Annotated in this window: 52 protein-coding genes (2 of these 52 cut by a window edge); 41 read left to right on the top strand and 11 right to left on the bottom strand. The window is 69.0% G+C overall.

Annotated elements, in window-relative coordinates:
* The 3 genes in view from ACQP0P_RS39230 to ACQP0P_RS39220 are tightly spaced (each overlapping or abutting the next) and all read right to left on the bottom strand, a layout consistent with a single transcriptional unit that may run on beyond the window.
* Positions 1–218 carry the 5' end (the start) of a FecCD family ABC transporter permease gene (locus ACQP0P_RS39230; protein ID WP_433365640.1) on the bottom strand. The gene continues 772 nt to the left of window position 1, outside the view, so the window shows 218 of its 990 coding nt (coding positions 1–218); the start codon lies at positions 216–218; the stop codon falls past the left edge of the window.
* A complete protein-coding gene (locus tag ACQP0P_RS39225; protein WP_433365637.1) occupies positions 208–1,023 on the bottom strand; it encodes a siderophore-interacting protein in 816 nt (271 codons plus the stop codon). The genes ACQP0P_RS39230 and ACQP0P_RS39225 overlap by 11 nt, the downstream gene beginning before the upstream one ends.
* Complete coding sequence (locus tag ACQP0P_RS39220; protein WP_433365634.1) at positions 1,020–2,021, bottom strand: ABC transporter substrate-binding protein; 1,002 nt, start codon at positions 2,019–2,021, stop codon at positions 1,020–1,022. The genes ACQP0P_RS39225 and ACQP0P_RS39220 overlap by 4 nt, the downstream gene beginning before the upstream one ends.
* A 132-nt stretch (positions 2,022–2,153) precedes the next feature.
* Between ACQP0P_RS39220 and ACQP0P_RS39215 the strand changes: the two genes are divergently transcribed.
* From ACQP0P_RS39215 to ACQP0P_RS39205, 3 genes are all read left to right on the top strand, one after another.
* Positions 2,154–2,960 carry a helix-turn-helix transcriptional regulator gene (locus ACQP0P_RS39215; RefSeq protein ID WP_433365631.1) on the top strand — a complete coding sequence of 269 codons (807 nt, stop codon included), beginning with the start codon at positions 2,154–2,156 and terminating at the stop codon, positions 2,958–2,960.
* A 264-nt stretch (positions 2,961–3,224) separates the two neighbouring features.
* Positions 3,225–4,229, top strand: a complete 1,005-nt coding sequence (locus ACQP0P_RS39210; protein ID WP_433365628.1) for a hypothetical protein — start codon at positions 3,225–3,227, stop codon at positions 4,227–4,229.
* Positions 4,222–4,845: a hypothetical protein gene (locus ACQP0P_RS39205; protein ID WP_433365626.1), complete on the top strand. Its 624-nt coding sequence runs from the start codon at positions 4,222–4,224 to the stop codon at positions 4,843–4,845. The genes ACQP0P_RS39210 and ACQP0P_RS39205 overlap by 8 nt, the downstream gene beginning before the upstream one ends.
* 57 nt (positions 4,846–4,902) lie before the next feature.
* On the opposite strand, the gene erm is transcribed toward ACQP0P_RS39205, so the two are convergent.
* Complete coding sequence (gene erm, locus ACQP0P_RS39200) at positions 4,903–5,595, bottom strand: ErmE/ErmH/ErmO/ErmR family 23S rRNA (adenine(2058)-N(6))-methyltransferase (RefSeq protein WP_433382322.1); 693 nt, start codon at positions 5,593–5,595, stop codon at positions 4,903–4,905.
* A gap of 493 nt (positions 5,596–6,088) precedes the next feature.
* Here erm and ACQP0P_RS39195 point away from each other — a divergent pair, with 493 nt between their 5' ends.
* The gene (locus ACQP0P_RS39195; protein WP_433365624.1) at positions 6,089–6,901 is read left to right on the top strand and encodes an aldo/keto reductase; all 813 of its coding nucleotides are present in this window, start codon (positions 6,089–6,091) and stop codon (positions 6,899–6,901) included.
* Between the two features lie 89 nt (positions 6,902–6,990).
* On the opposite strand, the gene ACQP0P_RS39190 is transcribed toward ACQP0P_RS39195, so the two are convergent.
* Positions 6,991–8,292 (bottom strand): GH1 family beta-glucosidase, encoded by a 1,302-nt coding sequence (locus ACQP0P_RS39190; RefSeq protein WP_433382319.1) that lies wholly within the window; start codon positions 8,290–8,292, stop codon positions 6,991–6,993.
* A gap of 68 nt (positions 8,293–8,360) precedes the next feature.
* On the opposite strand from ACQP0P_RS39190, the gene ACQP0P_RS39185 reads away from it, so the two are divergent.
* A complete protein-coding gene (locus tag ACQP0P_RS39185) occupies positions 8,361–9,017 on the top strand; it encodes a TetR/AcrR family transcriptional regulator (protein ID WP_433365621.1) in 657 nt (218 codons plus the stop codon).
* Between the two features lie 135 nt (positions 9,018–9,152).
* On the opposite strand, the gene ACQP0P_RS39180 is transcribed toward ACQP0P_RS39185, so the two are convergent.
* A complete protein-coding gene (locus tag ACQP0P_RS39180; RefSeq protein WP_433365618.1) occupies positions 9,153–10,091 on the bottom strand; it encodes an aldo/keto reductase in 939 nt (312 codons plus the stop codon).
* 101 nt (positions 10,092–10,192) lie between these two features.
* Here ACQP0P_RS39180 and ACQP0P_RS39175 point away from each other — a divergent pair, with 101 nt between their 5' ends.
* From ACQP0P_RS39175 to ACQP0P_RS39165, 3 genes are all read left to right on the top strand, one after another.
* The gene (locus tag ACQP0P_RS39175; protein WP_433365615.1) at positions 10,193–10,555 is read left to right on the top strand and encodes a MerR family transcriptional regulator; all 363 of its coding nucleotides are present in this window, start codon (positions 10,193–10,195) and stop codon (positions 10,553–10,555) included.
* A 199-nt stretch (positions 10,556–10,754) separates the two neighbouring features.
* Positions 10,755–12,221, top strand: a complete 1,467-nt coding sequence (locus ACQP0P_RS39170) for a peptidoglycan D,D-transpeptidase FtsI family protein (protein WP_433365612.1) — start codon at positions 10,755–10,757, stop codon at positions 12,219–12,221.
* Positions 12,222–12,486: 265 nt separating this feature from the next.
* Complete coding sequence (locus tag ACQP0P_RS39165; RefSeq protein WP_433365609.1) at positions 12,487–12,906, top strand: GtrA family protein; 420 nt, start codon at positions 12,487–12,489, stop codon at positions 12,904–12,906.
* A gap of 225 nt (positions 12,907–13,131) precedes the next feature.
* Here ACQP0P_RS39165 and ACQP0P_RS39160 read toward each other — a convergent pair whose 3' ends face one another.
* The gene (locus tag ACQP0P_RS39160) at positions 13,132–15,009 is read right to left on the bottom strand and encodes an ABC transporter ATP-binding protein (protein WP_433365606.1); all 1,878 of its coding nucleotides are present in this window, start codon (positions 15,007–15,009) and stop codon (positions 13,132–13,134) included.
* Between the two features lie 261 nt (positions 15,010–15,270).
* Between ACQP0P_RS39160 and ACQP0P_RS39155 the strand changes: the two genes are divergently transcribed.
* From ACQP0P_RS39155 to ACQP0P_RS39130, 6 genes are all read left to right on the top strand, one after another.
* Entirely contained in the window at positions 15,271–17,748 is a 2,478-nt protein-coding gene (locus ACQP0P_RS39155) for an ATP-binding protein (protein ID WP_433365603.1), read from the top strand.
* Positions 17,749–18,489: 741 nt separating this feature from the next.
* Positions 18,490–19,266, top strand: coding sequence for an AMP-binding protein (locus tag ACQP0P_RS39150; RefSeq protein WP_355554286.1), 777 nt, complete (start codon positions 18,490–18,492; stop codon positions 19,264–19,266).
* Between the two features lie 228 nt (positions 19,267–19,494).
* Positions 19,495–20,787: an ABC transporter substrate-binding protein gene (locus tag ACQP0P_RS39145; protein WP_355610757.1), complete on the top strand. Its 1,293-nt coding sequence runs from the start codon at positions 19,495–19,497 to the stop codon at positions 20,785–20,787.
* Between the two features lie 52 nt (positions 20,788–20,839).
* On the top strand, positions 20,840–21,724 hold the full coding sequence (locus tag ACQP0P_RS39140) for a carbohydrate ABC transporter permease (protein WP_433365598.1): 885 nt from the start codon (positions 20,840–20,842) through the stop codon (positions 21,722–21,724).
* A gap of 151 nt (positions 21,725–21,875) precedes the next feature.
* The gene (locus ACQP0P_RS39135; protein WP_433365596.1) at positions 21,876–22,808 is read left to right on the top strand and encodes a carbohydrate ABC transporter permease; all 933 of its coding nucleotides are present in this window, start codon (positions 21,876–21,878) and stop codon (positions 22,806–22,808) included.
* 159 nt (positions 22,809–22,967) lie between these two features.
* The gene (locus ACQP0P_RS39130; RefSeq protein WP_433365593.1) at positions 22,968–23,843 is read left to right on the top strand and encodes an MOSC domain-containing protein; all 876 of its coding nucleotides are present in this window, start codon (positions 22,968–22,970) and stop codon (positions 23,841–23,843) included.
* Positions 23,844–24,044: 201 nt separating this feature from the next.
* Here the strand turns inward: ACQP0P_RS39130 and ACQP0P_RS39125 are convergent, their stop codons facing one another.
* The 3 genes from ACQP0P_RS39125 to ACQP0P_RS39115 all read right to left on the bottom strand — a co-directional run bounded on the left by ACQP0P_RS39125 (position 24,045) and on the right by ACQP0P_RS39115 (position 27,782).
* Entirely contained in the window at positions 24,045–25,046 is a 1,002-nt protein-coding gene (locus ACQP0P_RS39125) for a zinc-binding dehydrogenase (RefSeq protein ID WP_433365590.1), read from the bottom strand.
* A 124-nt stretch (positions 25,047–25,170) separates the two neighbouring features.
* Entirely contained in the window at positions 25,171–26,619 is a 1,449-nt protein-coding gene (locus ACQP0P_RS39120; protein WP_433365587.1) for an aldehyde dehydrogenase family protein, read from the bottom strand.
* A 38-nt stretch (positions 26,620–26,657) separates the two neighbouring features.
* A complete protein-coding gene (locus ACQP0P_RS39115; RefSeq protein ID WP_433365584.1) occupies positions 26,658–27,782 on the bottom strand; it encodes a cytochrome P450 in 1,125 nt (374 codons plus the stop codon).
* A 786-nt stretch (positions 27,783–28,568) separates the two neighbouring features.
* Between ACQP0P_RS39115 and fdxA the strand changes: the two genes are divergently transcribed.
* The 3 genes from fdxA (at position 28,569) to ACQP0P_RS39100 (ending at position 31,569) form a co-directional block, all read left to right on the top strand.
* Entirely contained in the window at positions 28,569–28,880 is a 312-nt protein-coding gene (gene fdxA / locus ACQP0P_RS39110; protein WP_433382316.1) for a ferredoxin, read from the top strand.
* Positions 28,881–28,885: 5 nt separating this feature from the next.
* On the top strand, positions 28,886–30,226 hold the full coding sequence (locus tag ACQP0P_RS39105) for an FAD-dependent oxidoreductase (RefSeq protein WP_433365581.1): 1,341 nt from the start codon (positions 28,886–28,888) through the stop codon (positions 30,224–30,226).
* Between the two features lie 131 nt (positions 30,227–30,357).
* On the top strand, positions 30,358–31,569 hold the full coding sequence (locus ACQP0P_RS39100; RefSeq protein ID WP_433365578.1) for a cytochrome P450: 1,212 nt from the start codon (positions 30,358–30,360) through the stop codon (positions 31,567–31,569).
* Between the two features lie 39 nt (positions 31,570–31,608).
* Here ACQP0P_RS39100 and ACQP0P_RS39095 read toward each other — a convergent pair whose 3' ends face one another.
* On the bottom strand, positions 31,609–32,427 hold the full coding sequence (locus tag ACQP0P_RS39095) for an IclR family transcriptional regulator domain-containing protein (RefSeq protein WP_433365575.1): 819 nt from the start codon (positions 32,425–32,427) through the stop codon (positions 31,609–31,611).
* Positions 32,428–32,904: 477 nt separating this feature from the next.
* Between ACQP0P_RS39095 and ACQP0P_RS39090 the strand changes: the two genes are divergently transcribed.
* The 24 genes from ACQP0P_RS39090 to ACQP0P_RS38975 all read left to right on the top strand — a co-directional run.
* Positions 32,905–34,527, top strand: coding sequence for an ATP-binding cassette domain-containing protein (locus tag ACQP0P_RS39090; RefSeq protein ID WP_433365573.1), 1,623 nt, complete (start codon positions 32,905–32,907; stop codon positions 34,525–34,527).
* Complete coding sequence (locus ACQP0P_RS39085) at positions 34,524–35,435, top strand: branched-chain amino acid ABC transporter permease (RefSeq protein WP_433365570.1); 912 nt, start codon at positions 34,524–34,526, stop codon at positions 35,433–35,435. The genes ACQP0P_RS39090 and ACQP0P_RS39085 overlap by 4 nt, the downstream gene beginning before the upstream one ends.
* Positions 35,435–36,580, top strand: a complete 1,146-nt coding sequence (locus ACQP0P_RS39080; RefSeq protein WP_433365568.1) for a branched-chain amino acid ABC transporter permease — start codon at positions 35,435–35,437, stop codon at positions 36,578–36,580. Before ACQP0P_RS39085 ends, ACQP0P_RS39080 begins: the two co-directional genes overlap by 1 nt.
* Before the next feature lie 201 nt (positions 36,581–36,781).
* Complete coding sequence (locus tag ACQP0P_RS39075; protein ID WP_433365565.1) at positions 36,782–38,059, top strand: ABC transporter substrate-binding protein; 1,278 nt, start codon at positions 36,782–36,784, stop codon at positions 38,057–38,059.
* A gap of 209 nt (positions 38,060–38,268) precedes the next feature.
* A complete protein-coding gene (locus ACQP0P_RS39070; RefSeq protein ID WP_433365562.1) occupies positions 38,269–39,591 on the top strand; it encodes a Rieske 2Fe-2S domain-containing protein in 1,323 nt (440 codons plus the stop codon).
* A 63-nt stretch (positions 39,592–39,654) separates the two neighbouring features.
* The gene (locus ACQP0P_RS39065) at positions 39,655–39,867 is read left to right on the top strand and encodes a ferredoxin (protein ID WP_433365559.1); all 213 of its coding nucleotides are present in this window, start codon (positions 39,655–39,657) and stop codon (positions 39,865–39,867) included.
* Positions 39,864–40,196: a type II toxin-antitoxin system HicB family antitoxin gene (locus ACQP0P_RS39060; RefSeq protein WP_433365556.1), complete on the top strand. Its 333-nt coding sequence runs from the start codon at positions 39,864–39,866 to the stop codon at positions 40,194–40,196. The genes ACQP0P_RS39065 and ACQP0P_RS39060 overlap by 4 nt, the downstream gene beginning before the upstream one ends.
* Before the next feature lie 4 nt (positions 40,197–40,200).
* Positions 40,201–41,313, top strand: a complete 1,113-nt coding sequence (locus tag ACQP0P_RS39055; RefSeq protein WP_433365553.1) for a thiolase family protein — start codon at positions 40,201–40,203, stop codon at positions 41,311–41,313.
* 20 nt (positions 41,314–41,333) lie between these two features.
* Positions 41,334–42,605: a CaiB/BaiF CoA transferase family protein gene (locus tag ACQP0P_RS39050; protein ID WP_433382313.1), complete on the top strand. Its 1,272-nt coding sequence runs from the start codon at positions 41,334–41,336 to the stop codon at positions 42,603–42,605.
* Complete coding sequence (locus ACQP0P_RS39045) at positions 42,602–43,843, top strand: CaiB/BaiF CoA transferase family protein (protein ID WP_433365550.1); 1,242 nt, start codon at positions 42,602–42,604, stop codon at positions 43,841–43,843. Before ACQP0P_RS39050 ends, ACQP0P_RS39045 begins: the two co-directional genes overlap by 4 nt.
* Positions 43,844–43,933: 90 nt before the next feature.
* A complete protein-coding gene (locus ACQP0P_RS39040) occupies positions 43,934–45,043 on the top strand; it encodes a zinc-binding dehydrogenase (RefSeq protein ID WP_433365547.1) in 1,110 nt (369 codons plus the stop codon).
* The gene (locus tag ACQP0P_RS39035; protein WP_433365544.1) at positions 45,043–46,233 is read left to right on the top strand and encodes an NAD(P)/FAD-dependent oxidoreductase; all 1,191 of its coding nucleotides are present in this window, start codon (positions 45,043–45,045) and stop codon (positions 46,231–46,233) included. Before ACQP0P_RS39040 ends, ACQP0P_RS39035 begins: the two co-directional genes overlap by 1 nt.
* A complete protein-coding gene (locus tag ACQP0P_RS39030; RefSeq protein ID WP_433365541.1) occupies positions 46,230–47,492 on the top strand; it encodes a cytochrome P450 in 1,263 nt (420 codons plus the stop codon). Before ACQP0P_RS39035 ends, ACQP0P_RS39030 begins: the two co-directional genes overlap by 4 nt.
* A 6-nt stretch (positions 47,493–47,498) precedes the next feature.
* Complete coding sequence (locus tag ACQP0P_RS39025; RefSeq protein WP_433365538.1) at positions 47,499–47,705, top strand: ferredoxin; 207 nt, start codon at positions 47,499–47,501, stop codon at positions 47,703–47,705.
* 46 nt (positions 47,706–47,751) lie between these two features.
* Positions 47,752–49,227, top strand: a complete 1,476-nt coding sequence (locus ACQP0P_RS39020; RefSeq protein WP_433365535.1) for an aldehyde dehydrogenase family protein — start codon at positions 47,752–47,754, stop codon at positions 49,225–49,227.
* A 35-nt stretch (positions 49,228–49,262) separates the two neighbouring features.
* Positions 49,263–50,027 (top strand): SDR family NAD(P)-dependent oxidoreductase, encoded by a 765-nt coding sequence (locus ACQP0P_RS39015; RefSeq protein ID WP_433365532.1) that lies wholly within the window; start codon positions 49,263–49,265, stop codon positions 50,025–50,027.
* A gap of 29 nt (positions 50,028–50,056) precedes the next feature.
* Positions 50,057–51,541 (top strand): aldehyde dehydrogenase, encoded by a 1,485-nt coding sequence (locus ACQP0P_RS39010; RefSeq protein WP_433365529.1) that lies wholly within the window; start codon positions 50,057–50,059, stop codon positions 51,539–51,541.
* Entirely contained in the window at positions 51,538–51,939 is a 402-nt protein-coding gene (locus ACQP0P_RS39005) for a Zn-ribbon domain-containing OB-fold protein (protein WP_433365526.1), read from the top strand. The genes ACQP0P_RS39010 and ACQP0P_RS39005 overlap by 4 nt, the downstream gene beginning before the upstream one ends.
* A gap of 117 nt (positions 51,940–52,056) precedes the next feature.
* Entirely contained in the window at positions 52,057–53,511 is a 1,455-nt protein-coding gene (locus ACQP0P_RS39000; protein WP_433365523.1) for an aldehyde dehydrogenase family protein, read from the top strand.
* A 47-nt stretch (positions 53,512–53,558) separates the two neighbouring features.
* Positions 53,559–54,062 (top strand): cupin domain-containing protein, encoded by a 504-nt coding sequence (locus ACQP0P_RS38995; RefSeq protein ID WP_433365520.1) that lies wholly within the window; start codon positions 53,559–53,561, stop codon positions 54,060–54,062.
* Positions 54,062–55,066, top strand: coding sequence for a dihydrodipicolinate synthase family protein (locus tag ACQP0P_RS38990; protein WP_433365517.1), 1,005 nt, complete (start codon positions 54,062–54,064; stop codon positions 55,064–55,066). The genes ACQP0P_RS38995 and ACQP0P_RS38990 overlap by 1 nt, the downstream gene beginning before the upstream one ends.
* A complete protein-coding gene (locus tag ACQP0P_RS38985) occupies positions 55,063–55,704 on the top strand; it encodes a nuclear transport factor 2 family protein (RefSeq protein WP_433365514.1) in 642 nt (213 codons plus the stop codon). Before ACQP0P_RS38990 ends, ACQP0P_RS38985 begins: the two co-directional genes overlap by 4 nt.
* Entirely contained in the window at positions 55,697–57,007 is a 1,311-nt protein-coding gene (locus tag ACQP0P_RS38980) for an FAD-dependent oxidoreductase (protein WP_433365511.1), read from the top strand. The genes ACQP0P_RS38985 and ACQP0P_RS38980 overlap by 8 nt, the downstream gene beginning before the upstream one ends.
* 66 nt (positions 57,008–57,073) lie before the next feature.
* Positions 57,074–57,497, top strand: the start of a protein-coding gene (locus ACQP0P_RS38975; protein ID WP_433365508.1) for an FAD-dependent monooxygenase. It continues 758 nt past the right edge of the window; the window shows 424 of its 1,182 coding nt (coding positions 1–424); its start codon is at positions 57,074–57,076; its stop codon lies off the right edge, out of view.

The raw sequence follows: 57,497 nt of genomic DNA, 5'->3' as shown, positions 1-57,497 counted from the left end.
AGGGCGGCACCGACGAGGATGCCGAGGATCGTGCGCGGCACCCGGACATCGCGGATGATCAGATGATCGTCACTGCCGGCGTAGTCGGCGAAGGTACGCCAGATCTCGGCTGGTGCGATCGCGCGCGTTCCGACACTCACGCCGGCCACCGCCACCACGGCGAGCAGCGCGAGGGCCGCGAGGAGGATCGCGGCCCGCGCCGGTGGATCAGTCCTCAAGCCCGGCAACTCCGCGCTTCCAGTATCCGGTGAACAGCGAGTCGAGCCGTGCCGCACTCCACGGGCGCAGCGGCTTGATGTCGCCCGCCTCCCCGGCCGCGAACAGGAAGGTCCGCTCCTCGGGCAGCGTCAGGGAGCGCACCGTCTCCGCGAGCGAGGAGCGGGTGCCCTCGCGGACCAGCCGGACGACCCGCACCCCTTCGCGCGCCGCGAGCGGGTAGGCGTGCTCGGCGGCGTCGTCGGTCTCGATCACGACCTGGGCCGAGACGTCGGCCGGGGACTCCTCCAGCCAGCGCGCGACCACGGGCAGCGCGGTGGCGTCGACCGCGAAGACGTAGTGGCCGTAGTTGTGCGGGAACGCCTTGGCCCCCGGCGGACCGGCGATCGTGAGCTCGTCGCCCACCTCGGCGGCGACCGCCCACGCCGACGCGACCCCGCCCTCGTGGAGCACGAAGTCCAGGTCGAGCTCGCCGGCCTCGGCGTCGTACCGCCGCACCGTGTACTTGCGCGTCGTGGGCATCGGCCTCGGCCAGTCGAGCTCCAGGTCGTCGTTGGCGACCGGGGCGCGGCGGGTGCCGTCCGGGTCGGGGAAGACGATCTTGATGTGGTCGTCCGCCTGGTAGGTGTGGAATCCTTCGAGCCCGGGGCCGCCGACGGTCAGCCGGAGCAGGCGCGGGGTCAGGTACTCACGCGCGAGCACCGAGACGGTGCGGACCCCGATCGGGTAGCCGATCCGCGCGGTGCCGGTCCCGGCCCGGTGGTGGGCGGCGACGCGACCTCTCGGGTCGAGGCGGTCGACGCTCATCGGCCGAGCAGCGGCGCGAGCGCCTCGTCGATGGAGTCCAGGGTCTTGAGCGCCGAGCCGTACGTCGCCGCCTCGGTGTAGCGCAGCGGGAAGACCTTGCCGGCCTTGACCGCGGGCAGGTTCTTCCACAGCTTGGAGTCGAGGACGTAGCGCACCGGCTCGCTCACCGAGCCGTCGCTCTCCAGCGTGTACGTGACGGCGTCGGCCTCGGCGAGGCTCTCCGGCAGTTCCTCGATCGAGGGGTACTCGGTGACGTCGAGCGCGCCGCCGCCCTTCTCCTTGACCTCGCCGTAGTAGGTCATGCCGATGTCGGAGGCGATGTTGGTGCCCCACGACCCGGCGAACTCGCGGTGGAACGTTCCCTTGGCGATGTCGCCGTAGGCGCCGATGTGGCCGAACCGCACGCCGTCGAGCGCGCTCCGGTACTTCTCGGTGAGCTCGGCGGCCTTCTTCTGGTACGCGGCCTTGGCGGTCTCGAAGTCGCCGAGGCGGCCCGCGGCGTCGGACTGGCGTCGCGACAGCTCGCGCCAGGCGGAGGGGACGGTCGGGCCGAGGACGACGACCGGGGCGATGGACTCCAGCCGCCTCATGTCGAGATCGGCGAGGGCCGGCTTCGGGACGCCGATGACGATCAGGTCCGGCTTGGCCTTGGCGACGGCCTCGTAGTTGGTCTCGGCGGCCGTCTCTCCGGCGACCTTCTCAAGGTCGTTGTAGGTCGCCAGGTCCTCCTCGGTCATCATCGCCAGACCGCGTCTCCAGCCGGAGACGCCGACCAGGGGGGCGTCGGCCTCGATGAGCGCCGGCACCGCGTACCCGGTCGCGACGACGCGTTTGGGGTCGGCGGGGATGGTGATCTCACCGTTGTCGGCGCTGAGGACGCGGGTCTCGGGCGCCGCGGCGGCGGACTCCTCGCCGGAATCGGTGGAACCGCAGCCGGCGACCAGGGCGAGGGTGAGGGCCAGGGCGCCGGCAAGGCGCCGGGGCTGTCGGGAGGACATGGCTGTGTTCCTTCAGGGTGTTGCAGAGCGGGAAAAGGCCCGGCCTCATGGTCAGGCGTTACTTAGGTTAGCCTTACCGAAGCTTTTCCAATGTCGAGAGGGGGCCATCCAATGTCGATGAGAAGTCACTCTGTGACGGATGTCGGCCACTTCGGGACCGATCCGCTCTGGTGCGAGGAGTACGGCTACGGGCTGGGCACGCTCACCGGCATCCTGGTGCTCAAGTACCGCTCGGCGGCCGTGCTCGAATTCGGCCAGAGCCGGCAGGACTTCCTGCATCAGCTCTACTGGTCGCCCGACGGCGTGCTCTCGACCTGGTACGGGGCCGACGCGCAGTTCGTGGGGGCGGGGGAGGCGTTCTGGGCCCACCGCGCGGTGAGCCACGAGGTGCGGGCGGCGGACCGGCAGACCGTGTACCGGATCTGCCTGCGCCAGGTGCCCGAGGCACTCGGCGGGCTGCGCGCCGGCGCGGTGTCCATCGACGACGAGGCGGCCCGGCTCGTCCAGGCGATCGCCTGCCCGGGGTACGACGAGCAGGCGGCACTCGCCGCCCGCGAGCGCGTCATGGCCGGACTCGGCGTGTCGACCAGTGACTTCGTCGGCCACCATGCCACCGGTGCCGGATTCGCGATGACCGTCGCCCGCGCGCTGTCACACGATCCGGGCGACCCGGTCCGCCTTGAGGAGTGGGCCGAGCGGTTGCACGTCAGCGTCAAGACGCTGCAACGCGACTTCGTGCGCGAGTTCGGCATGCCCTACTCGCAGTGGCGCACCAAGCTGCGCCTGCGTGCCTCGCGGGTGCTGCTGGAGAGCCTGCCGGTGGCCGAGGTGGCCCACCGCGTCGGGTACGCGACCCCCTCGGCCTTCATCACGGCCTTCGCCAGGGAGTACGGGTGCACGCCCGGCCGCTACGCCTTGCGCGAGGCCGACTCGGCCTGACGGTCCGGATCTCGACGAGGTGCGCGGGATCCGTGACGGCCGGCACCTCTGGGCGCCCGGCGGCCGATCCTCATTTGACTACGCACCAAATTGGCATATTGCCGATGGATAAATTCGATCCCGACGGGTCTCTCGCTCTCCCGGGCAGGTAGAACGTCGTTTTCCCGGAAGAAATCAAATCTCCTGTCGGAGAAGTAGATCCATCCGTTCCGTTTCCCCGTTAACTTGGGTGAATCAGCCGGCTGGTCAGGTGAGGGCGGTGGCGTGCGCGGAAAAGTTCTCCTGGCCTGGTTCGGCGCCAATGCCGAAGCGCTGATCGCGCTGGTGATCGCGGTCGTGGCGGGTGTGCTCGGGCTCACCGGTGTGGCATCGGTCGCGCATGTCAACAGCGCCATCCTGGTCACGCTCGCGGCGCTCTCGCTCGCGTTGCTGCGTGAGCGTTGGGGAAGGGAGTCCGAGCCGGATACCCGCGAGGCCCTGCTGGCCGCCCGGGCCGCCTTGGAGCGGTTGCCCGATCAACTTGAGCGGATCAACGCCGTCGATGACGTGATCTCCGATGCCAGGATCGCTCTGGACGAGGCGGCCAAGGTCAGGGTCCTGACCGGAAGCGAGATCTCCCGCGTCCTGGCCGAGGCCAGGAGCGAAGCCAAGGAATGGATTTTCAAGGGGGGCACGGCGACCTTCGTACGGGCGGTGGTGATTCCCGAATGTGTACGGCGGGCGCGGCAGAACCGCCGGGAGTTGAGTATCCGGCTGGAGATCCTCGATCCGATGAATTATGAGCTGTGCGCGCGATACGCGAACTATTTCCGGCGCATGGTCGACGACCCCAACGAGGACGAGAGATCCTGGACGGCCAAGCAGACGCAGGTGGAGTTGTACGCCACGATCTTCGCGGCGTGCTGGTGGCAGCAGAGATACCCGCGCCTCAAGATCGCTGTGGGACTCTCGTCCACCATGACCATCTTCCGCTGGGACATGACGCAGGCGTGCGTGGTCATCACCGAGCGGGGCCCTCGCTTTCCCGCCATGCTGATCAAAGAAGGTCGCTTCTACTACGACTACTGGCGCAACGAACTGGACGAGAGTTTCAACCAGGCGCGGGCCGTGCCGTTGCGTCGCGCCCCGATGCTGAGCGATACGCCTACGGTGGAGGAAGCACGAGAACTGTTCACCCAGCTGGAGATGCAGCTTCCAGATGCCTACTCCGATTCGGACGTCGCAGAGGTCGTCAGGCACGCCATCGACGCCGACAATCCGTATGTGTGAGGTCGACCCGGTACGAGCTCTGCGTGACGGCGACACGGTGAGCCTGCGGCGGTGGGTGCGGGACACCATCGCCGAACTGTGTTCGGGACGCCGTGCCGTCAAGGCGGTCCGGCACCCTCTGGAGTTCGTGTGCCTGCCGCTGCGTCGGGACGGACTGACCGGACTCTGCCTGCACCTGTGGGAAGGCGAGGGAGAGGAGGTGTATCCCGTCGTCCACGCGCACAGCTGGGACCTGTACAGCTATGTGCTGTCCGGCACGGTGTTCAACGAGATATTCGAGATTCGTGACGACGCCGCACGCCGGGGTCATCGCCTGTACCAGGTGGACAGTTCGGACGGTGTGGACGAGGCCCGGTTCACCGAGCGCTTCGTCACCTCCGTCCGCGAACGGCTGGAAGAGGTTCCGGAGGGACGGGTCTATCGCCTGGCGGCCGGGCAGTACCACCGCAGCGGACATCGTGGCCGCACCGCCACCGTTGTGCTGGGAGAGCATCGTCCCGGAGTGCACAACCTGGTGCTGGGCCCGCTGGACGGTGAGCTGTCGACGAGCCGTCGCGAGTCGTACCCGGCGGACAGGGTCCTGGCCCTGTTGCGGCCCCTTGCCCAGGCTCTGTGACGGGGTGTGCCCGGGACCGGCGGATGGGGCGGGCCGGACCCGGGCGGTGTGCGGGTGTCAGTGGAGCGACTCGAAGAGGGTCAGCCACCGGTCGGGGTGGACGAACGCCACCACCGTGTCGCGGTCCACTCGCGCCTCCGCGAACGCGGCGTCGACCCGGTGGGCCGCGTACCGCATCCGCAGCGAGGCGTGCAGCGAACCGCCAAGACCGGTGAAGCCGTACTCGACGAACTCGCGCCAGGCCGCGTCCCGCTCCGCGGGCAGCAGCCGGACACCGCGCGGCTCGATCCGCAGGATCCCCGAGTCGACGGCGGGCACCGGCCGGAAGCTCATCCGGCCGACGCGGCCGGCCAGCTCCCAGGAGTGACCCGGCCAGGTCAGCACGGTCAGCCTGCTCCAGCGGCCGAAGTCGCCGGACCGCTTGCGCGCGTACTCCAGCTGGGTGAGCAGGGTCGCCGAGGTGAGCGCGGGGGCGCGCAGGCACCAGTCGACGATCCTGGAGGTGATCGAGTACGGGATGTTCCCGGCGACCGCGAACGGTTCGCGCGGGGCCCGTGCGGTCAGGAAATCACCCCTGATCACCTCGATTCTGTCGTCGCCGCGGGTGCGGGCGGCGAGCCTGCCCGCATGTCGCGGGTCGATCTCGTACGCCACGACCCTCGCGCAGCTCTCGGCGAGGGCGAGGGTGAGAGCACCCTCGCCCGCGCCCGGCTCCAGGAGCAGCCCGTGCGATCCGGCCGCGGCGGCCATCCGCCGGACGGCGTGCGGATCGACGAGGAAGTTCTGCGAGAGGGTGCGTCTGGCCCGGTCGCGGTCATCGCGGCCGCCACCGTTCCTTACCTTTCTCTGGGTGTGCGAATGGTTTCCGTGCGCGAAGGAGTGCGCCACAGCCGTCGCCCTTTCGGGTCCGAGGTGAAAAAGGTCTCGGAAAGCCCTGGGCGCGCATCGGGGACGCGTGCGGAACGGAGCAGAGGTTGACGCGTCCCTAGCGGGCCAGAGCCCGGCTGCCGCGAGGACGGATCACGTAGCCGACCAGAAGGTTGGCGAAGTACATGCACATGGCTCCGGATGCTACGGGCCTCGCTCGCCGGCTCGCAACGGATTTTCCGCTCCGTCCGAGGGGATCTGTTCTGGTGTTCGCCGTGGCGGCGTGCTCAGATAACCGGCGTTTGCCGATAATGCGGGGATCTGTGTTCGTGACGGCCACCAGGTTGTTCGCGACCGCTCAAGGAGAGAACCACTGATGATCACTTTGAACAACGGGGTCTCCATGCCCCGGCTCGGCTTCGGCGTGTACCAGGTGCCGCCGGCGGAGACCGCCCAGGCGGTGAGCGCTGCGCTGGAGGCGGGATACCGGAGCATCGACACCGCGAAGCTGTACGACAACGAGCGGGGTGTGGGCGAGGCGCTGGCCGCCTCCGGTCTGCCGCGTGACGAGGTCTTCGTCACCACCAAGCTGTGGAACGGCGACCACGGCTACGACGCCGCCCTCGCCGCCTTCGACGCGAGCATGGAGCGGCTGGGCCTGGAGCAGCTCGACCTCTACCTCATCCACTGGCCCACCCCGGCCAGGGACCTGTACGTCGAGACCTGGAGGGCGCTGGAGAAGCTGTACACCGAGGACCGGGTCCGCGCCATCGGGGTGTCCAACTTTCAGTCCGCCCACCTGCTCCGCCTCATCGAGGAGTGCGACATCGTCCCGGCGGTCAACCAGGTCGAGCTCCACCCGGCCCTGCAGCAGGTCGAGCTGCGCGCGTTCCACGCCAGGCACGGCATCGTCACCGAGGCGTGGAGCCCGCTGGCTCAGGGGGCGGTGCTCGTCGACCCGGTGATCGTCGACATCGCCGAGAAGTACGGCAAGACCCCGGCCCAGGTGGTCCTGCGCTGGCACCTCGACCTGGACAACGTCGTCATCCCCAAGTCGGTGACGCCGTCGCGGATCAGGGAGAACCTCGACGTCTTCGACTTCGCCCTCGCGGACGAGGACATCGCCGAGATCGCCAAGCTGGACGCCGGCACCCGCATCGGCCCCGACCCGGACACCTTCAACCGCTGAGTGCGATGTCCGTGCCGTGGCGGTGAGCCGCACCGCCAGGGCACGGGCGGGCGTCCGAGCACGCGGCGCCGGGCGTGCGAGACGTGACGTCAGCTCTGTGAGATCCGCCGGCGCAGCCACGCGTAGGAGGCCTTGGGGGTGCGCCTCCCGGTGGGGAAGTCGACGTGGACGAGTCCGAAGCGCTGGCTGTAGCCCTCGGCCCACTCGAAGTTGTCCAGCAGGGACCAGACGTAGTAGCCGCGCACGTCCACCCCCTCCGCCCGTGCCCGCTCGACGGCCCCGATGTGGCCGTCGAGGAAGTCGATCCTGGCCTGGTCGTCGACCGTCCCGTCGGGGCCCGGCTCGTCGGGCTGGGAGCAGCCGTTCTCGGTGACGTAGACCGGCGGGAGGGCGTCGCCGTACCGGGCCCGGAGGCCGACCAGCAGCTCGCGCAGGCCGTCGGGGACGACGGGCCAGCCGAAGGCGGTGGTGGGGTAGCCGGTGACGCCCACGTCGGAGAAGGGAAGGCCCTCATCGGTGGGCGCGGCGATCCTGGTGGGGTTGTAGTAGTTGATACCGATGCCGTCGAGGGGTGCGCCGATCAGATCCAGGTCGCCGTCCCGGACACAGTCCAGGCTCACCCCGTACGCCGACAGGTCGGGATAGGAACCGAGCAGCACCGGGTCGTTGAACAGGCGGTTGTGCAGGGTGTCGTAGGCGTCGGCGGCGGCCAGGTCGGCGAGGTCGGCGGAGGCGGGCCAGACCGGGGTGCAGTTGTTGGTGATCAGGACCTGCTCCGCGCCGCGCGCCCGCAGTTCCCGCACGGCCAGGCCGTGCCCGAGCAACTGGTGGTGGGCGGCGGGGAGTGCGTCCAGGACCAGTGTCCTGCCGGGGGCGTGGGCGCCCAGCGCGTAGCCGAAGACCATGTGGACGAAGGGCTCGTTCAGGGTGATCCACATCGGGATCCGGTCGGCGAGCCGGTCGGCCACCGCCGCGGCGTACTCGGCGAAGCGGTAGGCGGTGTCGCGGTTCAGCCAGCCGCCCTCGTCCTCCAGGGGCTGGGGCAGGTCCCAGTGGAACAGCGTGGCCGCCGGGACGATGTCCCGCTCGCGGAGCGTGTCGGTCAGCCGGTCGTAGAAGTCCAGGCCGGCCTGGTTGATCGCGCCCCTGCCGTCCGGCTGGACGCGCGGCCAGGCGATGGAGAAGCGATAGGAGTTCACGCCGAGGCCGGACATCAGTTCGACGTCCTCACCCCAGCGGTGGTAGTGGTCGCAGGCCACGTCGCCGGTGTCGCCGCCGCGGACGCGGCCGGGCTCACGGGTGAAGGTATCCCAGATCGAGACGCCCCGCCCGTCCTCGGCGACGGCGCCCTCGATCTGGTAGGACGCGGTCGCCGTACCCCACAGGAACATTCCGGCCTCCAATGTATGAGTCTGGCTCATGTTAACCCCTGGGCCTGCTCGTAGGGGATGATGGGGAGATGACGAACGTCTCCGGGGGAACGCTTCGCCGCCGCCCCGCCCAGCGCCGCAGCCTGGAACGGGTCGAGCGGATGCTGGACGAGTGCGCGCGGCTGCTGGACGAGGTCGGCTACGAGGCGCTGACCACCAAGGAGGTCGCGCGCCGCGCGGAGGTGCCGATCGGTACCTTCTACCAGTTCTTCCCCGACAAACAGGGGCTGGTACGGGCGCTGGCGTTGCGCAACCTGGAGGCGTTCCTCGGCCGGATCACGGCCAGGCTCGCGGAGGTACGGCTCTCCGACTGGACGGAGATGGTCGACCTCGCGATCGACGAGTTCGTCGCGATGAAGCGGGCCACGCCGGGATTCGCCGTCGTCGACTTCGGGGAGGTGCTCGCCGCGCCCGGCGGGCCCGTGGTCAAGGGGACCAACCGGATGCTCGACGCCGCGCTGGAGAACAACGTCATCGTGGCCGACCGGCTCCGTACGATCACCGTCGAGCTGCTCGGCGCCCCGATCGGCCCCGAGCTGGACCGGGTGCTCTTCGTCGCGGTCGAGGCCGCCGACGCGGTGCTCAAGCTCGCCTTCCGGTCCCTGCCGGACGGGGACCCCGAGCTGATCGCCGAGTGCAAGCACCTGGTCCGGCGCTACCTGTCGGCGCACCTGCCGCAGGAATGACCCCGGGCGCCCGCCCGCGCCGGAAGGCGTTCCTGCCGGGGGAGGTGCCGTACCCGGCCTGCACGTCAGGGTACGGCGTGGTCGCGGGCCGGACCCCCGGGCCTCCGTGACCGGGGGCGGGGTCCCGATGGTCCGTCAGCGGGCGGCGTCCAGGCGGGCGCGGTGCTCGCCGTCGAGCTTGAGGTCCAGGGCGCCCAGGACCTCCTCCAACTGGGCCACCGAGCTCACCCCGACGAGCGGGACCGTCGTGACGTCACCGCCGGTCAGCCAGGCCAGCACCACCTGGTTGACCGTCGCGCCCAGCTCGTCCGCGATCTCCCGTAGCGCGGCGAGCCCGCGCGTGGTGCCCGGGTGGTCGTAGGCGTCCTGCATCGGCCGGTCCGCACGGGCGTAGGAGCCGGCCATCAGCGTGTTGTACGCCCACAGGGTCAGACCGGGCTCCGAGCGCAGGTAGTCGAGCATGTCGTCCTCGACCAGGACGTGACCTGAATCGGGCAGCCGCGTCCCGTACCGGGGGTGCAGGTAGGTGTGGCGGAGCTGCACGTGGGCGTAGAGCGGCCGGCCGGTGGCCCGAGAGGTGGCGCGGGCGCGCTCCAGACTCCAGGCCCGCACGTTGCTCGCGCCGATCTCGCGGACCTTGCCGGCCCCGACCAGCTCGGCGAAGGCACCCAGGGTCTCCTCCAGGGGTACGGAGCGGTCCTCGATATGGGCCCAGTACACGTCGACGTGGTCGGTGCCCAGCCGCCGCAGGCTGCCCTCGGCGGCGGCGGCGATCGCCTTGGCGGACAGGCCCTCGGCGGAGTCCAGGGTCCGGTCACCGGGGACGGTCGGCCGGGCGCCGCACTTGGTGCTCAGCACCACCCGGTCGCGGTTGCCCCGGGCGGCCAGCCAGCGGCCGATGGCCAGCTCGCTCTCGTCGCCGGTGGCGCCCTCGTTCCAGAACGGGTAGTTGTTCGAGGTGTCCAGCAGGGTGCCGCCTGCCTCGGTGAACCGGTCGAGGATCGCGAAGACGGTCCTGTCGTCGAGGAGGGTGCCGAAGGGAATGGTGCCCAGAGCGAGGGGGATGTGTGTCATGGGGATGACCTTGAATGCTGGAGTGGGCTCCAGGTCAAGAGGTTTCGTCGGAAGATGTTGGAGCTTGACCTGGAGTGGGCTCCAGGTGGCACACTGCCCGAGTGAGTGTGTACACACCGGGACAGGTGGTGGAGGAGACCGGCTTCAGCCTCGACACGCTCCGCTACTACGAGCGGATCGGGCTGCTTGAGTCGATCGACCGCAACGCGGCCGGACAGCGCAGGTTCACCGAGAAGGACGTCGGCTGGCTCGGCATGATCCGCTGCCTGCGCGACACCGGGATGCCGATCGCGGAGATGCTCCGCTTCGCCGAGATGACCAGGGCGGGCGACCACACGGTGCGCGAGCGGATCGCGCTGCTCGAAGCCCACGACCGGCGGGTGCAGGAGCAGGTCGACAACCTGCGCGAGCGACAGGTGGCGATCCGGAACAAGATCGCTTATTACCACTCGGTGGTCGGCTAGCGCGCCGGTTTCCCGGCCGCTCCAGCCGAGGTCGTCGCTGCGGCCACCGCCGTCGAACTCGGTGACCGCGGACGGTCGGCGGAGTGGAGGCGGCCGTAGGCCCTCGCGGCTTATGGTCGGCTAGAACCCGTACGGCGGCTTTGCCGCTGGTCGAGGTGCCCTTTTCGGTCCGGCTGTTAAACCGGTATCGGGAGGGGTCATGGTCGCACCGCGCGCACGCCGGATCAACATTCCGCTGCGGCACGTCGCCCTGATGTGCGGCGGGATGCTGTTCGCCCTCCTTGCCAACGTGACCTATCTTCAGGGGCTGGACTCCGAGCGGCTCAACGAGGACCCGCGCAACCAGCGGACGATGATCGCTCGCTTTCACAGCCCCAGGGGGCAGATCCTGCTCCACGACGGCACGGTCATCGCGACCAGCCGGAAGGCCAGGAGCGCCACCTACCGGTATCAGCGGTTCTATCCCGATGGCCCGCTCTACGCGGCGATCACCGGGCACTTCTCGCTCCACGGCGGCGCGGGCATCGAGCAGGCGGAGGAGGCCCTGCTCTCGGGAGGCGACCCCCGGGTGAGGGTACGCGGGCTGGTCGAGGGCACCCGCGGCGGCGCCACGCTCCGGCTCACCGTCGATCGCGGCGCCCAGCGGGCCGCCTACGACGGGCTGCGCGCCATCGGAAAGCCCGGCGCCGTTGTCGCGATCAACCCCCGCACCGGCGCGATCCTGGCCATGGTCTCGCTGCCCTCGTACGATCCCAACCTGTACGCGAGCTTTGACGCGGCCAGGCTGGACAGGGTGGACAAGCGACTGCGGGGTGACCCCGCGAACCCACTGCTGAACCGGGCGATCCAGCGGAACTACCCGCCGGGATCCACCTTCAAGGTCATCACCGGCGCGGCGGCGCTGCACTCCGGGCGGTACGGCCTCGGCACCCACGTCAGCGCCCCGGCATCCCTGCGCCTCCCCGGCACCAGCATCTACCTGCGCAACTTCGGCGGCGATACCTGCGGCAACGGAAACCCGCCGCTGCTCCAGGCGTTCAAGCTCTCGTGCAACACCCCCTTCGCGAAGATCGGAGTCGACCTCGGCCAGGATGCGCTGCGCGAGCAGGCCGAGGCGTTCGGGTTCGACACGGACGATCTGGAGATCCCCATGCCGGTGGCCAGGAGCGTCTACCCCCCCGTGCTGGACGACGCGCAGACCGCGATGTCGGCGCTTGGCCAGTTCGACGTCCGGGCCACCCCGCTCATGATCGCGATGATCGCGGCGGCGGTGGCCAACGACGGCTCGCTGATGCGCCCCCACCTCGTGAAGGACGTACGTCTCGCCGACGGCACGATGATCGACGAGACCGAGCCGTCGGCGTACCGCCGAGTGCTCGGCACGGAGGAGGCCGAACGGCTCACCGTGATGATGGTCGCCGCCACTGGGAAGGGGGGGACCGGTTCCGCCGCGGCCATCCGGGGGGTGAAGGTCGCCGGCAAGACCGGCACCGCGGAGAACGCCGCCAAGGGCAGGTCCCACGCACTCTTCACCGGTTTCGCCCCGGCGGTCTCCCCCCGGATCGCGGTGGGGGTCCTGGTCGAGGGCGGCGGATCCGGAGGACGGGTGGCGGCTCCCATTGCCAAAGCCGTCATGACGGCGTTTCTGGGTGGTCAGGCGGAGTAGGTGGTGGGTTCGGAGGACGAGTGGCGGTCTCTGTTGCCGGAACCGTTATCGCCGATTTGTCGTCAGGTACGGTTCCAGCCGGACAAGCCGTGTCCGTAAAGCTTGTCATCAGGGTGTTCGACTGGTGAGAAGATCGGGGGTGCTCCGAATAGCGAACGCAGTACTCGTACGATTACCGGAACCGCTGCACGCATTCGCGCTGAAGCACCGTGAACTGCTGAAGTTCGCGGTGGTGGGTGGAACAGCATTCTTAGTGGACAACACGGTGTTCTATGGGCTGAAGCTGACCATTTTGGAACCGAAGCCGGTGACCGCGAAGATCATCGCGGTGCTCGTGGCGACGATCGTGTCCTACGTGTTGAACCGCGAATGGTCGTTCCGGACCAGGGGCGGCCGCGAGCGCCGTCACGAGGCGGCGCTGTTCTTCCTGGTCAGTGGCGCCGGTCTAGTGCTCAGCTCCGCGCCGCTATGGATCTCCCGGTACGTATTTCGCCTGGAGACCCCGGATGTGAGCCTGGTGACCCAGGAGATCGCCGACTTCATGAGCGCGCAGATCATCGGCACACTGATCGCCATGGTCTTCCGCTTCTGGGCGTTCCGGAAGTGGGTCTTCCCCGACGAGAAGGCCCAGTCCGGCAGCGTGCGGCTGGCTCCCACTCCCGACTCCACGGACGAGGCGGCTTGATGGCGGCGAATCCAGAAGCCGTTTCGGCGATTGGACTGCTTCATGCCGCTGCTGTGCCCCACGAGCCCGGCCCCGCGGATGACCGCCGAACAGATGGCGAACAAAAGCCCCGTAAGTCCGACATCGCGGAGCGTTATCAAAGCTCATGATCACACGGATCTGCCCGGACAGTGCTCATGATCAGCCGCACTTGCTCACGGAATCGCGGATCCTACATCTGGGTGGTCAGGCGGAGTAGGCCCTGGCCTGGAGGCCGTAGAGTTCGGCGTACAGGCCGTCGAGGCCCATGAGCTCGTCGTGGGTGCCGTGTTCGACGACCTTGCCGTGGTCCAGGACGTAGATCCGGTCGGCGTAGCGGACGCTGGCCAGCCGGTGGGTGATCAGCAGGACGGTGCGCCCGTCGGCGTGCTGCCGGATGCGTTCGAACAGGGCGTGCTCGGCACGGGCGTCCAGGGCCGCGGTGGGCTCGTCGCAGATCAGCAGCGGGGCGTCCCGGTGAAAGCCGCGGGCCACCGCGATCCGCTGCCACTGGCCGCCGGACAGCTCCTGGCCGTCCTTGAAACGCCGGTCGAGCAGCGTGCTGTAACCGTGCGGCAGCTCGGCGACCACCTGGTCGGCGCCCGCGACCTCGGCCGCCGCGACGAGCGCGGGTTCCCCCTTGTCGGTGCCCATGCTGATGTTGTAGCGGGCGGTCAGTGGCCAGCGGGTGTGATCCTGGGCGATGACCGCGATGCGGTGGCGCAGCGCGTCGGGATCGACCCCGGCCAGATCGGTGTCGTCCCAGCTGACCCGGCCGCCGTCCGGTTCGTACAGCCCGGAGAGGAGTTTGGCCAGCGTGGTCTTGCCCGAGCCGTTCTCCCCGACGAGGGCGATCACCTCGCCCCTGTCGATGCGCATCGTGAGTCCCTGGAGCGCGGGGACGGTGGAACCCGGATAGGTGAAGACGACGTCCTCGGCGACGATCCGCTCGAAGCTCTCCGGCGCCCGCGCCGGCCGCCCGGCGGGCAGCCTGCGCTCCGCCTCCGCGCAGAAGTCGAGGAAGTCGGTGAAGTACAGCCCCTCCTCGTAGAGACGGTTCGTGGCGTACATCAGGTTGGCCAGGTAGGTCTGGCCCGAGCGGATCGCCAGCACGGCGGTGCCCGCCACCGCCAGCGGGACCGCGCCCATCGCGAGCAGCACGCCCAGGGCCACGTAGACCACGGCGGTGCCGATCCCGCCCAGTGCCTCGCCGACGACCTTCGCGAGCACCTGCCGCCGGGCCAGGCCGAGCATGACCGTCTGCTCGGCTGTGGCCACCGCGTCGTACATCCGCATCAGGAAGCCGCGCATGGTGAACGAGCGCACCTCGGCGGCCGGTTCGCGCTCCGCGAGCAGCTCCGCGATGATCCATTTTCGGCGGCGGGCGGGGATCAGTGCGTACATGGTGGTGTAGCGCATGCGCGCGGAGCGGATCGCCGCCCAGGAGTCGGGCAGCACCGCCAGCACCAGCAGCGGCAGCAGGAGGGGGTGGAGCACCCCCAGCACGCCCGCCGCGGCGGCGATGCCGATGATCGCGGTCAGCGCGTTGATGGCCGTGACCACCACCTCGTCCGCCATGGACACCCCGCGAGCCCTGGCCCGCTGGAGCGTGTCGTGGAAGTCGGGGTCGTCGAAGGCCGCCAGGCCGACCTGGCTGGTCAGCCCGTACAGGCGCTCCTCGGCGATCCGGCCGACCTGGGGCTCTAACCGCGACTGAGCCCAGCTCGCGCCCGCCTGGGTGAGGGTACGCAGGGCCGCGGCCACGCCCACCAGGATCAGGCTCGGCAGGGCGGCCCGCACCCGCTCGGGAGTCGGGCCCGCCTCGAACAGCGCCGACAGCACCCCGGTCGTGGCGAGCAGCCCGAACGCGGTGAACACCCCGCCGAACAGGTTCAGAGTGATCGCGACGGCGGTGTCGCGGGGACTGGCCAGCCACGCCAGCCTGACGGCCTGCGAGACCAGCGCGGGAAGCCTGCGGGCGATGGTCAGGAAACCGACCTTCGCCATCTTGTCGGTGTGCGCGTACCAGTCGGAGAGGCTGAGCTCGCCAAGCTCGGGGGCCGGATCGGTGGGAGAGTCTGCCATGCGAGCAGTGTGAGCCGCCGCACCGGCGATGGCCATCGGATGGCCGGTTACGGTCGGCGTCGCCTCGCACGCGGACTGTCACGGTCCGCGACGGATCGCCGCTCCGAGACGGTGCGAGCGGTCGCGGCCGGGTGGCGGGGGAGGCGGAACATGCCGGGACGGGATGATCTGTGGGCCGGAAATGGTCTAAGACTGGGCATGGTTCGGTAATTGATGTCACACTTTCTGTGACGGTTCTACCCGCGACCTCTTTAAGAGCCGATGACCCAGGAAACCGCACACGCTTCCCTCACCGGAGGCAACCTGCCCCTCGAACCCAACGGCTTCGTGGGGCGTGAAGCCGACGTGGAAGAACTCGCAGACCTACTGGGCGTCGCCCGGGTGGTGACCCTCTGCGGGGCGGGCGGCATCGGCAAGAGCAGGCTGGCGATCCGGGTCGCGACCCAGCTGGCGGAGGAGTTCCCCGGCGGCGTCTGGCTGGTCGAGCTGGCCGACGCGGTGCCGGGCGACCTGATCGAGCCCCGGGTGGCCGCCGTGCTCGGGGTCAAGGCCGAGCCGTCCCGCGCGCTGGCCGACACCCTGATCGACGCGCTCGGCGAACGCCGGCTGCTGCTGGTCATGGACAACTGCGAGTCGCTCATCGAGGAGTCCGCCAGGTTCTGCCGCGCCGTGCTCACCGTCTGCCCGGACGTACGCGTGCTCACGACCAGCCGCGAGCCCCTGCGGGTGGCAGGGGAGACCGTGTGGCGGGTGCCGCCGCTCAGCCTGCCCCGGGGCGAGGGCCACGACGTCGGCGCCAGCGAGGCGGTGCGACTCTTCGTCGACCGCGCCACCGCCGCCTCGCGGGGCTTCGCCATGACCGAGCAGAACGCGGCGGACATCGCCGGGCTCTGCGAGGCGCTCGACGGGATGCCGCTCGCCATCGAACTCGCCGCCGCCCTGTGCAGGGTGCTGACCGTGGAGCAGATCAACGCCAGGGTCCGGGACCGGTTCCGGCTGCTGTCGGCGGGCGACAGAACGGCCCCGGCCAGGCAGCGGACGCTCAGGGCGACGGTCGACTGGAGCTACCAGTTGCTCAACGAGCCCGAGCGGATCCTGCTGCGGCGACTGGCGGTCTTCACCGGCGGCTGGACGCTCGACATGGCCGAGCAGGTCTGCGCGGGCAACGCCCTGTGGGCCGAGGACGTTCTGGGGGTGCTCTGCGACCTGGTCGACAAGTCGCTGGTCCTGGCCGACGCCGAGGTCGCGGGCGAGACGCGCTACCGCATGCTGGAGACGATCCGCGAGTACGCCGCGGAGCAGCTCGAAGCCTCCGGCGAGGAACCCGAGTTCCGGCGGCTGCACCGCGACCACATGATCGAGCTCGCCGCCCGGATCCACCAGACGATAGTCCGGCGGCCCCGGCCCACCTGGGCCGAGATCTGCCCGATGCTGGTCATGCTGGACGAGCTCCAGGCCAACGTCTGGGCGGCGGTGCGCTGGTCGGTCGAGGCCGCGAGCGACCCGGAGAGCGCGCTCCGCCTCCTGGTGCTGCTCCGCTGGCCGATCATCGCCGGGGGGAGGTTCACCCCGACCGACAAGTGGCTGGACCGCCTGCTCGACACCGCCCCCGAGGAGCTGGCGCCGTACGTGCGTGGCGACGCCCTCGCGTTGCGCGGGCAGGTGGCCTTCGGGCAGGGCGACCCGGACACCGCGCAGATCGCCTGCACCGCGGCGGTCGAGCTGTGCCGCGAGACGGGCCTGCCCGGGCCGCTCAGCGGCGCGCTGGCCATCCTCGCCTGGGTGGCGATCTACCAGCGCCGCCCGGAGCGGGCCAGGTCCCTGCTGGACGAGGCGCTGGAGGCCGTGCACACCGTCGACGACCCGTGGCACGAGACGGTCATCCGCTCCATGGAGGGCACCTTCGCACTGTCGGAGGGCAGGGCGAAGGAGTCGCAGCGCTCCTTCGAGGCCGCGCTGGCCATCGCCCACGAGCTGGACAACCACTGGGCCGCGCCGGTGGCCCTCATCGGTCTGGCCCAGGTCGCCTGGCTCCGCGGCGACCTGGTGGAGGCCCGCGCCCACTACGAGCGCGCCCTCGACATGCTCCAGGACATCACCGCCCACTGGCAGTCCATCACCTGCCTGTCAGGTCTCGGCCGGATCGCCCTGGCCCAGGGAGACCTCGTCACCGCGCGGGCCAGGCTTATCGAGAGCCTGCGGCTCTGCACCGGGACCGGCCAGCGGCTCGGCGTGGCCCGCCGGATCGAGACGCTCGCCCAGCTCGCCCTCGCCGAGGAGGACGACCGCAGGGCGGTCCGCCTGGCCGGAGCCTCCGCCGCGATCAGGAGCGCGATGAGCGGCGCCGTGCTGCCGCCCGGGTTCGGGGCACGGATGGAGGAGCTGCTCCAGCCCGCCCGGGTACGCCTCGGTGACGCGCTGGTCGCCCAGCTGTGGGCGCACGGCCAGGAGATGTCCCAGGAGCAGGCGGTCCGCTACGCGCTCCAGCTCGACGAGCCGTGCGAGACGCCGGTGCTGCTCGGCAGGCCTCCGGTCGTCGCCCCGCTGACCACGCTCACCTGCAGGGAGGCGGAGATCGCCGAACTGATCGCCAGGGGGATGAGCAACAGGGCCATCGCCGACGAGCTGGTGATCAGTCCCGCCACCGCGGCCAGGCACGTCGCCAACATCCTGGCCAAGCTCGGCTTCTCCTCACGCACGCAGGTCGCCACCTGGGTCGTCGAGCAGAATCGTTCCTGACCCGCGGGCCGGGAGCGGTCACCGGGTCGGCCGCTCGGGCTCTACACACTCCGGGCTACACATGTGCGGGCGTGAAGATACATCTCGGGATACCTAGTCCGGAGTATGTTCCGGGGCCGCCGCTCGCCGTACGTTTTCCTGGTGTTCGACCGATGACGTCCAGCCTTCCGCACCGTGCCGGCCACAGTTCCGGTCCGGAACGGCAGGTCCACACCATCCCGGGCGTCTCGGTCGAGCACGTCGCGGACGTCGCGTGTCCCGGTAGACGGCGAGGCCCCCTCGGAGGGGTGGGGGCCGGAGTCAAGGGCCGCACGCGGCAGCGGGCTCGAGTCGCGCAGGGCTCGAGCCCGCCTTCCGTTGTGGGGGACTGCTCGGGGCGCTGCTTTTGGGGCCTGAATTCGGGGGACTATGGCTCGGGGGGATCACTGGACATCTGGGGCGGATGCCCCCCTTCAGGGAGGGAGGAGGCACTGCTCGTTTTTCGTTTGTTGTGCGGGGGGTGTTCCGCGATAACCAGGTGGGGCATGTTCATCCGAACGCGGCGGGGCGCGCCCGTGTTCGCACGGGGAGGCTTCGGGATCGCCCGGGCCGGCGAATCGCGAACCGGCGGACCCGACCGGCAGGTCGGGTGCTGGAATCCCCGGCTTTCACGACATGGAAGGACGTCACGGGGCTGAATACACAGTCATCTACATACATCTGTCGATGCCCCTGTGGACAGGCGACCCTACCCTCATCGGAATGAGACCCACCTCGCCGTCCACCAGCTGCACACTCACCGAGGCGGTGTTCGGCTACGCGCACGGGCGAGGTGATCGGCCGGCACTGATCGACCTCGGCGCCGGAATGGTGTACGGCTACCGCAGGCTGGCCGCGGAGGTGACCCGAGGAGCCTCGGGCCTGGTGCGGCGGGGGGCACGGCGGCGTCAGGTGGCCGGAATCCACGTGGACAGCGCGGTGGCCCAGACCTTGGCGGTGCACACGGTCATCGCGGCCGGAGGGGTGGCGGCGCCGATCACCTCGGGGTGTGCGGAGATGGCCGATCTGCTGGCCGAGTGGGAGGCACGGCTGCTCATCACCACTCCGCGCCTGGCGGACGCCTCGTTGCGGGCCGTGGAGGACTCCCGGGTCCGGCAGGTGATCGCGTTCGGCCAGGCCCGCGACACCGTCGACTTCGCCGACCTGCTGCTCCTGGAGCCCGTCCCGCTGCCCTTCCTCGACCCCGCGGTGCAGCCCGCCCTGCTGATCGAGGACGGAGGGGTGCTCACCCACCAGGACCTGATCACGAGGATGAGCCTGCTCGACAGGGGCGCCGAGCTGGGGAAGTCCGACGTCCTCCTGGTGACCTGGCCACTGAGGTGCAGCCTGGCCCTGACCACCCTGATCGGGCTGGCGTTGATGCGCGGCTCCCTGGTCGTCGTGGCCCCGGGCCTCTCGTCCGAGGATCTGGCGGCGACCATCCATGACTTCGGCGTCACCGTCGTCGCGCTCTCCGACGGTGCGGTCCAGCGCGTCTGAGCCCGCGCTATTTCGCACTTCCCCACCCATGTGGCGCGCTGTGGTTTCGCGCCGGTGGATGTCCGGCCGGTCCACTGTCACCATCTGGTGCTCATATCTCGGGATATTGAGCTGTTATCCGCGCGACCTTGACGGCGCTTGGTGTGGAGTGGCTTGATTGCCGTACTGACAACGTTGTCATATTTTCGGGGGTTTTGTGCACCCCAAACCCCGAAGGGACGGAGAGCTGTGCGACGACAGTGGATGGCAGCCGTCGCGGTCACCGTGGCGGGCCTGCTCGCCCTGACCGCCTGTGGTGACGGCGGCGGTGACGGTGCCACGCAGAGCCCGCAGGCCGACGCGAAGAAGAAGGTCGAGGTCTTCTCCTGGTGGACGGGACCCGGCGAGGCCGACGGCCTGAAGGCCATGAAGGAGATCTTCGAGAAGCAGAACGCCGGGCTTGAGTTCTTCGACGCCGCCGTGGCGGGCGGGTCCGGGGACAAGGCGCGAGCCCTGCTGACCACCAAGCTGCAGGCCCAGACCCCGCCGGACACCTTCCAGGGGCACGCGGGCGCCGAACTCCAGGGCTACATCAAGGCTGGACAGCTCGAACCGCTCAACTTCCTCTACGACGAGCTCAAGCTGAAGGACGTCTTCCCCCAGCAGCTGATCGACCAGATCAGCGTCCAGGGCCAGGTCTACTCGGTGCCGGTCAACATCCACCGCTCCAACGTGATGTGGTTCAACCCGGCGGTGCTGAAGGAGGCGGGCGTCACCGAGGTGCCGAAGACGATCCCGGACTTCGTCGCGGCGCTGGAGAAGGTCAAGCAGAAGGGCAAGATCCCGCTCTCGATCGGCTCGGAGTGGACCATGGTCCACCTGCTGGAGAGCGTGCTGCTCGGCTCGCTCGGCACCGACGCCTACAACCAGCTCTGGACCGCGGGCTCCGACTGGTCGGGCCCGGCGATGACCAAGGCGCTCGACGACTTCAAGACGATCCTGTCCTACGCCGGTGACCCGGCCGACGACTGGCAGCCCGCGGCCAAGCAGGTGGCCGACGGCGAGGCCGCGTTCAACATCATGGGCGACTGGGCGTACGGCTACTTCCACAACCCGCCGGACGGCGGCCTGGGCAAGACCTCCAAGACCGACTTCGACTGGGCGCCCTCGCCGGGCACCGGCGGCACGTTCATGTGGCTCTCCGACAGCTTCACCCTGCCCAAGGGCGCGCCGAACCGCGACGGGGCGGTGGCCTGGCTGAAGGTGGCCGCGAGCAAGGAGGGCCAGGACGCCTTCAACCCGAAGAAGGGCTCCATCCCGGCCCGCAAGGACGCCGACACCGCCCTCTACACCGACTACCTCGCGGACGCGCTGAAGGACTGGGGCGGCGACAAGCTCGCCGGCTCCATCCAGCACGGCGTGGTCGTGAACGACGCCTGGCGCGTCGCGATCAACGAGGCGGTCGGCCTGTTCCACGGAGACAAGGACGTGGCCGCGCTGCAGAAGGCGCTGGCCGAGGCCGCGAAGAACTCCGGGCAGTGATTTTCGGTACGGCCCGCGAAGGCGCGGGCCGTACCTCGCGGAAGGGGTGTCCGTGACACGGGTACGCAGGTGGCTGCCGGGGCTGCTGCTGGTCACACCGTCGATCATCGCGATCGCGGTCTTCGTCTACGGCATGCTCGGCTGGAACTTCCAGCTGGCGATGACCGACAGGCACGACGAGGTGTCCGAGGGGAGTTTCGTCGGCCTGGAGAACTTCTTCACCCTCTGGGACCAGAAGCGCTGGGGCATCTCGGTCAACCACGCCATCGTCTTCACCGTGGTCTTCGTGTTCGGGGCGCTGCTGCTCGGCTGGCTGCTGGCGTTCCTGATGGAGAAGGGGATCAGGGGCGAGGGGACCTTCCGGGCGGTCTACCTGTTCCCGATGGCGATCTCCTTCGTGGCGACCGGGGTGGTCTGGCGCTGGCTGATGAACTCCGGTCAGGGCGAGCGGGCGGTCGGGCTGAACCGGCTGTTCGACAGCCTCGGGCTGGAGTTCCTGCAGTGGCAGTGGTTCCGCGATCCCGACTGGGGGATGGCCGCCATGGCCATCCCGGCTATATGGCAAATGTCGGGATATGTCATGGCGTTGTTCCTGGCGGGGTTCCGGGGGGTCCCCGAGGACCTCCGGGAGGCGGCCCGGGTCGACGGGTGCGGCGAGTGGCAGGTCTACCGGCACATCGTGCTGCCGATGCTGCGCCCGGTCACCCTCTCCGCCCTGATCATCCTCGGCCACATCTCGCTCAAGGTCTTCGACCTGATCGTCGCGGTCTCCGGCAAGCAGATCATCACCGACGTGCCCGCCGTCTTCATGTGGGTCGCGGTCTTCGACTCCCACGACCCGGCCAAGGGCGCCACCATCGCCTCGTACATCGTGCTCGCGGTCAGCGTCTTCGTCATCCCCTACCTCGTCTGGACCCTCCGCAGGGAGCGGCGCTGATGACCGGCACTCCCGTACGGACTGGAGATCTCGGAGCCGCCTCCGGCTCTCCACGCCGGAGGCATGCGACGACGACCACCGTGACCGGCTCCGCCCCCGTACGAGGCGGAGCCCCCTGTCGGGCCTGGACACTTAGCAGGGAGCGACGCGCATGACGACCACCGTGACCGGTCCCCCCACCATCCCGGTACGGGGTGGGAACCCCGGCGACGCCGGTGGCCGGGCCAGGCGGCGGGCTCGGCTGTCGCGCGGTGTCCGGCTGACGCTGCTGGTCGCCTTCCTCCTCGTCTTCCTGATCCCGATCTACGTGCTGCTGGTCACCAGCTTCAAGCCGCTGACCGAGGCCGATCCCGGCCGGGCCTGGGCGCTGCCCGAGGTGTGGACCGTCGAGCCGTGGCGGGTGGCCTGGGAGAAGCTCGCGCCCGGCATCTGGAACAGCGTGCTGCTGGCCGTGCCAGGGTCGCTGATCTCGGCGGTGCTCGGCTCGATGAACGGCTACGTGCTGTCGAAGTGGCGCTTCCCCGGCTCCGACGTGCTGTTCACGCTCTTCCTGTTCGGCATGTTCATCCCGTACCAGGGCGTCATGATCCCGCTGGTGCAGCTGCTGGTGAAGCTCAACGAGGTCACCCTGGCGGTCACCGGGGTGCCGGGGGTCTTCTACGGTGCGATCCCCGGGCTGCTGCTGGCGCACGTGGTCTACGGCATCCCGATCTGCACCCTGATCTTCCGCAACTACTACGTCACCATCCCCGACGAGCTGATCGAGGCGTCCAGGGTGGACGGCGCGGGGATGCTGCGGACCTACTGGTCGGTGGTGCTGCCCGTCTCGGGTCCCGCCTTCGCGGTTGTGATCATCTGGCAGTTCACCTCAATGTGGAACGACTTCCTGTTCGCTGTCTTCCTGACCGGCCCGCAGAGCTGGCCCACCACGGTCATGCTCAACAACATCGCCGGAGCCCAGACCGTCCCCTACAGCCAGCAGATGGCCGCGGCCCTGCTCGCCTCCATCCCCACAATGATCATCTACGTCCTCCTCGGCCGCTTCTTCATGCGCGGCCTGATGGCCGGAGCATTGAAGGGCTGACGTCGACGTTCAGGGACTCCCCGGAGACGCGTGATGACGGTACCGTCATCACGCGTCTCCGGGGAGTCCCTCGTAAGGGTTCTTGAATCTGACGATTTTGTGTTAGATATCGGCTCTTTTTCTAGTGTTCGGTGCTGTTTGGTCTCTACCGTGCAGGTCATGCTCTCTGTCCCACGGTTTGATCCGGCGCCGGATGGCGGAGCGACCGCCGTCGTCACCGACCTCGTCTGCTATCCCGTCAAGGGATGCGCCGGTATCTCGATGACCGAGGCGCTGCTGACGGAGGCGGGCCTGGCGCACGACCGCGGTTTCATGGTGGTCGGCGACAACGGCGTGTTCCGCAGCCAGCGGCGCGACCCACGGCTCGCCGCCGTCCGCCCCGAGATCAACCCGGACGGGACTCGGCTCACGCTCCGGCTGCCGGGTTTCGACGCGCTGACCGTCGAGGTGGATCTGCGCTCCACCAGGCGCAAGGTGGAGCTGTTCGGCACGCCGTACCAGGGGATCGACCAGGGGCGGGCCGCGGCCGAGTGGCTGTCGGAGGTGTTGGGCGCGCCGAGCAGGCTCGTGCGGGTGCCGCCGGAACACCGTCGGGTGACCGACGGCTGGACACCCGGCAGGTCCGGCTACGCGGACAGCAGCCCGGTGCATCTCATCTCCGAGGCCACCCTCGCCCTGCTCAACCGGCGGCTCACCGAAGGTGGCGGCGCCCCGCTGCCGATGGCCCGGTTCCGCCCCAACATCGTGATCGGTGGGTGGACGGAGCCGCACCGGGAGGACGGGGCCCGGCGGATGCTCGTCGGCGACACCGAACTCGGTTACGCCAAGCTCGCCATCCGCTGCGCCGTCACGATGGTCGACCAGGACAGCGGCACCAGGGCGGGCCCGGAGCTGCTGCGCACGCTGGCCACCTACCGCCGCGCCCCCGAGGGCGGGGTCGCGTTCGGCGTGAAACTCTCCGTCGTACGCCCCGGCAAGCTGGCTCTGGGCGACCAGGTGAACGTCGCATCCTGGGACGAACCCGAACTTCGGTAACCGTCGCCGCCCAAGACCAGTTAGGTGAGGCCCTCGTCGGTGGAGCATCGCAGTGCCTGGTGCGGGTCGGGTACCTGGTCGGCCAGAACCTCGATGGCCTCGTCGAGCCTGTCACCGCCGTTGCTGAACACCGCCGAGTGCCAGGGCGCCGGCCACCCCGGTGTGCGCGGCCCTGAACGACGACAGACGTTGACCACCGCTTCAGGGGGCCGGCATCACCAGCACGGGTTTCACGGTCCTCCCCGCCTGCGCGTCCTCGAACGCCAGGGCGATGTCGTCGAATGGGTATGTCCGCACCAACCGCCCGAGCGGCAGGCGACCGCGCGTGACCTCGTCCATGAGGTAGGGGAGCAGCGACTTCGGGTTCGCGTCGCCCATGCTCACCCCGCGTATGGTCGTGCCCTTGACCCGGCATCCCCGCGTGTCGATTTCGACGGCTCCGTGGCCGGCGCCGACGACGGCGCACGAACCCCGGGGACGTAGCGCGTCGATCGCCTGCCGCAGGGCGGTGGCGTTTCCCGAGGCCTCGATCGTGTGGTTCGCGCCGCCATCGGTGATCTCCTTGACGGCCGCGACCACGTCGGTCTCCCGCGCGTTGACCACGTGATCGGCTCCGACAGCGGACGCGAGGTCGAGACGTGACTCCACGAGATCCACGACCACGACCGGTGCGGCGCCGGAGATCCTGGCCACCGCCGCGGCGGCCAGACCGACCGCGCCCGCGCCGAACACGACGACGCTCTCGCCGGGGCGTACCCGGAGCGCGTTGAGCACGGTGCCCGCTCCCGTCATGACCCCGCAGGCCAGCGGTGCGGCGAGTTCGAGCGGAAAGCCGGAAGGCGCCGGCACCAGGCTCCGCTCGTGCGCCACCGAGTACGTCGCGAAGGAGGACTGGCCGAAGAAATGAGACAGAACATCGGAGTCCGCGTACGTTCGCCTCCCTCCGGCTCCGCCACCGAGAATGTTCAGCTCGACGGAATGCGCGCAGTAGGCGACATCACCGGTCAGGCAGTTGTCGCACCGGCCGCAGCTCATGAGGCTCATCACCACGGGGGTGCCCACCGCGATCGACTCGACGTCGTCCGCGGCCGCCACGACGACACCGGCGCCCTCGTGGCCCAGCACCACCGGCCTCCTGGCCGGAATGTGCCCGGCGTGGCAGGCGAGGTCGGTGTGACAGATGCCGGCGTGTGTCACTCTCACCAGCACCTCTCCACTTCGCAGTGGGCCCAGTTGGAGGTCCTCTATCCTGGGCGGCTCATCCGGTTCGCGGCTCACGGCCGCTCGTACCGTTTGAACCCGTGCGGAGTTCAACGCATGCCTCCCTTCACAGACGGACACGGTTGGTGAGCGATTGCGCCTCCGTGTACTGGAGCAGCCCTACGACCCCGAGTTCCCGCCCAATGCCGCTCTGCTTCACTCCGCCGGCGCCGGTCGTGAAGTCGAGCGCCGGACCACCGTGGGCGTTTACGAAGACGGTGCCGGTCTCCAACTGACGCGCCACGCCGAAGGCACGATCGGGGTCCGCCGACCAGACGGATGCGGAGAGCCCATACTCGGTGTCGTTGGCCATCGCGACGACCTGCTCTTCGTTGTCGTAGGGCACGATCGGCAGAATCGGGCCGAACTGCTCCTCGCTGACAATCGCGGCCGTATGGTCCACGTCCGTAACGAGTGTCGGAAGGTGGTAATAGCCTCGCTCCGGATCGAGCCCGGGAGCATATGAGCCGAGCATGTGCACGTTCGCTCCACCCGAGCGGGCGCCATCGGCGAGCCGGCGAACGATCTGCAACTGGTTGCGGTTGTTGAGCGGTCCCAGCCTGACCATGGGGTCGAGCCCGTTGCCGACCACGAAATCGCTGAGCGCGGATGTGAGCGCCGAGACGACCTCGGCGTAGCGGGAGCGCGGTACATACAGACGCTTGATGGCCCAGCAGACCTGCCCCGTGGTGATGAACGCCGCGCCGAGCAGGAGACTCAGCGAGCGCTCGTCCAGTTCGGCATCATCCAGGAGGATCGCGGGATCGTTGCCACCGAGTTCCAGTGTCAGATTCTTGACCGTGGTAGCCGCGCTCGCGTACACCTTGCGGCCGTTAGGTGTGCTGCCGGTGAACGCCACCTTGCGGATCAATGGGTGACCGGCGAGTTCGGCGCCGATGTTCGCGCCACCGTTCAGGACGCTCAAGACACCGGGCGGCAACTCCCGGGCAAGGGCCGACATGACGCGGGTGACCGTCAGCGGGGTGTTCGGCGGTGGTTTGAGGATGACCGGGTTTCCCGTCATCAGTGCCGGGGCGATCTTCACCAAGGACAACACGAGTGGCCAGTTCCACGGGGTGATCGCCGCGACCGGCCCGACCGGCCGATGACGCCGGACACGCGTTCCGAGCTCGTCGCGGAGTACTTCCTCGGCAAGGGCGCCCTCGGCGAGGGATGCGAACTGCTTGACGATCTCCGTGGCGTGGCTGATCTCGATGCGGCTCTCTTGCAGCCGCTTGCCCTGTTCCCTGGTCAGCAGGGTGGGCAGCTCATCAGGATCGCCGGTGCTGGTCGCGAGCGAGATGCCCTTCAAGACCGCGGCGACCCGCTCTTCCAGCGGTGTGCGGGCCCACTCCGCCCCGACGGCGGACGCGGCGTTCACGGCGGCGTCGACGTCCTTGACACCGGCCGCGTGCCCGATGCCGACGACCTCGTCGTACGCTGCCGGATTCATCACGTCGAAGGGCTCACCCTCCGTGGGGACGCCCGCGACCAGGTTCAGAACTTCGGCTGGCATGACTTCCTTTCAGACTCCAGACGATTGTGAGCAGCCGTTCACGACACCGACACGGGCGCCGACGCGAATCCGCGGGTCGTGTTGTTGAGCTGCAGAACCGGTTCGCCGGCAGGCTCAAGCGTGTGTATCAGCTCGGTCATGGCGCTCAGCACGCTCGTCAGCTCCATCCGGGCCAACGGCGCGCCGACGCACGTGTGAATTCCCTGGCCGAAACCGAGCTGGTCGACCGGATTACGCCTGATGTCGAACGTCTCGGGGTTCGCGTAGTGACGCTCGTCCCGGTTCGCTGAACCGGGAAAGACCGCGACGCGGGTGTTCGCCGGGATCTCGACTCCGTCGATGACCGCACCGTCCGGGCAGTACCGGCTCCAGATCTGAAGTGGTGACTCGATCCGGATCGACTCGTTGATGACGGCCGGGATGAGCTCAGGGTTCTCGCGCAGGAGTTTCCACTGTTCGGGGTTCGTCGCCAGCAGCCAGGCGGCGAACCCCATCGCGCTGATGGTGGTGTCGAAGGCCGGGCCGAGGAAGTTGAAGATGAGGGAGAGTGAACTCGCGAAAGGCAGTTCGCCGCGCTCATGGGAGTCGAGAATGTCCCACGCGATGCTGTCCGGGACAAGGTCCGCTTTGGTCAATTGCTGCATCATCGCGAAGAGCGACTCGATGACGGGCGTGGCGGCCAAGGTGCGCTCGTTGAGCGGGCCTGTCTGGTTGAACCCCGCGGTGCTTCCATCGATGGCCTGCTCGGCGATCTCGGTCGAGACACCCAGCACGGAGGCCACGAACGTCCCGACGAACGGCCTCGCGAGGTCCTTCGCGGCGTCGAACTCGCCGCGTTCGAGGAATTGCGTAATCAGCTTCCGGGCCAGATCATCGGCGACCGGCTGCATGTCCTTGAGCCGGGCCAGGCGGAGGCGGCGGACCATCGTGGCACGAATCTCGGTGTGCTGAGGCGGCTCGGACGCCACGACGGTTCCCTGCATCTTCTGGTTGTACGCATCGTTGAAGCCGGGTCCCGCCGATGACTTGAAGGTCTCGTGATCCCTCATCGTCGTCTTGACGTCGTCGTATCGGGCGACGCCGAGTACGTCGTACTTCGAGAGTCGTACGACCGGGCCGGCGTCGCGGAGCAGCCGGTAGTAGTCGTAAGGCGCGGTGAGCAATTCATCGGAAAACGGGTCCAAATCGAACGATGGAATGGCCATTACGCTTCTCCGCTCCTATGACGTCGTGAAGGGGCGCGGCCGAGTTCGCCGCCTATGGATCTCGGGGCATCGTGAAGCGACGCCCGGCGTCTGGGCACGCCATGTCGTCGTGATGTGGGCTGATCGCCTGACCGTCTACGCCTGACGGGGGACCGGGACTCTTCTCGCCGAGTTCTCCGGACTCCGGGTCCGATCGGATCCGCCGGCGGACCTTGAGGTGTATGACCGGTCAGCTCTCGGCCGGTCGATGTCGCTTGAACGGATTGGAATCCCCGCCGTGCCTGATGGCCGGAACGGTGTTGGCGGACCCGGCATCTCATGACTGCCCGCCGCTACCACGGCGAGCCCCGCGATCACACCCCGCCGGTGGAACGGACGACGGCGCCGTGCCCGTCGGCGGTGGCCGGAAGCTCTGATCATGGTAGCTCTCCCCGTCTGCGATACGCAGACGTATTGTTCGCACAGCGAACACTTAGTCACTGTGCGATCAGAATAGGTGTGAGCATTGTCTCGGTCAAGGGTTCGTCGGCAACGGGTGAGGGCTCGGGCGGGTGTTCGCGACGTTCGCTCGCGTCCGGTGCGCCGTTTGAATCATGCGATATCCAGCTGGAAGTGATGTCTTGACCGGGTGATGAGCCCGTCTCTACTGTGGTCTCGTTCGCCTGTCGCTCGAATGTGCGTTGGGTGAACGGTTTTGCGGGTCACTGCCCCGCCGTCGGCGGGGAGCAAGGGAGTGTTCAAGCTGTGCCGTTCGTGATCATCGATGCCTGCATTGACGTCAAGGACAAGACCTGCGTCAGCCAGTGCCCGGTCGACTGCATCTACGAGGGCGGCCGGAAGATGTACATCCATCCGGACGAGTGCATCGAATGCGGGGCCTGCGAGCCGGTCTGCCCGGTGAATGCGATCTTCGCCATGGAGGACGTGCCCGCCGACCAGGAGCCGCACATCGCCTCGAACTCGCTTTTCTTCGAGGGGCTCGGCAGTCCGGGGGGCGCGGAGATCATCGGGCCGCAGGACCGGGATCACATCCCTGACCTCGGCGATCGGTGGTGACCGAAATGCCCGGTGAGCTGCGTGTGGCCGTCGTGGGTTCGGGGCCTTCCGGTCTCTACGTGGTGGACGGGCTGAGCAGACATGGCGAGGTCCGCACGGATGTCTTCGAGCGGCTGCCCTGCCCCTACGGCCTGCTGCGCTACGGCGTGGCACCGGACCATTTCAAGATCAAGGCACTGACGGCCGTGATGGCGCGGGTGCTGGAACGCCCGGGCGTGCGCTTCTTCGGCTCGGTGGAGGTCGGGCGCGATGTGACCGTCGCGGAACTGCGGCAACACTACGACGCCGTCGTGTACGCGACCGGCGCACCCTGCGATCGGCGGCTCGGCGTACCCGGCGAGGACCTGCACGGAAGCATCGCGGCCGGGCGGCTCGTGTCCTGGTACAGCGGGCATCCGGATGCCGACGGGTCGGCCATGGCGCTTGACGCCTCCACGGTCGCGGTGTTCGGAATGGGCAACGTCGCGCTGGACGTCGCCAGAATGCTCACCAGGAGCGTCGAGGATCTGCGCGCCACCGATGTCCCCGACCATGTCCTGGAGGCACTGGCCGCCAGCCGGATACGCGACGTACACGTGATCGGCCGGCGTGGACCGCTCCAGGCCAGGTTCAGCACCAAGGAACTCCGTGAGATCGCCGAGCTGGGACAGACCGACCTCGTTGTGCGGCCCGAGGAACTGGTGGCCGACGACGAAGCCTCGGCCGGGCCCGAGCCGCTGCGCAACCTGGAACTCTTCCGCCAGTGGTCGCTACAGCCACCGAGTGGCCGTCCTCGCCGGATCCACTTCAGATTCGGCTGGCAGCCCGTCGGCATGCTCGGCTCGCGGTCCGTTCGGGGGGTCCGGCTGCGGCGGTCCTCTCACACCGGCCCCGACGGCCGGGCCGCGGCGGAGGCCGTCCTCGACGCCCGGCTCGCGATCCGAGCCGTGGGATACCGCGGCACGGCCCTGCCGGATGTCCCGTTCGACGATGTTCGCGGCGTCATCCCGCATGTCGAGGGCAGGGTGCGACGCGACGGCGCACACTCGCCCGGCGAGTACGTCGTGGGCTGGATCAAGCGTGGTCCCAACGGCGTGATCGGAACGAACAAGGCCGATGCCCAGGAGACCGTGGCCACCCTGTTGGGTGATCGGGAGTCACTGCCCGTGGCGCCCATCCGCGACGACGACGCGATCTCGCGACTGCTCGCTGGACGAAGCGTCCCTGTCACCTGGGGCCACTGGAAGAGCATCGACGCGGCCGAGATCGAGCTCGGCCGTCGGCGGGGAGCGGCGCGAGTCAAGATCGCAAGCTGGGACGAACTGCTCGCCGGCGCACGGCACACGCCGAATCCCACGGTGGCCTGACCGGCGCCTTCGCGCCCGCACGGTCATGGAAGCGAAAAGGATCGATTGGAAAGTGGCGATGAGAAGTGGCTGACCAGACACAGGAAACGCAGGCGGCTCGGTGCCCGTTCACGGGGCTGGGGTCGGAATCCATGGCGAACCTGCTGAACCCCTTCGGGGCGGAATACCTGGACGACCCGTACCAGGTGTTCAAAGCCGCCCGGGCCGATGCGCGGGCCCACTACAGCGAGGACCTGGGGTACTGGATCCTGACCAGGTACGAGGACATCAAGCAGGTCATCCGTGACACCGTCAACTTCTCGGCGGATGTCGCCAACGCGCCGCTGCAGCCGTTCGGGCCGCCGGTCATGGAGGAACTCGCCAAGGTCGACTTCCGCAGGGTGAGCGTGCTCGTCGACAACGACCCGCCGAGCCACGTGCGGGTGCGGCGTCAGGTCAACAAGGCGTTCAACGCGCAGCGGGTGAAGTTGATGGAAGAGCCGGTCCGTGAGCTGGTGCGGCAGCACATCGACCGGTTCGCGGACCAGAAGGAGGTCGAGTTCGTCTCGGCCCTGGCCTGGCCGCTGCCGGCGCTGGTGCTCTTCCGACTGTTCGGTATGCCCGACTCCTACCTGGATGTCGTCAAGAACGGCTCGGCCGACCGGGTCATTCTCACCACCGGCAGGCCGGACGAGCAGGAGTCTCGGCGCGCGGCCAAGGGGCTCGCCGAGTTCTACGCGCTCTGCCGTCAGCTCATCGTCGACCGGCTCGCCGACCCCAGGGACGACTTCCCGAGCGACCTCATCCGCGCGGGGGAGGGCCAGGAGGAGCCGCTGAGCCCCGTTGAGCTGACCCAGGTGATGTACTCGATGCTCTTCGCGGGCCATGAGACCACGACCGCGCATCTCACCCATCTGATCCGGCGTGTGCTGCTCGTACCGGGCCTGTGGGAACGACTTCGCGAGGACCGGAGTCTGGTTCCGAACGTGGTGGAGGAGGCCCTGCGCCTGGAGGCGCCGGTCATCAACTGGCGGCGCCGGGCCAAGCACGAGGTCGAGGTGGCGGGGGTGACCCTCCCCGCCGACGCGAAGGTGTTGCTCCTGCTCGGCTCGGCCAACCATGATGAGGACATCTTCGAGCACGGCGACGAACTGCGGCCCGAGCGGCACAACGCGCGTTCTCACCTGACGTTCGGCTTCGGCGCACACCTGTGCCTGGGGGCTCCGCTCGCGCGGCTGGAAGGCCGGGTCGTACTGGAGGAACTCCTCGATCGCTTCGCGTCGCCTTGCCTGCCCGGCCAGGGGCTGGAGTTCACGCCGAGCGTGCTGTTCCGGTCGCCGAAGGCGCTCACGATCACGCTGTAGAACCGGCCGGCCACCCGGCGGTCGGGTGGCCGGCCCGGCTCAGTTGCGCAACCGCAGGATGCGCTCGATCTCGGCGCCCGTCTCGCGGAGGGCGGGCAGGTGCTCACGCTCTATCGTCTGGATGGAGGTCCGAGTGGCGTGCGCCGCCACGCTGATCCCCATGGTCGGGCGATTCGGCTGGCGGACGGGCACGGAAACCGCGCAGATTCCCGTCTCGATCTCCTGGTCCATGATGCAGTAGCCCTGGCTCCGCACCGCCGCGATGACGTCGCGCAGGCGGTTGGGGTCGCTGACCGTCCGATCTGTCTCCTGGCGGAACGTGGCGGTGCTCAGGTATTCGTCGAGTTCGTCGTCGCTGAGTTCGGCGAGGAGCACACGGCCGATGGCGGTGAGGTAGGCGGGGATTCTGGTGCCGGCGGACAGGGCGAGCGTCATGATCCGTGGATACGACGTCTGTGCCCGCGCCACGAAGACCACGTCGTGGCCGTCGAGCACCCCCGCGGAACAGGACTCGTGCAGCTGTTCGGCGAGGTCATGCAACTGGATCTGGAAGATCCTGTCGACCGACATCGTGGACAGGTACGAGTAGCCGAGTTCCAGGATGGTCGGCCGCAGGCTGTAGCGCCCATTCTCACAGCTCGCGTAGCCGTCGGTCTCCAGCGTGAGAAGAAAACGGCGGGCCGTGGCGCGGTTCAGCCCGGTCAGGCGGGCGACCTCGGCGATCGTCAGGGTGGGCTGGCTCTGGGAGAAGCAGCGTATGACCGCGAGGCCTCGGCCAAAGGCACTGACGTAGGCGGAGCGAGTCTGGTCGTCGGCCGGCTCTGAGTCGATGTCGGTTTCCTGCGTGTTCTGGCTCATGGTGTCCTGTGCATTCGGTCTGGGGGGGTGAGCGTTGGTTGCTACGTGGCTCTCTCTGCCTTCTGCGATGCGGTCCAGATACTACATAACGGATCGACCACATGGGCGTCAGGCGAACACTTTTGATTGGCGTCGCCGCTCGCCGTCCGACCTCCGGTGGCCGGATGCGTGGTCATTGCTTCGAGGCACCTGGTGGAAATTCGTCCGAAATATGACGGTTGACGCCGCTTGGCCGTTCTCCTAAGTTTGCGAACACATGGGCGCTGAGTGAACGACTGTCCGGTTGGTCGTGTCGTGTGGTGCAGCGCCTGCCTCGCCGAGAAGGTACGGCGACCTAGCCGAGTTCGAACTGATGACGCGAGGAGGGAACTGGTGGCCGAACCAGATCAGGCGGTTTCGCCTTCCGATCGTGGTGGCCCGCCGGGCCACGGTGGGCGGACGAGTTCCGCCGCGGGCGGTCGCGACGAGCGGGCGTCCGTGCTCGAAATCCGTGACCTCGGCGTGCGGTACGGCTCGATCACCGCACTGTGGGGCGTGGACGTCAGCGTCAGGCAGGGCGAGATCGTCGCACTCCTCGGGCCGAACGGCGCAGGCAAGAGCTCGATGGCCCGGGCGATCACCGGCATGTTGCCGCAGTACGGCGGCGTGCTCGCCTCGGGAAGCGTCGTCGTGCGAGGAGAAGAGGTCCAGCGTCGCGCGCCCTCGGCGATCGTGAAGGCCGGGGTCAGTCAGGTCCTGGAGGGACGGCAGACGGTCATGGAGTTGACCGTCGAGGAGAATCTGCGCATCGGCGGCTACACCCGCGCACGGCGCCGAGGCCGTTCCGCCGAGGTGCTTGAGCGTGTGCTCGAGCTCTTTCCGGTGCTCCGTGAGCGGTTCCACGACAAGGCGGGTTACCTGTCCGGCGGTGAGCAGCAGATGCTCGTGATCGGGCGCGCGCTCATGCAGGAGCCGAGTGTGCTCATTCTCGACGAGCCGGGCCTCGGCCTGTCTCCGAAGATGGCCGCGCACATCTACCGGCTCATCCGCCGGATCAACGAGGACGGTACGAGCATCCTGCTGATCGAGCAGAACGCGCACGCCGCGCTGGCGGTGAGCGACTACGCCTATCTCCTCGACTCGGGCCGGATCGGGCTCGAAGGCTCCGCGGCGGAGATGGCCGCCGACGAACACGTGAAGAACGCCTATCTCGGTGCGGAGGAGGGGGCACAGTCGTACCGGCACGCACTCGGGCTGACGTCCACCCCGACCACCTCGTCCCCGGTGGAAAAGGAACGTTCCGATCGGCTCGTCGTCAGCGGCCTCGGGCTGCGGATCGGCGGTATCCACGCGCTGTCCGACGTCTCCTTCTCCGTCAAGGAGAAGGAGTTCTTCGCCGTCATCGGGCCCAACGGGGCGGGTAAGACATCCCTGCTCAATTCGCTGAGCGGGTTCTACCGCCCGCAGGAGGGCGCCGTCACCCTGGACGGGACGCCGCTGCTGGGCAGGTCCCCGGCTCAGATCGCACGGCTCGGCACGTCGCGTACGTTCCAGAACATCGCGTTGTTCGGCCAGCTTCCGGTCATCGACAACGTCATGGTCGGCCGGGAACGGTTCCGCCGGGCCGGGGCGCTCGCCGGCGCGATCCGGGTGGGGCGTTCGCAGCGGGAGGAAGGCAAGGCGAGAGAGCTCTGTGATGACCTCATCGACCTGATGGGCCTGGCGAAGGTACGCGACCAGCCGGTCGCGTCGCTGTCCTACGGGCAGCGCAAGCGGGTCGAACTCGCCCGGGCTCTGGCCTCCGAGCCGCGGCTACTCCTGCTGGACGAGCCGGTGGCCGGCATGAACTTCGACGAGACCGCCGAACTGGCCTCCTACGTCCTGCGCGCCCGCCAGGAGATCGGCTTCACCGTGCTCCTCGTCGAACACGATCTCCACCTGATCATGGACATCGCCGAGCGCGTGCTGGTCCTCGACTTCGGTCATCCGATCGCCCTGGGGACACCGGAGGTGGTCCGGGCCGACCCGGCGGTGGTCGCCGCCTACCTCGGAGCGGCTGAAAAGGACGAGTCCGTCTCCGGTGCCCCCGAGCGGGCACCCGCACCTGAGGGGGTGTCATGACGTACCTGGCCGCCGGCGGGACCGAGCTGGTTCAGATCGGCATGTCCGGTCTGGCACTCGGTTCGCTCTACGGTCTCATCGCGTTGGGGTTCGTGATCGTCTACAAGGCGACCCGCGTGATCAACCTGGCCCACGGGGGAACGGCGCTCCTCGGCGCCTACCTCACGTACTGGCTGCATGTTCAGCTGGGGCTGCCGTACCTGCTCTGTGTCGTCGTCGTCGTGCTGGTGTGCGCGGCACAGTCCGCGGCCGTGGAACGCGTGCTGGTCGAACCGGTGCTCTCCCGTGACATCCACGCGTCGTTGATGGTCACGATGGGGGTGCTCATCGTCTACCAGGCGCTGGTCGCCGGCATCTGGGGCACGGACCAGCTCAATCCCGAAGATCCCTGGCGGCTCGACAAGGTCTCGGTGGGCGGCGTCTCGCTGACCACGCGCGATCTGTGGGTGATCGGCCTCGCCGCGGTCGCGGTCGCGCTGTTCTTTCTGTTCTTCCGCTTCACCCTCGTCGGGACGGCGATGCGCGCCACGGCCTTCCACCGGGTGGCGGCGTTGGCACAGGGCATCGACTCCCGGCGGATCGGCATGCTCGCCTGGGCCATCGCCGGTGGCCTCGGCGGGCTCGCGGGCATCCTGCTCGGAACCACAGTCGGTGGTGGCCTGCAGCCGGGCATCGCGAACGCCGCGCTGGTCGCGCTGGCCGCGATCATCGTGGGCGGCCTCGACTCGCCGGGCGGCGCGGTGGTCGGCGGCATCGTCATCGGCCTCGCCCAGCAGTTCGCGGCCACGTACGCCCCGAGTTCGTTCGGGCCCGACGTCTCGACCGTCCTGCCTTACGTCGTGATGGTCGTCATCCTCGTCTTCCTGCCGACCGGCCTTCGTGGTACGGCCGAGATTCGGAGAATCTGATGACCACTGTTCGGGAGCGCCGGAACCAGGCCGGCGTCCTACAGGACGACCTGCCCGGCAAGAACACCAGGATGTCGCGCGGCTGGCCGCGGCTCACGGGATACGCGGTGTTCGTCGTCGCGGCCGTACTTGTACCGCTGAGCGTTGTCGACCCGTTCTGGTCGTCGCTGATCGTGCTCTGGGCGATCACCGGCATCGGCGCGATCGGCCTCAACCTGTCGATGGGCTACGCGGGCCAGCTCTCGCTCGGCCACTCCGCGTTCCTGGCCGTCGGCGCCTACACGGCCGCTGTGACGGGGGGCGACCTCGGGTGGCCGCTCTATCTCTGGTTGCCTGCCGTGGCGATCGTGGCCGGGCTGCTCGGCTGTTTCGTCGGCCTGTTCACCCTTCGGCTGCGCGGCCCCTACCTGGCCATTGTCTCCCTGGGCTTGGTCTTCTTCACCATCTACCTCTTCAACAACTGGGAGTCGGTGAGCGGCGGAGTCAACGGACTGCCGTTCGACCTGCCGAGCGCCATCGGTCCGATCGACTTCACCGACCTGACGATCGGCGGGGTCCTCTACGGCAGGGAACAGGGCCTGGGCGTGTTGTGCTGGCTGCTCGTGGGCCTGTCCCTGCTGATCTCACACAACATCGTCCGGAGCGGTTTCGGACGTGCCATGCTCGCCGTGCGCGAGCAGGACATCGCCGCCGAGGTTCTCGGTGTCCGGCCGTTCCACACCAAGGTGGTCGCTCTCGGCATCGGCAGCGCGCTGGGCGGGATCGCGGGAGCGCTCCTGGCGAACGAGCTCCAGTACGTCCTGCCCGCCGGGTTCGACCTGCACATGTCGATCCAGTACGTCGCGATCATCGTCCTCGGCGGAATGGGCACCACCTTCGGTCCCCTGCTGGGCGCGGCCTTTGTCACGGCGGTGCCGCAACTGATCAACATGTACGCGGAGCACATCCCGTTCGTGAAGGAGGCGACCGACCCCGGATTCGGCCTCACCAAGGACAACGCGGGCCTGGTGATCTACGGCGTGCTCATCGTCGTCACCCTGATCGCCGAACCCGAGGGACTCTCGGGTCTCGGACGCCGCCTACGGGACTCTCTCCAGCGCGCCTTCGGCGGGCGGCGGAAAAGCGCGGAACAGACGGCGCACTGATCGGCGCCCGAAGACCGGCAACGCCGCCACGGCGGGCTCGCCGTCACCGGCGGTGAGCACGGAGCCTGCCATGCGCGCTGATCCGATCATCCGACCACGGCCGGCGCGGGTCTGCGTGGCCGTCGTACCGACTCACCGCGGGCCGTGACCGGCCCCGGTCGAGACACCCCCTCATTTCACGGAAGAACAGGAAGTATCAGGATGAGCCCACACAAAGGTCGGCTTCGAGCCCGCACGATCATTGGGGGCGGTGCCCTGGCGACGGTTCTCTTCGCAGCCGTCGGGTGCTCGGGTGCTTCCCCCGGCGGCGGATCGGGCAAGGGGGCGACACCCGGCTACGACCCGGCCACGAAGACCTTCACGGTCACCGCGATTCTGCCGCTGAGCGGCGCGCTGGCGCCCGCGGGCACCTCGATCGCCGCAGGGGAGAAGCTCTACTTCGCCGCGCTCAACGACAGGGGTGGCGTCAACGGCGAGTACAAGCTGGAGTTCAAGGCGGAGGACTCCCAGTACAACCCGCAGGTGACTGTCCCGCTGTACAACCGGATCAAGAATCAGAACATCCTGATCTCCGGTCTGCTCGGAACCGCGATCATCAACACGCTGGATCCGCAGCTCAAGACCGACGGCATCATGGCCGTCGCGGACTCGAGCAGCGGTCTGATCCTGAACAAGCCGAACCTGCTGCCGTACGGCTCCTCGACCCAGACGAACATGATCAATCTGGCGGCGTACGCCGCGGACAAGCTGGGGCACAAGGACGACCTGTTCTGCTCGGTGACACAGGCTGACGACCTCGGAAAGGAGAACCGCGACGGCGTTCAGTACGCGGTCAAGGCGTTCGGCCTGAAGTTCGGGGTGAACGCGTCCGTCCAGCAGGGAGACACCAACTTCACGCCGCAGATCCAGCAGCTGAAGAGCGCGGGATGTGACGTCGTCATGCTGGGCGCGACCACCGGGCAGGTGCCGGGCCTGATCTCGGCCGCCGTCCAACTGGACTTCAACGCCCAGTGGATGGGGCAGAGCAATGTCTACGACCCGAGCTTCGCGACCTCGCCCATCGCGCCCTACCTGCAGAAGCACTTCCTGACCTCGCTGATCGGCGTGGACTGGGAGAACGACGCGCAGGGCGTGGCCCAGCTTCGTGACGCGGTGCAGAAGTACGGCCCGGACACCAAGCCGAGCTCGTTCACCCAGCTCGGCTTCGCCCATGGCATGCTGGTCGAGGCGATCCTGAAGAAGGCGATCGAGAACCAGGACCTCACGCGCGCGGGCATCATGAAGGCCAGTGCGCAGGTCGGTGATTTCGACTACGGCGGCATTCTGCCGAAGTTCGCCTACAACGCTCCGGAAGATCGTAAGCCGCCCTACGTCACCTCGATCTTCAAGGTCAACCCGGACAAGCCGATGGGTGTGGAACCCGAGGTCATCGACTACGGCGTGCCCGAGGCCCGGACGTACGGAGAGTCACAGGGCTGACGCCGCACGGGGTGGTACGGCCGTGTGGCGGGGCGTGCCACCCCCCGGCGATTCTCGCTGCCACTGACAGGTTTCCGGGGTCCTTTCGACATCTTGACAAAACGTGACGAAGACTCATAGCGTGGTGGAGCGACAGCGCCCACATGGGCGCTCTGCGAACACTCTGCGGCGAAGACCTGAGTATCTGTTTCCGACTGGGAGGCGCTGCCTTGATTACTGTTGAAGAGACCGACAGCCTGACGCGAGTCGGACCGGGTACGCCCACCGGTGAGTACCTCCGTCAGTTCTGGCTGCCCTTCATGGGCTCGGACGCGGTGGAGCCCGGCGGAGAGCCGTTCCCCGTCCGGTTGCTCGGTGAGGATCTGATCGCCTTCCGGCGCGAGGACGGCCTGGTCGGCCTGGTCGATGTCGCGTGCGCCCACCGCCGCGCCCCCCTGCTCTACGCCCGCAACGAAGGCTGTGGCCTGCGCTGCGTCTACCACGGCTGGCAGTACGACATCGACGGCCAGTGCACCGACATGCCGGCCGAGCCGGTCAACAGCCGGTTCAAGAAGCACATCAAGATCAAGGCGTACCCGTGCCGTGAGCGCAACGGAGTCGTCTGGACCTACATGGGCAATGGCGAACCGCCGGAGTTGCCGGAGCTGGAGTGGAACCTGCTCCCGCCCGAGCGGGTACACGTCTCGTTCCGTGTGCAGGAGACCGACTGGCTGAGCGCGTACGAGGGCGAGATCGACTCCGCGCACGCCCCGATCCTGCACGGTCGGCTCGACAAGACCAGCAAGCGCTCGCGCACGACGATGGCCAGGTCCGGCCGCCCGATCTTCGACGTGATGCAGCAGCCCTTCGGGGTCAGCGTTGGTGCCCGCCGCCAGTTGCCGGACAGCGACGAACTGTACTGGCGGGTCAACCAGTTCGTGATGCCCTTCTACACGCTGGTGCCCCCGAAGAGCGAGGAATGGGCCGAGCTGACCGGCCACGCCTGGATTCCGATCGACGACACGCACACGCTTGCCGTCGGATTCACGTACCTGCCGGACCAGCCGCTGAAGGAGCGGATGGTCGACGTCTTCACGCATGGCTACCGCGGCCGGGAGACCGGGCACGCCAGCGAGCACGCGCAGGACCCCGACGTTCCGCACAATGTGCCGTACTGGAAGTACGTCACCAAGTACATGCGGGCCGGCAACTACCTGTTCGACTACAGCTTGCAGCAGACCACCTACTTCTCCGGACTCCCCGGCCTGTGGGTGCAGGACGTCGCCGCGCAGAACGGCGCCCAGGCCGTCCCCCGGACCTTCGAGAACCTCACGTCGAGCGACGCCGGCATCGTGGTGGTGCGCCAGGTCATGCGTGACTGCGTCGAGGCGTACGCCGACTCCGGCGAGTTGCCGTCCACCGCCACCGATCCTTCGGTCTCGCGGGTGCGCGCGGTGGCCGCTCTGCTCAAGCGCGACGAAGTGTGGGTGGACGCGCTCGGCGAGTTCATGTTCAAACCGGTCGGTGACCCGCTCGGATACACCGTTCCCTGAGCGCTGAAGCGCCCTCTGCCGTAACCGCCGTACCAGTAAGACCAGTCTGGAGAGGAAACACCGTTGAAGATCGTCGCTAGCCGGGAGCTCTGCAGGGGGCATGGGCAATGCGAAATGTTCGCGCCCGACTACTTTCAGATCGACGACGACGCGCTCGTCGTGGTCGTGAAGGACGAGGTGGCCCCCGAGGACGTGATCGCGGTGGAGGACGCGGTCGGCCACTGTCCCGAGGCGGCCATCCGCCTGGAGCGGCTCCAGCACGGCGCGGATCGATGAAGGTCGGCGATTACCTGCGGGTGCCCTATCTGGTGACGGCGCAATCGGTGCCGCGTGAGGACGGGACCTGGGTACGGCACGTGGAACATCCAGAGCTGCCGGGCTGTGTCGCGGAGGCGGACTCGATCCTCGACGCGCTCAGGCTCCTGGAGGCCAAGCGGATCGAGACCGTGCTCGACATGCTCGCCTCCGGGCGGATCCCGCCCGCCAAACGGCCCCTACTCGGTGTGACGCAGGCCCGGCGGCGAGTCGCGCGGGCCGGGCTGGCGAACCGGATCGAGCCGCTGTGGGAGAAGGACGCCGAGTCGCTGAGCACGCGGGCCGGTTGACGTCATGAACACTGGATCCGCGTTCATCAGTGTCGGTTACTCCGCGGTCGATCGGCACACGGATCGAAGCATCGTGTCCTACGCCCGCGAGGCCGCGCTCGACGCGCTGCGGGCGGCCGGGATCGAGCGAGACCAGATCGACGGGTACGTCGGCATCGGCCAGAACCCGAACCCGTCGGCGGTCGCGGGCGATGGCGCCGACCACGTTTCCGCCTATCTGATGGTCGGAAGTCTCGGCCTGACAGGGCTCTCCTGGGCGAGTGACGTGTCGGGCTTCGCCGTCAACATGGCGGCCACCGCGGCCGCCGCGATCGCTTCCGGTCAATGCACGACGGTACTCGGCGTACGTGCTGTCCACCACGGCGCGGGACCGGCGCCCTCCCCGGACGCCGGGACGCGCGCCGCGGGGACGGCCCAGTGGACGCTCCCGTTCGGCGCGGGGCCCGGTGGCACCCGCTTCGGGATCAGGATGCGGCAGTACCTGGAACGTTCCGGCGCGCGTCGCGAGGACGTGTGGGCGGTCGTGGACGCCGCGCGGGCGCACGCCCGAGACAACCCGGTGGCCCACTTCCGCGACCGTGCACTCACTCTGGAGAAGTACCTCGCGGCGCCGATGATCAGCGACCCGCTGTCGCTCTACGACTGCGACCTGCCGGTATCGGGGGCGGGAGCCTTCGTGATGACCTCGGCCGAGGCGGCGCGACGCGAGGACCGCCCGGCCGCGTACCTGCGGGCCCACGCGAACTGGACGAACGCCGACAGCATCCTCGACCGCGCCGGGCTGGCCCCGGGCGACATCGACGTCCTCCAGCTCTACGACGGCTACTCGTTCATGCTCTACGAGTGGCTCGAACGCCTCGGCTGGTGCGAGGAGTACACGGCCTGGAAGTTCGTGGCGGAGGGGCGCACCCGGCCCGGCGGCGACCTCCCGGTCAACACCTTCGGGGGAGCGCTGGGTGAGGGCCGGCTGCATGGCATGGGCCATCTGCGCGAGGGCATCGCGCAGATCCTCGGCGTGGCGGGGCCGCGCCAGGTGCAGAAGGTGGATCACTGCCTCGTCCAGATCGGTCCCTTCGACCGGTCGGCGCTGGCGGTGCTGAGCCGAGATGCGGCATGAGGAGGAGGACGAACGTGCCGATGGGACAGACCGGACAGGCTCAGGCGGGGGCCCTCGACGGATGCCGGGTATTGGAGATCAGCCACCTCGCCGCCGCTGTGGCGGGCAAGGTTCTGGCGGATCTCGGAGCCGACGTGGTGAAGATCGAACCGAGGGGCGGAGAACCGGCCCGTACCGCGGAACCGACCTACGCGGACGGCAACGGACAGCGACACGGGCTTGAGTTCCTGGCGTTCAACCTGGGCAAGCGGAGCGTGACGCTCGACCTGAACGGCGAGGCCGGCCGTGAGATCCTCGGCCGCCTGGCCCGGACGGCCGACATCGTGCTCCTGGACTGGGAACGGATCGCAGACCCGGGTGAGGCCGACCGGCTCCGGGAGATCTGCACGCGCGACAACCCGGCGCTGGTGTGGTGCGAGATCTGGCCGTACGGGCGAGGGGATTACGAGACGACCCGCGCCAGCGAGCTCACCCTCCAGGCGCAGGGCGGGCACCTCAACCTCAACGGTGAGACCGATCGGCCACCGGTGATGATCAGCGCGCCGGTCGCCACCACACAGAGCGGAGTGGAAGCGGCCAGTGCGGCGCTGATGGCCTATTACCACGCGATCCGCACCGGCGTGGGGCAGCGGGTGGACGTCTCGGTGCAGGCCTGCGTCGTCTGGACCCTGCTGAACACGACCATGACCTGGCAGTGCATGGGTGTCGACGAGGTCCGCGGTGGCTCGGTCAAGAAGGAACGCGGCAACACGTTCTTCACCCGCCTGGTGTGGCCGTGCCGGGACGGCTTCATTCAGTTCGGCCCGGTCGGCGGCGGAGGCGGGGCGGTTCGCGAGCACTCCTACACGACCTTGGTGGACTGGATGCGGCAGGAGGGCTACCACCGGCCCATCCTCGACGCGTACGACTGGAACGGGCCCGGCCGCTTCGACGTTCCGCAGGAGGCGTACGACGAGGTGACCGAGGCCATCGGCGCGTTCATCCGCGACCGTACGCTCGACGAACTCATCGAGAGCGGCATGAAGCGCCGGATCCTGCTGGCGCCCATCTACTCCGTCTCGCAGTTGCTGGAAGCCGAGCAACTGGTCGCCCGTGACTTCTTCCGGAGGGTCGAGGACGAACGGCGGGACGCGGGCGCGCTCCACCCCGGGCCGTTCGCCAGGCTCTCCCGCACCCCACTGGCCGAACCACGTCCCGCGCCCCTCGCGGGCGCGGACACCGTCGAGGTGCTCGCGGAGATCGGGTTCGGAGCTGACGACATCGACCTGCTCATCGCGGGGGAGGCGGTATGACCGAGCGGCTCGAACCGGCCGGAGCCACGGAGGGCATCTTCGCCGGTCTGAAGGTACTGGACTTCACCTGGGCCGCGGCGGGGCCCATCGTCACCAAGCAGTTCTCCGACAACGGCGCGGAAGTCATCAAGATCGAGTCGAAGACCCACCCGGACAGCGTCCGGCTGGGCGGCCCCTTCTTCGAGGCGAAGCCGGGGATCAACCGGAGCGGTTTCTTCGCGGACTTCAACAGCTCCAAGAAGAGCGTCGCCGTGGACATGGGCAGCGCCGAGGGGCGTGACCTGGTTCGGCGGCTGGTGAACTGGGCGGACGTCGTGGCGGACAACTTCCGCCCCGGTGTCCTGGACCGGTGGGGTCTCGGCCACGACGTGCTGCAGGAGATCAACCCGCGCGCGATCCTGCTCAGTTCCTCCCTCTACGGAGAGGACGGCCCCTGGGCCAAGCTGGCCGGGTTCGGAGCCCAGGGCGCCGCGTCGGCCGGAATCCACGGCCTCACCGGCTGGCCCGATCTCCCACCGGCGTTGCCGAAGGGCGCCTACACCGACTCCGTCTCGCCCAGGTACGCGATGGCGGCGGTCACCGCGGCGCTGATCCACCGGGAACGGACCGGCCACGGTCAGCGCATCGAGATGTCGCAGGTCGAGGCCACGGTGAGCATCATCGCCGGGCAGTTGCTCCAGTGGCAGCTCACCGGACGCGAGCCGGTGCGCTCGGCGAACCGCCTGCCCGGACGACGGCTCCACGCGGTCCTGCCCTGCGCGGGCGAGGACAACTGGATCGCGATCGACGTACGCACCGACTCCGAATGGCGGGGACTGTGCGGCGTCCTGGCCGATCTCGGTGGCGTGGACCTCGCCGCCAAGATGTCCGAGATCGAGGCGCTCACCCGTACCGAGGAGATCGAGGAACTGGTCGCGGGCGTGACGGTCACCGTGGACAGGTTCGCGTTGATGGATCGGCTACAGGAAGCCGGCGTGCCGGCCGGGGTCGTACTCAAGGGATCCGACCTCCTCGCGGACCCGCGGCTGCGCGCGCGCGGGCACTTCTGGGCGCTCGACCACGCGGAGATGGGGACGCTCGACTACAACGGCCCGGCCTACCGGTTCGAGCGGATCCCGTCCCGCCTGACGTCGGCGGCGCCGCTGATCGGGGAGCACACCGACGAGGTCATGCGCGACGTGCTCGGACTGGACGACGACGCCATCGCCCGGCTCAGGGCCGACGGCGTCCTGCAATGAACGCGGTGACGGTGTGAGACACGTACTGATTGCCACCAGGGAGGAAGTCATGATCGCAGGGGCAGGAACCAGAGCGGCGGCGGATGCCTCGTGAGCACGATCAAGGCTCGCGCGCTCGTACTGGAAGAGCCGGGCACCCAGCCGGTCCTGGCCGAGGTGGACGTCCTGGATCCGGGGCCCGGCGAGGTCCGGATCAAGATCGCCGCCTCGGGCGTGTGCGGGACGGACGGCCACGCGATCGAGGGCACCCACCCGCTGGCGCGGTGGCCGATCGTGCTCGGCCACGAGGGCGCCGGTGTCGTGGAGAGCGTCGGCGAGGGCGTGACGGGCATCGGCGTGGGCGACCACGTGGTCTGCGCGCTGGCCGTTCCATGCGGGACGTGCCGGCAGTGCCGTCGCGGTCTGGCCGAGCACTGCAACAGCGCCGCGCGCCGCCAGGCGATGTCCGGGGTGATGGCGGACGGAGACAGCAGGCTGCGGTACGGCGGCGAGCGGGCGTATCCGTTCTTCGGGGTCGGGACGCTCGCGGAGTACAGCACGGTCCGCCGTGAGCAGGTGATCCCGATCGACCCGGCGCTGCCGCTTGACGAGTTCTGCCTCGCCGGATGCGGTGTGATCACCGGTTACGGGGCCGTCATGAACGTCGCGCGGGTACGTCCGGGTGACTCGGTCGTGGTCCTCGGCGCCGGTGGGGTGGGGGCCAACGTCATCCAGGCGGCGCGTGCGGCCGGGGCCTCGACGATCGTGGCCGTGGACGCCATCCCCGAGAAGCTCGAGCTGGCCCGTACCTTCGGGGCGACGCACGTCGTCGAGGCGTCCGCCGACGTCGCGAAGGAGATCGCCGCGATCGAGCCGGACGGTGCCGACGCCGTCTTCGAGGTGGTCGGCAAGCCGGAGTTGCTGACCCTGTGCCTGAGCCTCACCAGGGTCGGGGGCGCGTGTGTCATGGTGGGCATCCCGCCGGTCGGCTCGAAGATCACCTTCGACGCCTTCACCCTGACCGCCAACCGGCGCCTGCTCGGCTGTCGTGGCGGCGCGGTCGTGCCGGCCCGCGACATCGAGCGGCTGGTGTCCCTGTACCGGGGAGGAACGCTGAACCTCGCGGGGCTGATCGGTCGGCGGATCGGGCTCGACGACGTGTTCGGCGCGCTGGACGCGCTCGGCAAGAGCACGTTCGCCCGCAGTGTGGTGGTTTTCTGATGGGCGCTGTTCACGACGGCGTGGTCGTCGTCGGAGGTTCGCTCGCCGGCCTTCAGACGGCCGAGTGCCTGCGTGCCGAGAACTGGACCGGACCGATCGTGGTGGTGGACGCCGACGACGAGCCGCGCTTCGACCGCCCGCCGATGTCCAAGCAGTACCTCGCGGGAACGGTCGAGGACGACAGGCTGCTCCTGCGCGACCGCGAGCGGCTCGACGGCCTCGGCGTCGAGTGGGTGCTGGGGCAGGCCGTCACCTCGGTCGAACCGGCCCGCCGTGTGGTCCGGATCGCGAACGGACGCGAACTCACGTACTCCGAGCTGGTGATCGCGACGGGTGTCTCGCCGGTTCTGCCGTCCGTCCTCGCCGCGCCCTCGGCCCACGTCCTGCGGACGAAGGCCGACGCCGACCGGCTCCGCGCGCACCTGCGCCCCGGCGGGTCGCTGATCATCATCGGTGCCGGATTCATCGGGCTGGAGGTGGCCGCGACCTTCCGTAAGGTGGGCGCGCGCGTCGAGATCGTCGAGGCGCTCCAGACCCCGCTCCAACGGCAGGTCGGTCCCCTCGTCGGCGGCGCGCTCCAGCGGATCCACCAGCGTGCGGGGGTCGTCTTCCATCTGGGCCGCGAGGCGACGGCGGTGCGCGAACAGGACAACGGCGTGGCCGTGACGCTCGACGACGGCACAGTGCTCGACGCGGACGCGCTGCTGGTGGCGGTCGGCTCGACCCCGGGCACCGCCTTCCTGGCGGGTTCCGGCCTCACGGTGGACGACGGCGTGGTCGCCGACGCCCACCTGAAGGTCGCCCCGCACGTGCACGCCGTCGGAGACGTGGTCCGCTGGCCGCACCCCCTCGTCGGCCGGAGCGTACGCGTCGAGCACTGGACCACCGCGATCGAGCAGGCGAAGTACGTCGCCAAGCGGATCGCGGGCACCGGTGGAGACGAGCCGTTCGCCGCGCTGCCCTACTTCTGGTCCGACCAGTACGACCGGAAGATCCAGGCACACGGTTTCCCCAGTGCGGACGCGCGGGTCGAGGTGATCGACGGTGACCTCGACGCCGACCGGTTCGCAGTGATGTATCTCGTCGACGGCCGGGCGACCGCGGTCGTCGCCGTCAACCATCCCCGCCAGGTGCTCGCCGGCCGGCGCCGCGTCCTCACCGAACTCACACTTCAGGAGGCCTCGTCATGATCGACATGGATTACGGGGCGGAGGTCGAGCAGCCGACGTACCCGATGGCACGGGACGCGCGCTGCCCGTTCGCGCCGCCGTCGCAGTACAGGGAACTACGCGAGACCAGCCCGATCACCCGCGTCCGGCTGTACGACGGCCGCGAGGTGTGGATGTTCACCCGATACGAGGACATCCGCACGGTGCTGTCCCATCCGGCGGTGAGCGCGGAGACGCTGAACCCGGACTTCCCCTTCCTGACGCCGGGCGACAAGATCTCCAAGCAGGCGCAGTCGTTCCAGCGCTGGGACGACCCCAGGCACGCCACCCGCCGACGGATGTTCATGCCGCACTTCACGATCAAGCGGGTCGAGGCGATGCGGCCGCGGATCCGCCGGATGATCGACGACATCTACGACCGGATGATCGAGGTCGGGCCGCCGCTGGATCTCGTGGAACACCTCGCGCTGGCGCTGCCGTCCTCGGTGGCCTGCGAGCTGCTCGGGGTGGACTACGACAACCACGAGTTCTTCGAGTCCAGGTTCGCCGTGCGTCTGGACCGCCGGGCGTCGGCCGAGCAGGTGCGGCAGGCGAACGCCGAGGTGATGGCCTTCGTCGAGAACGTCGTACGGTCCAAGTACGGAGCCAACCTCCCCGACCTGATCGGGCAGTTTGTCACGCAGCGTGTCGAGACCGGTGAGGTCTCGCACGAGGACGCGGTCACCGATGCGACCCTGTTGCTCCTGGCCGGTCACGAGACGACCGCGAACATGATCGCGCTCGGCACGCTGGCGTTGCTGCGGCACCCCGATCAGCGGGACCGGATCGTCGCCGACCCCGGGCTGGTGCCGAACGCAGTGGAGGAACTGCTGCGTTTCCTCACCATCTCGCAGTCGATGGGCGTCCGGATCGCCAAGGAGGACTTCGAGGTCTCGGGGCAGCCGATCGCCGCGGGCGACGGCCTCATCGTCCCGGTCGCCGCGGGGAACTGGGACGACTCGGCCTTCGAGTGCCCGGAGCGGCTCGACGTGACCCGTGCGGCACGCGGCCACATCACGTTCGGGTTCGGCCCGCACGTGTGCCTGGGGCAGCCGCTGGCCCGGATGGAGTTGCAGGAGGTCTTCTCCACCCTGTTCCAGCGGTTCCCCGGCCTGCGGATCGACATCCCGTTCGAAGAGGTCGGCTTCAAGTTCGACGCCGTCTTCTACGGACTTTACGACTTGCCCGTGACCTGGGACGCCGACGCGGCGCTCGAGGTCGCGAATGCGCAGAGGAGATAACGGCATATGAAGGTCACCGTCGACGAGACACGATGCGTCGCGGCCGGGCTGTGCGTGATGGCCGAGGACACCGTCTTCGACCAGGACGAGCAGACCGGGATCGTGTCCCTGCTGACCGACAGCCCCGCGCCCGACGCGCGGGAGTCGGTGCGTGAGGCCGCGCGGATCTGTCCGGCCCTCGCCATCGCGATCCACGAAGACCCCGGTGTCTGATGCCGCCGACCGGCTCGATCACCCCCATGTTCAGGAGGACTCCCGCATGACCACGGCCCCAGAGATCGACCTCGACATCCGCGCCGGCATCACGTTGCCGCCGACGGACCTGCTCATCGGGGGCGAGTGGCAGCCGAGCGCGGCGGGGGAGCGTTTCGAGGTCATCGACCCGGTGACGGAGCGGGTGATCGCGCAGGTGGCCCGCGGCAGGGAGATCGACGTTCAGCGTGCGGTGGCCGCCGCGCGAGGGGCCGTCGACGGAGGCGAGTGGTCCAGGCTCTCGGGAGTCGAGCGGGGCAGGCTGCTGTTCAAGCTGGCCGACCTCATGGAACGCGACTTCCGTCAGATGACCCTGGTGGAGACGCTCGACATCGGGCAGCCCCTGAAGAACCCGGCCACGGCCATCGCCACGCTCCGCTATTTCGCCGGTTGGGCCGACAAGATCGACGGCCGTCACGTCGTGCTGCCGGACAGCAACGGCCGGCCCACCCACACCTACGTACGGCGCGAGCCGATCGGCGTGGTCGCCGCGATCACGCCGTGGAACTCCCCGCTGATGACGGGCGCCTGGAAGATCGCGCCCGCGCTGGCCGCGGGCTGCTCGGTGGTCGTCAAGCCTCCGGAGGACGCGCCACTCAGCACGCTGTACCTGGGCGCTCTCGCCCTTGAGGCGGGGTTCCCACCGGGAGCGATCAACATCGTCCCCGGATTCGGTGCGGAGGCGGGCGCGCCGCTGGTGTCGGCGCCCGGCGTGGACAAGGTGACCTTCACCGGCAGCACCGTCGTCGGCCGGCAGATCGGCGCGCAGGCGTCGGGCCTGCTCAAGGCGGTCACCCTCGAACTGGGCGGCAAGTCGCCCCAGGTGGTGTTCGCCGACGCCGACATCGAGCGTCACATCCCGATGATGGCCCGCCAGTTCTATCTCAACAGCGGCCAGGTCTGCGCCGCGGGGACCCGCCTGCTGGTCGAGCGGCAGGTGCTGGACCAGGTGGTGGAGGGCGTCGCCCGGCAACTGGAGCAGGTCCGGGTGGGCGACCCGTTCAAGGCCGGCACGCAGATCGGCTCGCTGATCAGCCGCAAGCAGTACGAGCGGGTCCGCGGCTATATCGACCAGGGCCGCGCCGAGGCCACGCTGGTGACCGGAGGTCAGCGGCTGGGCGAGACGGGCTTCTTCGTGCAACCCGCGCTTTTCACCGGCACCAACGACACCACCATCGGCCAGGAGGAGATCTTCGGACCGGTCGGCCTGGTCGTGCCGTTCGACGGCTACGAGGAGGCGATCAGACTCGCCAACGACACCCCGTACGGCCTGGCGTCGGTGGTCTACACCTCGAACCTCGGCACGGCGCACCGGGCCGCCGCCGACATCAGGGCCGGCATGGTCCGCATCAACGGCGGGGCCGGCGTTCCCGCGCCGCAGGTCCCGTTCGGCGGCATGAAGAGCAGCGGCCTCGGCCGCGAGCTGAGCTACGCGGGTATCGAGGCATGCACGGTCGAGAAGACCGTGAGCCTGGAGATCTGACCCGGCAGCACGCCTACCACAAGGAGAAGAGCCACATGTTCGAAGATCTCAACGGCAAGGTCGCCATCGTGACGGGAGCCGGCCGAGGCATCGGTCTCGCCTATGTGACCGCGCTCGCGGAGGCGGGGCTGAAGGTCGTCGTGTCCGACATCCTGCGGGAGGAGGGAGAGAAGACCGCCGCCGACCTGCGGGAGAAGGGGTACGAGGCGATCTTCATCCACGCCGACGTCAGCGATCAGGAGTCCGTCCAGTCCCTCGCGGCACAGACCGCCGAGGCGTTCGGCGGGATCGACACGCTGGTCAACAACGCCGGCCTCTGGGGCGACCTGGAGTTCGCCTCGGTGTTCGACATCTCGCCGGACCGCTGGGACCGCTCGTTCGCGGTCAACGTCAAGGGCGTCTTCCAGATGTCGGTCGCCGCCGCGCCCTACATGCGGGACCGGCCCGGCGCGGCGATCATCAACCAGGCGTCGACGGCACCGTACATCGCGACTCCGCGCACCGCGGACTACAGCGCGGGCAAGGCGGCGGTCATCACCCTCACCAAGACCCTTGCCAAGAGCTTCGGCGAGATGGGCATCCGCGTCAACGCGATAGCGCCCGGCGGAATCGCCACCGAGGCGTCCCTGAACAAGTCGGTCAACCTCTTCGCCGCGGAGCAGATCGCGCAGCAGTGCGTCAAGCGGGCCGGCCAGCCCTCCGACCTGATCGGACCCCTGTTGTTCCTGGCGAGCGAGGCGTCGGGCTACATGTCCGGCCAGACCCTCGTCGTTGACGGCGGAAAGACGATGACCGCCTGACCGGCCGGTCGTGACATGGAGGATCGACGATGACGGGCACGTTCAGTCCGGAAGAGCTAGGCCCGGGCCAGGGGACGGTTCACCATGACCGCCTCTACCTCGGGGGCAGGTGGGTCACCGCGTCGTCCGCGGAGCGGATCCAGGTGGTCTCGCCGTCGACGGAGCAGGTCATCGCCACGGTGGCGGTGCCTACGGCGGCGGAGGCGGACGCCGCCGTCGTCGCGGCGCGGGCCGCGTTCGAGGCGGGAGAGTGGCGCCGAACACCGGTGGCCGAGCGCATCGCGGCCATGCGCCGGCTGGCCGACGCGTACGAGGCCAGGGTGGCCGAACTCGCCGAGACGCTGACCTCGGAGATGGGCGCGGTCATCGGCTGGACCCGGATGGTCCACGCCGGTGGCTCGGTACTCCTCATCCGGGCGATGTGCGACGAGGCCGAGCGTTACCCGTGGGAGGAGGAACGCCTGGGCGGGGCGGCGGCGGTCATCCGTGAGCCCGGCGGCGTGGTCGTTGCGATCCCACCGTGGAACGTTCCGCAGTCGACCCTGCTCTCCAAGCTGGTCCCCGCGCTTCTCGCGGGATGCTCCGTCGTCGTCAAGCCGTCCCCGGAGACCCCGCTCGACGCGCTGATCCTCGCCGAATTGATCGATGGCCTCGGACTGCCGGAGGGAACCGTCAGCATCCTGCCCGCCGGGCGGGAGATCGGCGAACGCCTGGTCGCTCACCCGGAGGTCGATCACGTCGCCTTCACCGGCTCCACCGCGGCCGGTCGCAGCATCGCCGCCGTCTGCGGACGCGACCTGAAGCGGGTCACCCTGGAACTCGGCGGCAAGTCGGCGGCGATCGTCCTGGACGACGCGGACCTGGACGTCGTCGCCGCCGGGTTGAAGGCGACCGCCTTCAACATCAGCGGTCAGGCGTGCATCGCCCAGACCCGCGTCCTCGCGCCGCGAAGCCGGTACGACGAGGTCGTCGAGGCGGTCGCGACGATGGCCCGCGGGCTCACGGTGGGCGATCCGTTCGATCCCTCGACGGATCTCGGGCCGCTGGTGACCTCGGTCCACCGTGACCGGGTGCGCTCGTACGTTCGACTGGGGATCGACGAGGGAGCACGGGTTGTGACCGGTGGCGCGAACACCCCGACCGGTATGGACCGCGGCTGGTACCTGCGGCCGACGGTCTTCGCCGACGTGGACAACCGGATGCGGATCGCGCGGGAGGAGATCTTCGGGCCGGTGCTGTGCGTGATCCCCTACGACGACGACGCCGACGCGGTCCGCCTGGCGAACGACTCCGACTACGGGCTGGCCGGCACCGTCTGGACGGCCGACGCGGACCGCGCCGACACGGTCGCGCGGGCGGTGCGCACGGGGATGATCGGTGTCAACGCCTTCCGGCCGCACTTCTCCCTGCCGTTCGGCGGGGTCAAGGCCTCGGGCATCGGGCGTGAGTTCGGCCGCGAGGGTCTCGACGCCTTCGTCGAGCCCAAGGCGTACTACCGCGCGGCTCCGGCATGACGGTGAATCGCCCGCAGCCGGTGCCCACCAGGGAGACCCGTCCCTTCTGGGACGGGCTGGCCGCGCACGAGCTGCGAATCCCGTGGTGCGCCGGCTGCGGACGATTCGAGCATCCGGGGGCCGTCGGCTGTCCGCGCTGTCTGGGTGACCTGGAGTGGCGGAGGGTCTCCGGACGCGCGGTGGTCGTGTCGTGGACGGTGGTTCTGCGGCCGTTCGTCCAAGGTTTCACCCCGCCGTACGTCGTGGGACAGGTGAGTCTCGAAGAGCAGCCCGATGTGTTGCTGGACACCACGATCGAGTCGGACCCGGCGAGCCTTCGGATCGGCACGCCCGTGGAGGCCGTCTTCCGCGACTACCCGAGTGGCTTCTCGATCCACTGCTTCGCCGTGCGGGCGTGACCGCGCCGTTGACACGGAGCCGGAGGAGTTGGAATCCTAGACACACAAAACGACCATGTGTGCGCATCGTGAACATGTCTTGAGTGGAATACCAGCGATTGTGAGAAGGAGAGGGACATGAGCAGTTCCGTGCTCCAGGTGACGGCCGGTGACATGTTCATCGACGGGCGCCCTGTGGCGACCGGCCGCCGCATCGAGGTGCGGGACCCCGGACGTATCGCCGACGTCGTGGCGACGGTCGCGGAAGGTGGCGTCGAGCACGTCGAGGCCGCGGCCGGGGCGGCGGCCCGGGCCGCCGCCGACTGGGCCGGCACGCCGCTGGAGGAGCGGCTGAGCCTGCTGGCGGACGCGCTCACCGTGGTACGGGCCAGGATCGACGATCTCGCGGTGATCCTTTCCAGGGAGAACGGCGGCACCCTGATCGAATCGACGATGGACCTCTCCCGCGGGGTGGACCTCTTCGAGGACCTCCTCGGCCGGGCCCCCGGCGTGCTGGGTGACCGTACGATCGACGACGAACGGCAGTGGCTGACCGTGGAGCGCCGCCCCGTCGGCGTATGCGCCCTCATCGTCCCCTGGAACTCACCGGTCGTCCTGACGATCTCCAAGCTGGCCCCCGCGCTGATCGCCGGGAACACCGTGGTGGTCAAGCCGTCGGTTCTCGCCCCCGTCGTCGTCGCGGAGGTGCTCGGCGCCATCGGCGCGGTGCTCCCGCCGGGAGTCGTCAACGTCGTGCACGGTGACGCCGAGATCGGCCAGGCCCTCGTCGCCCACCCCGCCGTGCGCAAGGTCTCCTTCACCGGCAGCGTGGCGATCGGCCGTCAGGTCATGGCGACCGCGGCCGACGGGATGAGGCGCGTCAGTCTCGAACTGGGCGGCAACGACCCGGCCGTGCTCCTCGACGACGTGGACCTCGACTCCGCCGTCCCCCTTCTTGCCCGTGGGATCTACACCCGCGCCGGGCAGATCTGCTTCGCGGTCAAGCGAGTCTACGTTCCACGCTCACGCCACGACGAGGTGGTCGAGGCGATCGGCTCGGTCGCGGACGAGTACCGCGTGGGTCACGGTCTGGACGGGAACGCCACGTTCGGCCCCCTGATCACCGCCGCCGCCCGGGCACGCGTCGAGGGGCTGGTGGAACGCGCCCGCCACGCCGGTGGCGTCGTACGCGAACTCGGACGGCCGACGGACTCCGTCGACTGGGACGGCGGGTACTACCTGCTGCCCCACCTGGTGACCGGACTCGACCAGAGCGCCGAGCTCGTCACCGTCGAGCAGTTCGGCCCGGTCGTCCCGGTGATCGCCTACGACGACGTGGACCAGGCCGTCGCGATGGCCAACGACTCGGAGTTCGGGCTGTGCTCGTCCGTGTGGAGCGCGGACGCCGAGCGGGCGATCGGCGTGGCCCGCAGGATCGAGGCCGGCGGGACGTTCATCAACAGCCACAACGTCTCCTCGCTGTCGTTCGACATGCCGTTCGGTGGTGTCAAGCGCAGCGGAATCGGCAGGGAACGCACCGAGATCGGTCTGCTGGAGTACGTCGAGGAGCACGCGATCCGGCTGGCCCACTGAGGTAGACGGCGGCTTCCGGAAACCACCCCTGTGAGAGGACCCAGAGGATGGCAATGAACAACGAGCAGGAACTCGCAGCCCTGCGAGCCCAGATCAAGGTACAGCGCGAACCGCTCCCACGGCCCCCGGAGAACCCTGATCTGGTCGTACACGAGAAGGACCTCATCTGGTACGAGCCCGCCGACAACCCGGCCCGCCTCGCTCCCGTGCTCGGCACGTCGATGAGGACGTTCGAACTCTTCCTCCAGGAGTTCGTCCCGGGCGGGTCGTCCGACATGCAGCGTCACCACCACGAGGCCGTGCACTACGTACTCGCGGGGGAGGGCTACAGCGAGATCGGAGACCGCCGGTACGACTGGGCTCAGGGCGACTTCGTCTGCGTGCCGCCGATGATGTGGCACCGCCACTACAACGGCAGCCAGACCGCACCGGTACGCATGCTCATCATCGAGAACTCCAAGATCCTCGAAGCGCTCGGGCTGAACTTCCGCGACTCCGTCGGGTTGATGACCTGGGACGAACTGCGGCAGAAGACAGAGGGTGAGGGCTGATGGGCACCCCGCGACTGACCACGGAAGCCGTACGCGGCGTCTTCGCGATCATGCCGACGCCGGCCCTCGACGGTGCGGACGACCCGGGGATGATCGACACCCTCGACCGGGCCGAGACCGAGCGGGCCGTCAACGCGCTGATCGACGACGGCGTCGACGCGATCATGAGCACCGGCACGTTCGGCGAGTGCGCCACCCTCACCTGGGAGGAACTCCGTGACTTCGCGGAGATCCTCGTCTCGACCGCGGCCGGCCGTGTTCCCGTACTCGTGGGGGCGACCACCCTCAACACCCGCGACACGATCACACGGGCCAGGGCGCTGCGCGATCTCGGCGTGGACGGACTGCTGCTCGGCCGCCCGATGTGGGCCCAGTGCGACGAGGAGAACCTCGTCGCCTTCTATCGCGCCGTCGCCGAGGCCGTTCCCGAACTCGGCATCGTGGTCTACGACAACCCCGAGGCGTTCAAGGGCAAGATCAGCACCGAGGCGTACGCGGCGCTCGCCGGCATCCCACAGGTCGTCGCCGCGAAGTACCCCGTCTTCGGCCCCCAGTTCGCCGCCGACCTCGCGGCGGTGGACCACCGGGTCCGCCTGCTCCCGGTTGACCGCGACTGGTGCACGGCCCACGAACTCGCCCCCGCGGATGTGGTGGCGTGCTGGAGCGGATCGGCGTCGTGCGGTCCGCTCGCGCACGTCGAGCTGAGCCGGCGGCTGCTTGGCGGCGACCTCGCCGGTGCGCGCGTCATCGCCGACGAGCTCGGCGCCGCCTCGGCCGGGTTCTTCCCCGAGGGCTCCTTCGCGCTGTTCTCCCGCTACAACATCCAGCTGGAGAAGATCCGCATCAACGCCGCCGGTTACATCAAGGCCGGCCCGTGCCGTCCCCCGTACGCGCACTGCCCGGAGGAGTACGCCGAGGGCGCGCGTGCGTCCGCGCGGCGCTTCGCCGAGCTCGACGCGAAGTACCGCGCCCGGGAGTCCGAGACGACAGGAGTACAGCGGTGAACGCAGCGTCGAGTGCGGAGTGGCTGGACAAGCTCCTGATCACCGAACTCGCCCAGACCGAGCGGGTCGCCAGGGACACGCGGCAGTGGGATCTCATGACCGACTGCTATCACCCGGATTCGCGGGTCTTCCTGTCCTGGTTCGACGGCACGGCCGCCGAGTTCATCGCCGCCTCGAAGGCGATGGGGGAGGAGCCAGGGGGGCACGCGACCCACTCCCTCGGTCCCACCCTCGTCCGGATCGCGGGTGACCGGGCCCTGGCAGACACCTCGTGCGCCATCCTGTTCCGCCGTGTCTTCGCCGGTGTCGAGTGCGACATGGTGTCCTACTGCCGCCACCACTCGCGGGTGGAGCGCGTCGGAGACCGCTGGCGGCTGCGGTCGTTCGTCGGCGTGTACGAGAAGAACACCCTGGTCCCCGTCATACCCGGGCAGGCACCCGCGATCGACACCGGCAAACTCGCGACCTTCCGCTCCAGCTACGCGTTTCAGTCGTACTTCCGGGCGCAACAGGGCAAGCGCGTCTACGACGACCGGCCCGGCCTCGACCGCCCGGACCTCGTCGCCCGGTTCCGCGACGCCGAGGAGCGGTGGCTCTCCGGTGAGGACGTCCCGCTGGGAGTCGGGGCGCATGAGTGATGCGGTCGAGACGACCGATCTCGTGGTCGTCGGCGGCGGGCTGGCCGGTCACGCCGCGGCGCTGGCGGCGGCGGGACTGGGCGCGGACGTCATCCTGCTGGAGAAGCTTGAGCGCTTCGGCGGCTCGTCGGCCATGGCCGGTGGGGGGCTTGTCTTCGCCGGGACCGGGTTGCAGCGGCGCGAGGGGGTCGGCGACTCTCCGGAGCGGCTCCGGGCGGCGCTGGCCGAGGCAGGCCGCGGCCACAGCGACCCGGCGTTGCTGGACGCCTACGCCGACACCCAGATCGAGGTCCACGACTGGCTCCGCGAGCTGGGCGCGGAGTTCTCGCTCACCGGGCAGCCGGTTCGACGGCTGCACACGATGCCCTCAGGCGTGCTCGTCGGCCTCCTGCACCGCAGGGCGCTCGACCACACCTCGGTCGATTACCGGGCGAGTTCCCCGGTGGTGTCGTTGCTGCACGCGGGCGATGACGTCACCGGTGTCGTCGTGGACGGCCGCGCCGGGCGCACGCGGATCACGACACGCTGTGGGGTGGTGCTGGCATCGGGCGGGTTCTCCCGTAGCCGTGAACTGGTCGGGCGATTCGCCCCCCACTGCGCCCAGGCGGTCGCGATGGGCGGGGTGGGCAACGACGGGGATGGCCTGGTGCTCGCCATGGCCGCAGGCGGGGCCCCGGTGGGGATGGAGTTCGTCGAGGCGTCGTTCGGCGCGTCAGCGGCCGCGGGCGTGGAGCCGCGACTCCTTTACGCGCAGAGCGACGGCGCCGTGATCGTCAACACGCGTGGACACCGGTTCGCCGACGAACGCGGCGATATCAAGGCCCTCGGCAGAGCGGTGGTGGAGCAGCCGGGAGGACTCGCCTTCCAGGTCTTCGACCAGGCCGTGATGGAGATGTCACGGCGGACGCCGAAGACCCGCGACTTCGCCGCGGCGCTCCGTGACGGACTCCTGGCCGAGGCGCCCACTCTCGCGGGACTCGCGAGCAGGCTGGGAGTTCCCGCAGGCGCGCTCGCGGAGTCCGCGCGCGGTCTCTCCCAGCCGCCTTACTACGGCTACGCCTGCAAAGCCGGCCTGACCTCGACCTACGGGGGCCTCAGCGTGGACGGCCTCATGCGGGTTCTGGACACCGCCGGTTCGGCGATCAGCGGGTTGTACGCCGCCGGCGAACTCGTCGGCGGATTTCACGGAGCGGGCTACCTGATCGGAAGCGCACTCGGGAAGGCCGCCGTCTTCGGCTACCTCGCCGGCCGCAACGCAGTGCTGGCCCCTCGTGAGACGGCGCGGAACGCGCCTGCCTTCTGACAGCACGCCGCCCGGCTCGCATCAACCGCACCACATCCTTTGCTCAAGAAACAAAAGGTGATGAAAGTGTCAGCAGACTCAATTCGCGTGGTCCTGGTCGGTGGCGGTATTGGCGGGTTGGCAGCCGCCAACGCGTTGCTGCATCGTGGTATCGACGTCCACGTTTACGAACAGGCGCCCGCGCTGGGAGAGGTCGGCGCCGGTGTGATGATCACTCCCAACAGCCTGCGTCTGCTGGACCGGTTCGGGGTCGGCGACGCGGTCGCCGCGGTAGGCGCGAGCGTCGGCGAAGGTTCGCTTTACTACCGTGAGGACGGCTCGACCGTCGCCCCGATGCTGACCGTGGACTCCAGCGGCTGGAACGGCATGTTCGGCGTCCATCGCGCCGACCTGATCGGCGCGCTCGCGGACGTTCTCCCCGCCGACCGAGTCCACACCGGACACCAAGCGGTCTCCTTCTCGCAGGACGAGCGGGAGGCGGTCGTCAGCT

Source organism: Streptosporangium sp. CA-115845, assembly GCF_050943795.1.
Lineage (GTDB): Bacteria > Actinomycetota > Actinomycetes > Streptosporangiales > Streptosporangiaceae > Streptosporangium.
This window is presented reverse-complemented; position numbering and strand designations above follow the sequence as displayed.

Coding starts and splice junctions, on each gene's coding strand:
- ACQP0P_RS39225 (WP_433365637.1), bottom strand. CDS start 1,023: ATGAGCGTCGACCGCCTCGACCCGAGAGGTCGCGTCGCCGCCCACCAC.
- ACQP0P_RS39220 (WP_433365634.1), bottom strand. CDS start 2,021: ATGTCCTCCCGACAGCCCCGGCGCCTTGCCGGCGCCCTGGCCCTCACC.
- ACQP0P_RS39205 (WP_433365626.1), top strand. CDS start 4,222: ATGTGTGAGGTCGACCCGGTACGAGCTCTGCGTGACGGCGACACGGTG.
- erm (WP_433382322.1), bottom strand. CDS start 5,595: ATGGCCGCCGCGGCCGGATCGCACGGGCTGCTCCTGGAGCCGGGCGCG.
- ACQP0P_RS39195 (WP_433365624.1), top strand. CDS start 6,089: ATGATCACTTTGAACAACGGGGTCTCCATGCCCCGGCTCGGCTTCGGC.
- ACQP0P_RS39190 (WP_433382319.1), bottom strand. CDS start 8,292: ATGTTCCTGTGGGGTACGGCGACCGCGTCCTACCAGATCGAGGGCGCC.
- ACQP0P_RS39185 (WP_433365621.1), top strand. CDS start 8,361: ATGACGAACGTCTCCGGGGGAACGCTTCGCCGCCGCCCCGCCCAGCGC.
- ACQP0P_RS39180 (WP_433365618.1), bottom strand. CDS start 10,091: ATGACACACATCCCCCTCGCTCTGGGCACCATTCCCTTCGGCACCCTC.
- ACQP0P_RS39170 (WP_433365612.1), top strand. CDS start 10,755: ATGGTCGCACCGCGCGCACGCCGGATCAACATTCCGCTGCGGCACGTC.
- ACQP0P_RS39160 (WP_433365606.1), bottom strand. CDS start 15,009: ATGGCAGACTCTCCCACCGATCCGGCCCCCGAGCTTGGCGAGCTCAGC.
- ACQP0P_RS39155 (WP_433365603.1), top strand. CDS start 15,271: ATGACCCAGGAAACCGCACACGCTTCCCTCACCGGAGGCAACCTGCCC.
- ACQP0P_RS39150 (WP_355554286.1), top strand. CDS start 18,490: ATGAGACCCACCTCGCCGTCCACCAGCTGCACACTCACCGAGGCGGTG.
- ACQP0P_RS39135 (WP_433365596.1), top strand. CDS start 21,876: ATGACGACCACCGTGACCGGTCCCCCCACCATCCCGGTACGGGGTGGG.
- ACQP0P_RS39130 (WP_433365593.1), top strand. CDS start 22,968: ATGCTCTCTGTCCCACGGTTTGATCCGGCGCCGGATGGCGGAGCGACC.
- ACQP0P_RS39120 (WP_433365587.1), bottom strand. CDS start 26,619: ATGCCAGCCGAAGTTCTGAACCTGGTCGCGGGCGTCCCCACGGAGGGT.
- ACQP0P_RS39105 (WP_433365581.1), top strand. CDS start 28,886: ATGCCCGGTGAGCTGCGTGTGGCCGTCGTGGGTTCGGGGCCTTCCGGT.
- ACQP0P_RS39100 (WP_433365578.1), top strand. CDS start 30,358: ATGGCGAACCTGCTGAACCCCTTCGGGGCGGAATACCTGGACGACCCG.
- ACQP0P_RS39095 (WP_433365575.1), bottom strand. CDS start 32,427: ATGAGCCAGAACACGCAGGAAACCGACATCGACTCAGAGCCGGCCGAC.
- ACQP0P_RS39085 (WP_433365570.1), top strand. CDS start 34,524: ATGACGTACCTGGCCGCCGGCGGGACCGAGCTGGTTCAGATCGGCATG.
- ACQP0P_RS39080 (WP_433365568.1), top strand. CDS start 35,435: ATGACCACTGTTCGGGAGCGCCGGAACCAGGCCGGCGTCCTACAGGAC.
- ACQP0P_RS39075 (WP_433365565.1), top strand. CDS start 36,782: ATGAGCCCACACAAAGGTCGGCTTCGAGCCCGCACGATCATTGGGGGC.
- ACQP0P_RS39060 (WP_433365556.1), top strand. CDS start 39,864: ATGAAGGTCGGCGATTACCTGCGGGTGCCCTATCTGGTGACGGCGCAA.
- ACQP0P_RS39055 (WP_433365553.1), top strand. CDS start 40,201: ATGAACACTGGATCCGCGTTCATCAGTGTCGGTTACTCCGCGGTCGAT.
- ACQP0P_RS39050 (WP_433382313.1), top strand. CDS start 41,334: ATGGGACAGACCGGACAGGCTCAGGCGGGGGCCCTCGACGGATGCCGG.
- ACQP0P_RS39045 (WP_433365550.1), top strand. CDS start 42,602: ATGACCGAGCGGCTCGAACCGGCCGGAGCCACGGAGGGCATCTTCGCC.
- ACQP0P_RS39035 (WP_433365544.1), top strand. CDS start 45,043: ATGGGCGCTGTTCACGACGGCGTGGTCGTCGTCGGAGGTTCGCTCGCC.
- ACQP0P_RS39030 (WP_433365541.1), top strand. CDS start 46,230: ATGATCGACATGGATTACGGGGCGGAGGTCGAGCAGCCGACGTACCCG.
- ACQP0P_RS39025 (WP_433365538.1), top strand. CDS start 47,499: ATGAAGGTCACCGTCGACGAGACACGATGCGTCGCGGCCGGGCTGTGC.
- ACQP0P_RS39020 (WP_433365535.1), top strand. CDS start 47,752: ATGACCACGGCCCCAGAGATCGACCTCGACATCCGCGCCGGCATCACG.
- ACQP0P_RS39015 (WP_433365532.1), top strand. CDS start 49,263: ATGTTCGAAGATCTCAACGGCAAGGTCGCCATCGTGACGGGAGCCGGC.
- ACQP0P_RS39010 (WP_433365529.1), top strand. CDS start 50,057: ATGACGGGCACGTTCAGTCCGGAAGAGCTAGGCCCGGGCCAGGGGACG.
- ACQP0P_RS39005 (WP_433365526.1), top strand. CDS start 51,538: ATGACGGTGAATCGCCCGCAGCCGGTGCCCACCAGGGAGACCCGTCCC.
- ACQP0P_RS39000 (WP_433365523.1), top strand. CDS start 52,057: ATGAGCAGTTCCGTGCTCCAGGTGACGGCCGGTGACATGTTCATCGAC.
- ACQP0P_RS38995 (WP_433365520.1), top strand. CDS start 53,559: ATGGCAATGAACAACGAGCAGGAACTCGCAGCCCTGCGAGCCCAGATC.
- ACQP0P_RS38990 (WP_433365517.1), top strand. CDS start 54,062: ATGGGCACCCCGCGACTGACCACGGAAGCCGTACGCGGCGTCTTCGCG.
- ACQP0P_RS38980 (WP_433365511.1), top strand. CDS start 55,697: ATGAGTGATGCGGTCGAGACGACCGATCTCGTGGTCGTCGGCGGCGGG.